The 57,671-nt window shown below is 38.8% G+C and carries 60 protein-coding genes, 1 tRNA gene and 1 pseudogene (2 of these 62 cut by a window edge); 25 read left to right on the forward strand and 37 right to left on the reverse strand.

What is annotated here, in order from left to right; all coding sequences use genetic code 11:
• The 4 genes from glnE to F981_RS15535 form a co-directional block, all read right to left on the reverse strand.
• Positions 1-584 carry the start of a bifunctional [glutamate--ammonia ligase]-adenylyl-L-tyrosine phosphorylase/[glutamate--ammonia-ligase] adenylyltransferase gene (gene glnE / locus F981_RS15520; RefSeq protein ID WP_004723138.1) on the reverse strand. The gene continues 2,167 nt to the left of window position 1, outside the view, so only the first 584 of its 2,751 coding nucleotides appear in the window; its start codon is at positions 582-584; the stop codon falls past the left edge of the window.
• A 138-nt stretch (positions 585-722) separates the two neighbouring features.
• The gene (locus F981_RS15525; RefSeq protein ID WP_004723141.1) at positions 723-2,000 is read right to left on the reverse strand and encodes a sensor histidine kinase; all 1,278 of its coding nucleotides are present in this window, start codon (positions 1,998-2,000) and stop codon (positions 723-725) included.
• Between the two features lie 451 nt (positions 2,001-2,451).
• Complete coding sequence (locus tag F981_RS15530) at positions 2,452-3,432, reverse strand: aspartyl/asparaginyl beta-hydroxylase domain-containing protein (protein ID WP_004723142.1); 981 nt, start codon at positions 3,430-3,432, stop codon at positions 2,452-2,454.
• A gap of 536 nt (positions 3,433-3,968) precedes the next feature.
• Positions 3,969-4,055, reverse strand: a tRNA-Leu gene (locus F981_RS15535).
• A 184-nt stretch (positions 4,056-4,239) separates the two neighbouring features.
• Between F981_RS15535 and queA the strand changes: the two genes are divergently transcribed.
• From queA to secF, 11 genes are all read left to right on the forward strand, one after another.
• Positions 4,240-5,277 carry a tRNA preQ1(34) S-adenosylmethionine ribosyltransferase-isomerase QueA gene (gene queA, locus F981_RS15540; RefSeq protein ID WP_035372233.1) on the forward strand — a complete coding sequence of 346 codons (1,038 nt, stop codon included), beginning with the start codon at positions 4,240-4,242 and terminating at the stop codon, positions 5,275-5,277.
• Positions 5,278-5,424: 147 nt separating this feature from the next.
• A complete protein-coding gene (locus F981_RS15545; protein WP_004723144.1) occupies positions 5,425-6,447 on the forward strand; it encodes a hypothetical protein in 1,023 nt (340 codons plus the stop codon).
• Positions 6,448-6,535: 88 nt separating this feature from the next.
• Positions 6,536-7,561 (forward strand): hypothetical protein, encoded by a 1,026-nt coding sequence (locus F981_RS15550; RefSeq protein WP_004723145.1) that lies wholly within the window; start codon positions 6,536-6,538, stop codon positions 7,559-7,561.
• Between the two features lie 19 nt (positions 7,562-7,580).
• A complete protein-coding gene (locus F981_RS15555) occupies positions 7,581-8,150 on the forward strand; it encodes a LemA family protein (RefSeq protein WP_004723147.1) in 570 nt (189 codons plus the stop codon).
• Positions 8,151-8,409: 259 nt separating this feature from the next.
• On the forward strand, positions 8,410-9,126 hold the full coding sequence (gene pnuC, locus F981_RS15560; RefSeq protein WP_004723150.1) for a nicotinamide riboside transporter PnuC: 717 nt from the start codon (positions 8,410-8,412) through the stop codon (positions 9,124-9,126).
• Between the two features lie 11 nt (positions 9,127-9,137).
• On the forward strand, positions 9,138-10,151 hold the full coding sequence (locus F981_RS15565) for an AAA family ATPase (protein WP_004723151.1): 1,014 nt from the start codon (positions 9,138-9,140) through the stop codon (positions 10,149-10,151).
• Positions 10,152-10,389: 238 nt separating this feature from the next.
• Complete coding sequence (locus F981_RS15570) at positions 10,390-10,806, forward strand: hypothetical protein (RefSeq protein WP_004723153.1); 417 nt, start codon at positions 10,390-10,392, stop codon at positions 10,804-10,806.
• A gap of 275 nt (positions 10,807-11,081) precedes the next feature.
• The gene (tgt, locus tag F981_RS15575) at positions 11,082-12,212 is read left to right on the forward strand and encodes a tRNA guanosine(34) transglycosylase Tgt (protein WP_004723155.1); all 1,131 of its coding nucleotides are present in this window, start codon (positions 11,082-11,084) and stop codon (positions 12,210-12,212) included.
• A 134-nt stretch (positions 12,213-12,346) separates the two neighbouring features.
• Positions 12,347-12,676 carry a preprotein translocase subunit YajC gene (gene yajC, locus F981_RS15580; protein WP_004723156.1) on the forward strand — a complete coding sequence of 110 codons (330 nt, stop codon included), beginning with the start codon at positions 12,347-12,349 and terminating at the stop codon, positions 12,674-12,676.
• Positions 12,677-12,729: 53 nt separating this feature from the next.
• Positions 12,730-14,631: a protein translocase subunit SecD gene (gene secD, locus F981_RS15585; RefSeq protein WP_004723158.1), complete on the forward strand. Its 1,902-nt coding sequence runs from the start codon at positions 12,730-12,732 to the stop codon at positions 14,629-14,631.
• A gap of 10 nt (positions 14,632-14,641) precedes the next feature.
• Positions 14,642-15,610 carry a protein translocase subunit SecF gene (secF, locus tag F981_RS15590; RefSeq protein ID WP_004723159.1) on the forward strand — a complete coding sequence of 323 codons (969 nt, stop codon included), beginning with the start codon at positions 14,642-14,644 and terminating at the stop codon, positions 15,608-15,610.
• A 181-nt stretch (positions 15,611-15,791) separates the two neighbouring features.
• On the opposite strand, the gene F981_RS15595 is transcribed toward secF, so the two are convergent.
• The 4 genes from F981_RS15595 to F981_RS15610 all read right to left on the reverse strand — a co-directional run bounded on the left by F981_RS15595 (position 15,792) and on the right by F981_RS15610 (position 19,543).
• Complete coding sequence (locus F981_RS15595) at positions 15,792-16,499, reverse strand: XAC2610-related protein (RefSeq protein ID WP_004723162.1); 708 nt, start codon at positions 16,497-16,499, stop codon at positions 15,792-15,794.
• Between the two features lie 126 nt (positions 16,500-16,625).
• The gene (locus F981_RS15600) at positions 16,626-18,080 is read right to left on the reverse strand and encodes an NAD(P)(+) transhydrogenase (Re/Si-specific) subunit beta (RefSeq protein WP_004723163.1); all 1,455 of its coding nucleotides are present in this window, start codon (positions 18,078-18,080) and stop codon (positions 16,626-16,628) included.
• 3 nt (positions 18,081-18,083) lie between these two features.
• Positions 18,084-18,404, reverse strand: coding sequence for a proton-translocating transhydrogenase family protein (locus F981_RS15605; protein ID WP_004723166.1), 321 nt, complete (start codon positions 18,402-18,404; stop codon positions 18,084-18,086).
• An 11-nt stretch (positions 18,405-18,415) separates the two neighbouring features.
• The gene (locus F981_RS15610) at positions 18,416-19,543 is read right to left on the reverse strand and encodes a Re/Si-specific NAD(P)(+) transhydrogenase subunit alpha (protein WP_004723168.1); all 1,128 of its coding nucleotides are present in this window, start codon (positions 19,541-19,543) and stop codon (positions 18,416-18,418) included.
• A 930-nt stretch (positions 19,544-20,473) separates the two neighbouring features.
• On the opposite strand from F981_RS15610, the gene F981_RS15615 reads away from it, so the two are divergent.
• The 7 genes from F981_RS15615 to F981_RS15645 all read left to right on the forward strand — a co-directional run bounded on the left by F981_RS15615 (position 20,474) and on the right by F981_RS15645 (position 27,236).
• Positions 20,474-21,400, forward strand: a complete 927-nt coding sequence (locus tag F981_RS15615; RefSeq protein ID WP_016539572.1) for a DMT family transporter — start codon at positions 20,474-20,476, stop codon at positions 21,398-21,400.
• Between the two features lie 24 nt (positions 21,401-21,424).
• On the forward strand, positions 21,425-22,297 hold the full coding sequence (locus F981_RS15620; RefSeq protein ID WP_004723173.1) for an LD-carboxypeptidase: 873 nt from the start codon (positions 21,425-21,427) through the stop codon (positions 22,295-22,297).
• A 371-nt stretch (positions 22,298-22,668) separates the two neighbouring features.
• Positions 22,669-23,100, forward strand: coding sequence for a RidA family protein (locus F981_RS15625; RefSeq protein WP_004723174.1), 432 nt, complete (start codon positions 22,669-22,671; stop codon positions 23,098-23,100).
• Between the two features lie 22 nt (positions 23,101-23,122).
• Complete coding sequence (locus F981_RS15630) at positions 23,123-24,313, forward strand: MFS transporter (protein WP_004723176.1); 1,191 nt, start codon at positions 23,123-23,125, stop codon at positions 24,311-24,313.
• A gap of 498 nt (positions 24,314-24,811) precedes the next feature.
• Positions 24,812-25,228 (forward strand): lysozyme inhibitor LprI family protein, encoded by a 417-nt coding sequence (locus F981_RS15635; protein ID WP_004723177.1) that lies wholly within the window; start codon positions 24,812-24,814, stop codon positions 25,226-25,228.
• A gap of 68 nt (positions 25,229-25,296) precedes the next feature.
• Positions 25,297-25,716: a hypothetical protein gene (locus F981_RS15640; protein ID WP_004723178.1), complete on the forward strand. Its 420-nt coding sequence runs from the start codon at positions 25,297-25,299 to the stop codon at positions 25,714-25,716.
• A gap of 257 nt (positions 25,717-25,973) precedes the next feature.
• The gene (locus F981_RS15645) at positions 25,974-27,236 is read left to right on the forward strand and encodes a mechanosensitive ion channel family protein (RefSeq protein ID WP_004723179.1); all 1,263 of its coding nucleotides are present in this window, start codon (positions 25,974-25,976) and stop codon (positions 27,234-27,236) included.
• A 167-nt stretch (positions 27,237-27,403) separates the two neighbouring features.
• Here the strand turns inward: F981_RS15645 and F981_RS15650 are convergent, their stop codons facing one another.
• Positions 27,404-28,087 (reverse strand): Crp/Fnr family transcriptional regulator, encoded by a 684-nt coding sequence (locus tag F981_RS15650; protein ID WP_004723180.1) that lies wholly within the window; start codon positions 28,085-28,087, stop codon positions 27,404-27,406.
• Between the two features lie 478 nt (positions 28,088-28,565).
• On the opposite strand from F981_RS15650, the gene F981_RS15655 reads away from it, so the two are divergent.
• Positions 28,566-29,138 (forward strand): HD domain-containing protein, encoded by a 573-nt coding sequence (locus tag F981_RS15655; RefSeq protein ID WP_004723181.1) that lies wholly within the window; start codon positions 28,566-28,568, stop codon positions 29,136-29,138.
• A gap of 212 nt (positions 29,139-29,350) precedes the next feature.
• On the opposite strand, the gene F981_RS15660 is transcribed toward F981_RS15655, so the two are convergent.
• Positions 29,351-30,220 (reverse strand): LysR family transcriptional regulator, encoded by an 870-nt coding sequence (locus tag F981_RS15660; protein ID WP_004723184.1) that lies wholly within the window; start codon positions 30,218-30,220, stop codon positions 29,351-29,353.
• A 173-nt stretch (positions 30,221-30,393) separates the two neighbouring features.
• Here F981_RS15660 and F981_RS15665 point away from each other — a divergent pair, with 173 nt between their 5' ends.
• The gene (locus tag F981_RS15665) at positions 30,394-31,104 is read left to right on the forward strand and encodes an AzlC family ABC transporter permease (RefSeq protein WP_004723186.1); all 711 of its coding nucleotides are present in this window, start codon (positions 30,394-30,396) and stop codon (positions 31,102-31,104) included.
• Positions 31,101-31,415: an AzlD family protein gene (locus F981_RS15670; RefSeq protein WP_004723188.1), complete on the forward strand. Its 315-nt coding sequence runs from the start codon at positions 31,101-31,103 to the stop codon at positions 31,413-31,415. The genes F981_RS15665 and F981_RS15670 overlap by 4 nt, the downstream gene beginning before the upstream one ends.
• Before the next feature lie 106 nt (positions 31,416-31,521).
• Here the strand turns inward: F981_RS15670 and F981_RS15675 are convergent, their stop codons facing one another.
• Positions 31,522-32,430 carry a LysR family transcriptional regulator gene (locus F981_RS15675; RefSeq protein ID WP_004723190.1) on the reverse strand — a complete coding sequence of 303 codons (909 nt, stop codon included), beginning with the start codon at positions 32,428-32,430 and terminating at the stop codon, positions 31,522-31,524.
• 123 nt (positions 32,431-32,553) lie between these two features.
• On the opposite strand from F981_RS15675, the gene F981_RS15680 reads away from it, so the two are divergent.
• A complete protein-coding gene (locus F981_RS15680) occupies positions 32,554-33,309 on the forward strand; it encodes an SDR family NAD(P)-dependent oxidoreductase (protein ID WP_004723192.1) in 756 nt (251 codons plus the stop codon).
• A gap of 492 nt (positions 33,310-33,801) precedes the next feature.
• Here F981_RS15680 and F981_RS24245 read toward each other — a convergent pair whose 3' ends face one another.
• From F981_RS24245 to F981_RS15770, 18 genes and pseudogenes are all read right to left on the reverse strand, one after another.
• Complete coding sequence (locus tag F981_RS24245) at positions 33,802-34,146, reverse strand: restriction endonuclease subunit S domain-containing protein (protein ID WP_004723194.1); 345 nt, start codon at positions 34,144-34,146, stop codon at positions 33,802-33,804.
• 29 nt (positions 34,147-34,175) lie between these two features.
• Entirely contained in the window at positions 34,176-35,249 is a 1,074-nt protein-coding gene (locus F981_RS15690; RefSeq protein ID WP_004644575.1) for an ArsO family NAD(P)H-dependent flavin-containing monooxygenase, read from the reverse strand.
• Positions 35,250-35,350: 101 nt separating this feature from the next.
• Positions 35,351-36,304 carry a thioredoxin-disulfide reductase gene (gene trxB, locus F981_RS15695; RefSeq protein WP_004681738.1) on the reverse strand — a complete coding sequence of 318 codons (954 nt, stop codon included), beginning with the start codon at positions 36,302-36,304 and terminating at the stop codon, positions 35,351-35,353.
• A 17-nt stretch (positions 36,305-36,321) separates the two neighbouring features.
• Positions 36,322-37,026, reverse strand: coding sequence for an arsenical resistance protein ArsH (gene arsH, locus F981_RS15700; RefSeq protein ID WP_000174605.1), 705 nt, complete (start codon positions 37,024-37,026; stop codon positions 36,322-36,324).
• Positions 37,027-37,031: 5 nt separating this feature from the next.
• Positions 37,032-38,075: an ACR3 family arsenite efflux transporter gene (gene arsB / locus F981_RS15705; RefSeq protein WP_004723197.1), complete on the reverse strand. Its 1,044-nt coding sequence runs from the start codon at positions 38,073-38,075 to the stop codon at positions 37,032-37,034.
• Positions 38,076-38,082: 7 nt separating this feature from the next.
• Positions 38,083-38,556 (reverse strand): arsenate reductase ArsC, encoded by a 474-nt coding sequence (locus F981_RS15710; protein ID WP_004723198.1) that lies wholly within the window; start codon positions 38,554-38,556, stop codon positions 38,083-38,085.
• Between the two features lie 6 nt (positions 38,557-38,562).
• On the reverse strand, positions 38,563-38,883 hold the full coding sequence (locus tag F981_RS15715) for a metalloregulator ArsR/SmtB family transcription factor (protein WP_004723201.1): 321 nt from the start codon (positions 38,881-38,883) through the stop codon (positions 38,563-38,565).
• A gap of 58 nt (positions 38,884-38,941) precedes the next feature.
• Complete coding sequence (arsC, locus tag F981_RS15720) at positions 38,942-39,376, reverse strand: arsenate reductase (glutaredoxin) (RefSeq protein WP_004723202.1); 435 nt, start codon at positions 39,374-39,376, stop codon at positions 38,942-38,944.
• A gap of 124 nt (positions 39,377-39,500) precedes the next feature.
• Complete coding sequence (locus tag F981_RS15725; protein WP_004644583.1) at positions 39,501-42,119, reverse strand: AAA family ATPase; 2,619 nt, start codon at positions 42,117-42,119, stop codon at positions 39,501-39,503.
• 138 nt (positions 42,120-42,257) lie between these two features.
• Positions 42,258-43,151, reverse strand: a complete 894-nt coding sequence (locus F981_RS15730) for a recombination directionality factor (RefSeq protein ID WP_004644584.1) — start codon at positions 43,149-43,151, stop codon at positions 42,258-42,260.
• A gap of 127 nt (positions 43,152-43,278) precedes the next feature.
• A complete protein-coding gene (locus tag F981_RS15735) occupies positions 43,279-44,322 on the reverse strand; it encodes a YqaJ viral recombinase family nuclease (protein WP_004723206.1) in 1,044 nt (347 codons plus the stop codon).
• Between the two features lie 81 nt (positions 44,323-44,403).
• A complete protein-coding gene (locus F981_RS15740; protein WP_004644586.1) occupies positions 44,404-44,619 on the reverse strand; it encodes a hypothetical protein in 216 nt (71 codons plus the stop codon).
• A 97-nt stretch (positions 44,620-44,716) separates the two neighbouring features.
• Positions 44,717-45,751: a DUF932 domain-containing protein gene (locus F981_RS15745; RefSeq protein WP_004644587.1), complete on the reverse strand. Its 1,035-nt coding sequence runs from the start codon at positions 45,749-45,751 to the stop codon at positions 44,717-44,719.
• A 74-nt stretch (positions 45,752-45,825) separates the two neighbouring features.
• Positions 45,826-46,131, reverse strand: a complete 306-nt coding sequence (locus F981_RS15750; protein WP_004644588.1) for a hypothetical protein — start codon at positions 46,129-46,131, stop codon at positions 45,826-45,828.
• A 115-nt stretch (positions 46,132-46,246) separates the two neighbouring features.
• On the reverse strand, positions 46,247-46,627 hold the full coding sequence (locus F981_RS15755; RefSeq protein ID WP_004644589.1) for a hypothetical protein: 381 nt from the start codon (positions 46,625-46,627) through the stop codon (positions 46,247-46,249).
• Positions 46,628-46,638: 11 nt separating this feature from the next.
• A complete protein-coding gene (locus F981_RS15760; protein WP_004723208.1) occupies positions 46,639-47,205 on the reverse strand; it encodes a hypothetical protein in 567 nt (188 codons plus the stop codon).
• Positions 47,206-47,222: 17 nt separating this feature from the next.
• Positions 47,223-47,483 (reverse strand): hypothetical protein, encoded by a 261-nt coding sequence (locus tag F981_RS15765; RefSeq protein WP_004644591.1) that lies wholly within the window; start codon positions 47,481-47,483, stop codon positions 47,223-47,225.
• Between the two features lie 589 nt (positions 47,484-48,072).
• A pseudogene (locus F981_RS15770) lies at positions 48,073-48,642 on the reverse strand (hypothetical protein); the annotation flags it as partial.
• Between the two features lie 259 nt (positions 48,643-48,901).
• On the opposite strand from F981_RS15770, the gene F981_RS15775 reads away from it, so the two are divergent.
• Both F981_RS15775 and chrA read left to right on the forward strand, forming a co-directional pair.
• Positions 48,902-49,828, forward strand: coding sequence for a chromate resistance protein ChrB domain-containing protein (locus F981_RS15775; protein ID WP_004723210.1), 927 nt, complete (start codon positions 48,902-48,904; stop codon positions 49,826-49,828).
• Positions 49,825-51,171, forward strand: a complete 1,347-nt coding sequence (chrA, locus tag F981_RS15780; protein WP_004723211.1) for a chromate efflux transporter — start codon at positions 49,825-49,827, stop codon at positions 51,169-51,171. The genes F981_RS15775 and chrA overlap by 4 nt, the downstream gene beginning before the upstream one ends.
• A gap of 41 nt (positions 51,172-51,212) precedes the next feature.
• Here the strand turns inward: chrA and dmeF are convergent, their stop codons facing one another.
• Entirely contained in the window at positions 51,213-52,205 is a 993-nt protein-coding gene (dmeF, locus tag F981_RS15785) for a CDF family Co(II)/Ni(II) efflux transporter DmeF (protein WP_004723214.1), read from the reverse strand.
• A gap of 57 nt (positions 52,206-52,262) precedes the next feature.
• Here dmeF and F981_RS15790 point away from each other — a divergent pair, with 57 nt between their 5' ends.
• Positions 52,263-52,529, forward strand: coding sequence for a metal/formaldehyde-sensitive transcriptional repressor (locus F981_RS15790; protein WP_004644596.1), 267 nt, complete (start codon positions 52,263-52,265; stop codon positions 52,527-52,529).
• A gap of 396 nt (positions 52,530-52,925) precedes the next feature.
• On the opposite strand, the gene F981_RS23745 is transcribed toward F981_RS15790, so the two are convergent.
• The 7 genes from F981_RS23745 to F981_RS15820 all read right to left on the reverse strand — a co-directional run.
• On the reverse strand, positions 52,926-53,051 hold the full coding sequence (locus F981_RS23745; protein ID WP_004644597.1) for a YHYH domain-containing protein: 126 nt from the start codon (positions 53,049-53,051) through the stop codon (positions 52,926-52,928).
• Between the two features lie 77 nt (positions 53,052-53,128).
• Entirely contained in the window at positions 53,129-53,557 is a 429-nt protein-coding gene (locus F981_RS15795) for a YqaA family protein (protein WP_004723216.1), read from the reverse strand.
• The gene (locus F981_RS15800) at positions 53,558-54,865 is read right to left on the reverse strand and encodes an MFS transporter (protein WP_004723218.1); all 1,308 of its coding nucleotides are present in this window, start codon (positions 54,863-54,865) and stop codon (positions 53,558-53,560) included.
• A gap of 94 nt (positions 54,866-54,959) precedes the next feature.
• Positions 54,960-55,607: a hypothetical protein gene (locus F981_RS15805; RefSeq protein ID WP_002123386.1), complete on the reverse strand. Its 648-nt coding sequence runs from the start codon at positions 55,605-55,607 to the stop codon at positions 54,960-54,962.
• A 12-nt stretch (positions 55,608-55,619) separates the two neighbouring features.
• Positions 55,620-56,333, reverse strand: coding sequence for a HupE/UreJ family protein (locus F981_RS15810; protein WP_004723221.1), 714 nt, complete (start codon positions 56,331-56,333; stop codon positions 55,620-55,622).
• A gap of 18 nt (positions 56,334-56,351) precedes the next feature.
• Complete coding sequence (locus tag F981_RS15815) at positions 56,352-56,711, reverse strand: hypothetical protein (protein WP_004644602.1); 360 nt, start codon at positions 56,709-56,711, stop codon at positions 56,352-56,354.
• Between the two features lie 8 nt (positions 56,712-56,719).
• Positions 56,720-57,671, reverse strand: partial view of an efflux RND transporter permease subunit gene (locus F981_RS15820; RefSeq protein WP_004723223.1) — the 3' portion only. The gene runs 2,180 nt beyond the window's last position; only the last 952 of its 3,132 coding nucleotides appear in the window; its start codon lies beyond the right edge, outside the window; the stop codon is at positions 56,720-56,722.

Raw genomic sequence — 57,671 nt, forward strand, 5'->3', positions numbered from 1 at the left:
AATACAAAACCATCTGCAGTAATATGATCCAATAAATAGATCAGTTTTTGCCCCCACAAGATGCAAAATTGCTGTACATCAATACACTTACGACCATTACTTTCACCTTGTTCATCAAAGGCAAAAATCAGGTCAATATCACTAGATAAGTTCAGCTCTTGTGCCCCAAGCTTGCCCATCCCAATGACGATCAAATCTTGAAGCTTGCCGTTATAACCCATCGGTTCGCCATGTTTTGCCAGCAAAGGAATTCGGGCAAAATCTTTTGCTGCAACGATACAGGCATCTGCAAAATCAGACAGTTCTCGTGTTAACTTCACCACATTGGTCAGTTGGTTGGCATCTTGCCAAATCCAACGAAACATTAAGCGTGCACGAAGAATACGTAAGACTTTCATCCATGTATTTTCATCTTGAATATTGACTAAATGATCGTAAACGAGTTGTTGAATTTGTGCTGTACTGAGCGATTGTTGAAATTGATCAATTGCATAATCATGTTCTAAAGTGGCTTGATGTAGACTTAATACTTGTTCTGCATACTGACTTGCATGTAATGTTTTTTGCAATTGCTCAATGTTCATTGAAAAGCCTGTACTTATGTTTTATCAGCTTATTTATAGCAGTTTGCTTTACATTTAGGGAGGTTTTTGTACTTTTCTTAAAAAACAAAGCTCAAAAAACCACCACTCACAATCAATCTAAATTGTTCAAATATAAAATTATGAAATTTTTATTTTATCTTGCTTGATTTCAGGACAAACCAAAGTTTGATGGGTGTTTTTTGCAGCAGGTAAAGCAACAATAAAAGTCGTTCCCTCACCTGTTTTAGAGCTTACAGAGATTTTTCCATGATTGAGATCCACAAACCGTTTACATAGAACCAGCCCTAAACCTGTTCCTCGCTCCCCAATGGTACCTTTTATACTGGCTTTGATCTGTGGTTCAAACAGTTGCTCAATTTGCGGCTGCGTCATTCCCAAACCAGTATCATGAATAATAATTTCTATATTTTTCCCTACGGGGTGCGCAACAATGGAAACTTTTCCAGAACCATCAGTACGGGTAAATTTTAAGGCATTAGAAACCAGGTTTTGAATCACCGAGGTCACCATATTCATATCTGCAAAAACGCTTAAATCCTCAGCAACATTTTCAATCAGTTGTATATTTTTATTGACTGCCAAAGGCTTAAGCACATCGTAAACGATCTTTGTGGTCTGTTTTAATTTAAAATTAATCGGATGATAAACAAAGCGCCCACCTTCTGCCATCGCCCAATTGAGCAAGTTTTCAAGTAGGGAATAAGTTGATTGCAAGGTATCATGCAGATAATCTGCAATATCCTGTATACCATCATCAGTTAATGTTTCTCGCTCGTTTGCTAAAACATCCGAAAAGCCAATTAACCCATGAAACGGCGCACGTAAATCATGTGCAATGACTTGGAAAAACTTGGTCTTACTAAAATTTAAAGCGCGTTCTTGTTCATATAACTCATAATAATCTTGAGATTCAGATTTACGCGCTAAAATCGTCACCAAACCTGAGCTAAGCTCTTCTAATAAAGCCTGCTGTTTGCTTGTAAATCGTGTATCTTTATCATCATAAAAATAAACATGTGCAATAGAATCATCATCTTCTAACTTAAAGTCATAGCACAATAAGCGTTGGTGTTTGATTCCAATTTCAGCCATGTATTGCGAGAATTTTTCATAATTTTTATGGGCTTCTGAAACGATGAGCTGATTGCCAAAATACGGCGATAAACTCAATTTATGCGGAACTGACGCAGCTTTGAAATCACCGCCTTCATTTGCAACCCAAATATAAGGCTCGTTATGAAAAGTAAAAAAAGCATTTTCCACATTGAGAACGGCACGCGCTACACGTAAATAGCGTTCAATTTTATTATTTGAGGTATAGACCCCTAAAATCAGCGAAAGTCGACAAGCACTGAGCTGTTCGGTCTGATGAGCTTCTAAGAATTCTAATTTCATGTTTACCTCATTTGCACTTTCAGTTAACACGTTAGTTATTTAAATCGCCCACTTTTAAATATCAATTGCTTCCAAACACATCAAAACTTAAGACAGATTGCAAAACACAGCTTTGGAAGAGCACTTACAAATGTTCACATAAAACAATATAACAGCAATACAATCAAATAAAAACAATGGGGTGAAAATTTCGATAAATTTCACATTTTTTTCAACATGAGCAATCAGTTACAACCTTATATATTTTTATGATTTGAATAGAAAAAACTAAGCATTTTATAAAAGCCAATGGTTTAAAACATGGTGATCAAATTAATAAATTAGATATCAACCTATTGGCGTCTATAGCCAAGTTTAGGGATGCAGAAGTCGCTGTAAAAGACAAAATAGTAAAATTTGGCATCAACCAGAGCAAGGATATACCTTGAATGAGTCAGGAAATACGTTATTTTTAATTTATTAAAAAGAGTATTTCAAATAAATAAACCACACCATACAAGATCATAAAAATCAGAGATAGCAGAGTTAAATTTAAAATGAATTTGAGTATTTTATACGTCTTGAAATGCTTTTCACGAAATTGTATTGAATACTGTCTAAATGGCGCAAAAAATTTAAAAATCGCACTATACAGCCCTCTTTTATCTTCAGGCGTGTTTGGAACAACGGTACCTTTGACAAGAATACGATAAGCACTGTTAAAAATTCGTCCGAATATGTTCATCGGACGATCAACATCACACATCAGAATTAAACGCGCTGAATTTGCTGTGTTATATGCAAAATGTGGATAGGTTTCATCAAAGACAAAATCTTTACCATCAAACCAAGTACGGGTTTGCCCATCAATATTAATTTGGCAATTTTCAACGTTAGGTGTCAGCAAACCGAGATGATATCTAAAACTACTACCGATAGGATCTGCGTGTAAGCTCAGTTCAGAACCTGCTGGTAACAGTGAAAACATGGCACCGCGAATAGCAGGAACTTGATTAAGTAATGCCAATGTCTTGGGACATAATCTTTGCGCAGAAACATGCGATGTTCCATACCATTTTAAGTAAAATTTACTCCAACCACGTTTGTAAAAAGTGCGAAAACCAACATCATAATAACCGTCTGCTCCAGGTGTCTTGATCACTTCAAACACACCTGATGACTCTAATGCTATAGCCTCATCTCTAATAATTGTCCAATTGGCTCTAAGCACTTCAATATTTTCCAAAAAATCAGCATCTAATATTGGCTTTTTTGCAAAACTGCGTGTCGTCATATAAAGAACACAATTAAATGGTGCAAATATAGGCCAGCTTTTTCTTAAATATTGTGAGAGTGAGTCATAACGTGCTTTTCCTCGCCAACGGTATACATAAGTCATGGCTGCTATCGAATACACGATTAAACCAATGATGATCATAATACTTAGATTCATTATAATTTTACTCCGATTATGATTTCTGTATCCTCATGGTGTGTCCTTGATTTTCCTTAAATAAAACTAATCTTCTTTACTAGATAAGCCGCACTGAGATCATTTAATTATTTTTCAAAATAGCGGGAAAAATAAAATATTTTCAAATTATTTAAAATACTTTTAACTATAACTAATTAATTTTCCTATAGGCAAGAAATATGTATACCTTTGGTTAAGTTTTAAATGATTGAAATTAAAAATATTAACTGTCGTTGTTAAGTGATCAGGTGCTATTTATCGCATACTGATATTTATTATAAAAATGCGTCATTAAAGAGCGATCGGTGGAACACTAGAAATTACGTAATTTTAATTAAGCATCGAAACCATCATTTAAATGCCAATCTATTAATTGCGTCATACTGATCAAAATCAGTTTTTTCTTTTTTAAAGCATTCGCGTTGTTATTGGGTTTCTTAGTTTTTGATAGCACTAATTTCAGACAATAAAAAAGCCCTCAAGTCTAAATATGCTTGAAGGCTTTCCATAATATATGGTCCCGAGGGTCGGACTCGAACCGACACGTCATCGCTGACAGTGGATTTTGAGTCCACCGCGTCTACCAATTTCACCACCTCGGGAGAGGTTGTGTGCGTATAATAGCGCGTTTCATTTTCTTGTCAACGACAAGTTTTCACATTTGTTTAATTTTAAGGCAGTTCTGGTTTTTTTGGATTATAAAACATCAATTTCAGCCATTAATTTGAAAAACGACTATACTAGCGGCAGTTTTTAAATCCCAAATGTCAGTTTTTCTTCCTCATGATGCAACTCTCCGATTTTAATTTCGAACTTCCCGACGAACTCATTGCGCGCTACCCACTTGAAACACGTAGCGCTTCTCGCCTTTTACATCTCAATGCAGATGGTTCATACCAAGATCTTCACTTCACCGATGTTTTTGATTTATTCAATGAAGGTGATTTATTGGTACTCAATGATACCAAAGTGATGAAAGCACGTTTAAAAGGTAAACGCGCCTCAGGGGGGGCTATTGAAGTTTTGGTTGAGCGTATTTTTGATCAGACCATTGCACATTGTCATATCAAAGCCAGCAATTCGCCTAAAGCAGGTGCTGAATTATTTATTGGCAAAGATGAAGTCAAAGTGACAGTAACAGGCCGTCATGAAAACTTATTTGTGGTGGAGTTTTCACAGCCTATTTTGCAAGTTTTAGATTTATATGGACAATTGCCTATACCGCCTTACTTTAACCGTGAAGCAGAAGCCATTGACACAGAACGTTATCAAACCGTGTTTAACGATCCAACCAAATTGGCCAGCGTAGCAGCACCGACAGCAAGTTTGCACTTTGACCAAGCCCTATTAGAAAAATTAGAGCAAAAAGGCGTAAATAAAGCTTTTGTAACCTTGCATGTGGGTGCTGGAACATTCTTACCCGTACGTACAGATCAGATCGAAAATCACATCATGCACAGTGAATGGTGTGATGTGCCTGAAGCAACTGCAAAATTGATTCAAGAAACCAAAGCACGTGGCAACAAAGTAATTGCCGTCGGAACGACAGCAACACGTGCCTTAGAAAGTGCAGCGCAAGCGTCTGGGGGGAAAATTGCCACATGGACAGGCGATACACAAATCTTTATCTATCCAGGGTATCAGTTCTGTGTGGTTGATCGCTTGATCACCAACTTTCATTTACCTGAATCTACCTTGTTAATGTTGGTATCTGCATTATCCAACCGTGACAATATTATGAACGCATATCAACATGCTGTTGCAAGCAAATATCGTTTCTTTAGTTATGGCGATGCAATGCTGATTGAAAACGCAAATGGCTAAGGTCTAACGAAGCGCAGCCTATTTAAAAGTTATTGCTTAGTCAGACTACCAATATGCAAAGTGTGGTTTAAACACGACACTTTGCATTCAAAATCATTTTTTCGTTACAATCAGGCATCTAAGCACTTGCCACAATAATGAATAAAGATGAATGATTTACTGACAAAAATTCAAAATGCCTTTAGTCAACAACACGCAAATAATGGCAAGACTCAGCACAATATCCATGCGATCAATCAGTTACTCTCTTCAAATCAAGATTTTGAACAGATCATTGCAAGCTTAAAGAATTGGCAAGATGATCCGAGTCTGTCTATTCAAAATTATACTTTTTGGCTTTTTATCGCGATTGCGATTGGCTTATTTGTACTGGCTATTTTTACCCACCCGATACTCTTACTGGTTGCGGGTGCAAGTGTGGCTTTTGCTTTCTATAAACGCACTTCGACAAAAGCCCTCAATCAATTGGTTGAAGATGCTCATCAAAAGAACCTCGAAGCAAAATATCAAATCCGCTTCTATCCCAATGCCTTCGATGAAAATATTGAGTCTCCCTATAATTTCCCGTTATTTGGTTTAGGGGATCATGAAAATACCATTGGTCATTGCATTTATGGCGCTTGGCAGGTCAACGGTATCAACTATCCATATATGCTGTTTAATTATCATTATGTGGATGAAGTCGAAACTCGTGATTCAGAAGACAAGAAAAAGACTGAATATCGTCATTATGATTTATGGGGGATCATCCTAGAAAACTTCCCTGCTCAAGGTATCAGTATTTCATCTAAACAAAATCGAGCCTGCCGTCTTGGCGTAAAATGGTCGAGTGGAGATATTCGTTTCGACAATCAGTACCAATTAAGTGGCACAAATGAAATGCAACTTGCCAAATTTTTTACACCAAATCATGTATTAATGCTGGATCAAGCCATGGCTTATTTTAAAGGTGATTTTTATGTTCAAGCTCAGCGCCCTTCTTTGTGCTGGCTGTTTAAAACAGATATTACCAAAGCGCAAATGCAAGTCGATAAAGTTCAAACTGTCTATGATTTGGCTGCACAACTTGAAAGCATGAACATGCCTGATTATGAACAGCTTAAAGATTCACTGATCACGATTCTACAAGAAGTCCAGCCTCATTATGGGACAAATAAAGTTGAAAAATAAACAATTTACTTTGTCGATACAATAATTTATCGCATACTTATCAATCTGGAATTCGAACTTTAATACCCTTCAATCATGATTATTTGCTATGCCTATAGAAACCGTTGAGCGATTACTTCACCTACGCACAAGAAAAAATAAACATGTGATGCGCAATATCGCTCGGCTTTGGGAAATTGGACAACAGGCTCAATCTGCACAAGATATTTTAGATGGCTTACATCCGTGGGGAGAATGTAGAGAATTATTTTTTCATAACCTCATCCCCAGACTGCTGTTTATGATTGGGGTACTGACTGCAATTTTTGGTTGGTTGATTCATCACTATATTCCCTACCCACTGAGTCTATTAGCAGCCTTGTTATGCTGTTTTTGCGCTTATTTAATTTATGAGCAAAGTGATCCAATTGATGAAGTCATCAATTTTTTAGAACAGCGCATGATGTTTCTCCGCTACGAATTAGATTTTAATAAAACCCCAAGTCATATCTCCACAACAAGCAATACCTTTTTGGTCATGAGCAAGTTAAAACAAAGTTTTCCATTGTTTTCGCAAGGCAATGTGTTGAATGAGATTGAACAATTTGCATCTACCAAATGGTTTGATGGTGAACAAGAACATCATGTGATGTTGTTTCAGTATCATTATGTCGATGAGTTTTCACTGCCCAATACTCAGGGTGAAAAACAGAAAATTAAGGAAACCCATAAAAACCAATGGGGCGCTTTTATTTTTCAATTACCCGCTCTTGGCTTTGCCGCCAGTAATAAACACCATGAATTTATTCCGCCCTATACCCAAATATGGAAAACTGCGGATATTCTGGTCAATCAAAATTTATATATTTTTGGCTATGATCAACATCAACTTGCCCGTACCATTAGTCCAAGTATCACCTTAAAATTAAGTGATTTTTTTCAACACTATTCAGGTGATATTGTTTATCATTTTGAAGAAAATATGCTGTGCTATATGGGAGATCAAGATCTCTTTCGCATTCGTCGTAAAAAACAAAAGCTTCAGGATATTTCAGCACTTCGTGGACATTTAAGAACATTAACCATGCCTGAATATGAAAAATTTAAACAGTGCATGCTAAACTTGATCTCATAAATCAAAAGGAATAATCAAAATGGGTTTAATCATATTTATTGGGATTTTTATTGTTCTGATCGTTTGGGGTATTCTGGTCAGAAATAACATTGTGCGTTATTTCAATGCGACACAACGCGCATGGGCTGAAGTTGCCAATTTTGAACGCCAGAAAGTAAAAACACTGGAAACTTTAGAGCAAACTTTGGCGCAATATACACAGTTTGAAAAATCAACTTTGGAAAAAGTGACCGAGTTACGTCAGCAAATTTTGAATCTAAATCTAAACAATACCGATGTTTCTCAACTGCAACATGTTGAAAAACTCAATCAAGATTTAATGAAAAGTTTAAATGTGGTGGTTGAAAATTATCCTGAACTCAAAGCGGATACTTTGTATGCAAAAATGATGGATGATATTCAAGAACAAAATGAAAATGTCGGTGCAGCAATCACCATATTTAACCGTAATGTTGAAGAATTTAATAACACCATCGAAATTTTTCCAAACAATATGATCAATACCATTACTTTGGCAAAGAAAACAATTCGTCCATTTTCAGACAATGTGGTCACTCAGAATTTTGATTACAAGCCTAATTTTAACTAAGCTTTACTCTATATTGTTGGAAAAACCCATCCTTCCCAAAGAAATATTGGGAAGGTTCTTTAATCAAACATCACTTGAATAAATACGTAAAAAACAAATAATGACAATGGATTTATCAACAAGCTTGGTAAAAAACAATGGTCAACAATCCAGTCCTTGCATGCGATTAAACTAAAATTTCAAATCGCCTGTAGGATTTAAATCGGGTATAAATTACCAGCAAATAACACCAACAGCATTACTTAGAATTACCAACCCTATGTTGAAACTCTTTTCCCCCTCCCTCTTTCACCTTCTTTTCAAAAACTGGAATGTATTTGAGATTATTTGGCTTTTTAGTTTTATTTTCATCGGCTGTATCATTACCTTAGTTCAACAGGATACATGGTTTAATTTCGTGGTATTACTCAGCGGAATTCTCTGTGTAGTATTAGCAGCAAAAGGCAATATTCTTAACTATAGTTTTGGTTTGTTTAATAGCTGCGCTTATGCATGGATTTGCTATAACAACGGGCTTTATGGCGAAATGGGACTGAATCTCTTATTCTTTGTCCCAACCGCTTTGATCGGCATGCTACTTTGGCAGAAACATACCAAAGAAAAACAATTACAACAGGCCTATACCCTTCGGCAGGCTTATTTGATTTTGATCATCCTGAGCAATATAGGTTGTATTGCGATACTCGGTTATCTGCTTGCCCAAATTCCCACTCAAAATACGCCTTATATAGATGCAACCACCAATATCCTTGCAATCACAGCAACGATTTTAATGCTGCTGCGTTTTAAAGAGCAATGGTGGTTTTATATTACTTTAAATATCTTCAGTATTTTAATGTGGGCGATCCGAACCCTTGATGGTAGTGGTGATGGTGCAATGATGTTATTGATGTGGTCAGCCTTTCTGATCAATGCCATCTATGGCTACTATAACTGGAACAAACTTGCACAAAACCACTCAAACCCATCCTATTGAATTTAAAAACTATGAAAAAAATCGGACTGACACTCGGTAAATATGCACCCTTACATGCAGGTCATATGCATGTATTTGAAACAGCATTACAAGAAGTGGATGAGCTGTATGTTTTGATCTATCAAAGTTCAATTACAAGCATCCCTTTAAACATTCGCGCCCAATGGATCCGAGATTTATTTCCTCAAATTCATGTAATTGAAGCATGGGATGGGCCTGAGGGATATTCCAATGATCGGGCGTTTGAAATAGAACAAGAAAATTACATCATTCAAAAGCTCAATGGCGTGAAAATTTCGCATTTTTATAGTAGTGAATTTTATGGTGAGCATGTCAGCACAGCGCTCAATGCAATTGACCGTAGAGTGGATGAGTCACGTCTACAGGTGCCGATCTCCGCTACAATGATTCGAGCAAATGCCTTTCAAAATCGGAAATTTATCCCCAACTGTGTCTATGCAGATTTGATTAGCAAAGTCGTCTTTGTCGGTGCAATGTCTACAGGCAAGTCGACTCTGGTTGAAGCGCTTGCGAAAAAGTATGCAACAACTTTTGCCCCAGAATATGGGCGTGAATATTGGGAAACTCACCAAGTTGATCGTCGTATCGGTTTTGAAGATTTCAATATTATTGCAGATCGTCATATCGCCTATGAAGATCAGGTCACTTTAGATGCAAACCGTTATTTATTTGTAGATACCAACGCGATAACCACAGCGATGTTTTGTATGGATTATCATGGACGATTACCTGAGCACCTCAAACAACTTGCACTCGAAAATGCACAGCGCTATGACTTATTTTTCTTGTGTGAAGATGATATTGCTTATGACGACACTTGGGATCGTAGCGGCCCCCAAAAAAGAGCTATTTTTCATCAGCAAATTATTGCGGATCTCAAACAACGTCGGATTCCATACATCGCTTTAACAGGAAGTTTAGAACAACGGATTGCCAAGGTTGAACAAGTGCTAAATCAGTTTGATAAATTCAACAATTTTTTTGGATCAGCTTTAAAGCCATGATCAGGAATCGATTATGGCGATTGAGTATATTTGACTCGAAACATATCGCCTAAATCACCATGTGGAAATTTGAATAAAAATTCAGCCATAATCCTGTTTATTTTCAATATAAAAAATGACATTTCGATCATTTTCTGATATTTTCAAACCGCTAAAAAATGACTATTTTTAGAACAAAACGATCAACTTAAAATGATCAACTTAATAAAAAGACAATCTAAAGATTGGAGTAAATCAAATGTTAAAAAAATTATTCATGATGTTATGTCTGTGTTTTCTCTGGCAAGCCCCTGCTCAAGCGAAAGGCCTGTTAGTTTTCAATACAGGCGATGAAATGTTTAAGGTTGGCCCATTTCCACAAGAAGTATTAAGTCAATATGAAGATCTTAAAAGTTTAAATGCAGGATATAAATGTAGTCACTTTGGGATCTTATGGGCAGATGTCAAAACATGGGACTGCACCTTAGTCGGCATGACCGATGCAGAACCAGATACGTTTTATGAATTACCTGATGAAGTCATTTCAACCTTAAGTAAAAATCCTGAATACCAAGAAAATAAAATGCAGCGTAATTTTTGGAATCATTATGGAATATTCATCATGATTCTGGGAGTTATCGCCTTGATCATTATCGGCCGTAAGGCAAAAGACTAATTTTCTATCTTGTCCAAATCTAAGCTAAAAAGCGAACTACAGTTCGCTTTTTAGCAGCATAAAAATAATACCTTGATATTCAAACAATAATTATTCAACGATAAAAAAATGATTCTCGTATCAATCTCTTGATGTTCAAGGTGCTAAATCAATAATTTTAAATTTAACATTATGAAAAACAACATGACTGGTATTCGACCATAAAATCAGGGAAAATAGCCCCCTTTTGCAATTATCAATCAGCGAACTGTTTTTTCGCCAGATTTAGGTTATTTATGAAGTTTGAAAAATTAGGTCAGTCGGGGCGTGCTCGTCGTGGTCGTTTAACTTTAGAACATGGTGTGATTGAAACACCTGTGTTCATGCCTGTGGGAACTTATGGCACAGTTAAAGGCATGTTGCCGCGCGATATCGAAGACATCAAAGCACAAATTATTTTAGGCAATACCTTCCATCTTTATTTACGTCCTGGACTAGATGTTATCCGTGAACACGGCGGTTTGCATGAGTTTATGAAATGGGGCAAACCGATTCTTACTGATTCAGGCGGCTTCCAAGTCTTCAGTCTGGGTGCTATGCGTAAAATCAAAGAAGAAGGGGTTACTTTCCGCTCACCTATCGATGGTTCAAAAGTCTTTTTATCTCCTGAAATTTCAATGGATATTCAACATACATTGAACTCAGATATTGTGATGATTTTTGATGAATGTACGCCATATCCAGCAACCCATGAAGAAGCACAGAAATCGCTTCAACTGTCATTACGTTGGGCGAAGCGTTGTAAAACACAACATCACGATGTTTTAAAAAATAGAAACGCATTGTTTGGAATCATTCAAGGTGGAATGTATGAAGACCTTCGTGAAGAGTCTTTAAACGGTCTTAAAGAAATTGATTTTGATGGCTTTGCGATTGGTGGTTTATCTGTAGGTGAACCAAAAGAAGAAATGATCAAAGTTTTGGATTATCTGCCTGCAAAAATGCCAGAAGATAAACCGCGTTATTTGATGGGTGTGGGTAAACCAGAAGATATCGTTGAAGCAATTCGTCGCGGTGTCGATATGTTCGACTGTGTCATGCCAACTCGAAATGCACGTAATGGTCATTATTTTGTTACCGATGGTCTAGTTCGAATTCGTAACAGCCAATATCGTCATGATCAAAGTCCACTTGATCCACATTGCGACTGTTATACCTGTACCAACTTCACCCGTGCTTATTTATTCCATTTAGAAAAATGTGGTGAAATGCTCGGTTCAATGTTGGGTACGATCCACAATTTACGTTATTACCAACGTTTTACCCAAGATATTCGTGATGCTTTAGATCAGGGAACTTTTGATGAATACGTGACTGATTTCTATCAACGTCGCGGTTTAGAAGTTCCTCCTTGTCCTGCTGACTAATGCCCCAATATAAAGTTGAATTGAAGATTAATTCAACAGTATTTGCGCTGAAACCCAAGACAAGGTAAATTGCTGAACAAGTCAATTTAAAAGCCATGAAAATGGCAGATAATTTTTAACATTAGGAAATTAGAATGAGCTTATTTATTTCTTCTGCTCACGCTGCAGCAGCGCCTGCACAAGGCCCAGGCATGATGGCAAACATATTGATGATTGTAGTATTTGTTGCAATCTTTTATTTTCTCATCTGGCGTCCTCAAGCAAAACGTGCAAAAGAACACCGTACTTTAATCGAAAGCTTAGGTGTTGGCAGTGAAATTGTCTTTGCAGGCGGCTTAATGGGTCGTATCCTAAAAATTGATGGCGACTTTGCAGTGGTTGAATTAAGCAAAGGAAATGAAGTCAAAGTTCAACGTGCAAGTGTTATTTCAGTACTCCCTGAAGGCACATTAAATAACCTTTAATCATAAAACGGTCGTGCACTTAGCACGACTTTTTCATTTTAAGAAGAAAGCGAATGCGTTACCCTGCATGGAAATATATATTGATTCTAGTGGTACTAGTGATCAGTACATTATATGCGCTGCCGAGTTTGTATCCTGACGAACCTGCTGTTCAAATTTCTGGTGCCAAGGCTGGTACCACAATTGATCAGTCTGTCATACAAAAAGCAGAGCAAATTTTAAAAAGTGAAAATATTAGCAGTCATGATAATACCTTCACCAACAATGCTGCCCTTCTGCGTTTAAATACGTCTGAAGCACAGTTAAAAGCAAAAGATGTCCTCAGCAAAGGTTTGGGTGAGAACTATACCGTTGCATTAAACCTTGCACCAACCACACCTGAGTGGTTGCAAAAAATTGGCGCTAAGCCAATGAAGCTCGGTTTGGACTTACGTGGTGGTGTTCATTTCTTACTTGAAGTAGATATGGACAAAGCTATTGCACAACGTATGGAAACCTCAGCAACAGACTTACGTCGTGAGTTCCGTGACAATAAGATTAAATTTAATAGTCTTTCATTGAACAACAATACCATTACGATTCAGTTTGCAAATAATGATGACCGTGCAGCGGTAATGGACTTTTTACGTCGTGATGGGAATAAGTTCAATCAACAAGCTTTAGCAACGGATACTGGTTCTACGCTTAAGTTGACCTATAACGATGCGACCAAGCAAGACATTCAATCTTACGCACTTAACCAAAACTTAACGACTTTACGTAACCGTATTAATGAGTTAGGTGTGGCTGAAGCATTGGTACAAAGCCAAGGTAGCAACCGTATTGTGGTTGAATTGCCTGGTGTACAGGATACTGCCGAAGCTAAACGTGTCTTGGGGCGTACTGCAAACCTAGAATTCCGTTTAGTGTCTGATTTAAATGATCAATATATTGACCGTTTCACAGGTAAATATAATGGTCAACCTTTACCGCCAGGTACTGAAGTTTTTGCTTACGAATCTTTGGACAGTGGTCGTGAACTGTTATTAAATCGCAGCCGTATTCTTACTGGTGAACGTGTACAAAATGCATCAAGTGGTTTTAGCCAAGATAGCGGTGGTGCTGAAGTAAATATTACTTTAGATACTGCTGGTGGTAAGTTGATGTCAGACGCAACCCGTACTGCTGTTGGCAAACGTATGGCGGTTTTGTTTATTGAAAATAAACAAAAAATCACCTCTGTTGCTGATCCAGTTACAGGTGCGATGACAGAAGTTCGCACACCATATACTGAATCTGTGGTGATCAATGCTGCAAATATTCAAGCTGTTTTAGGTTCATCTTTCCGTATTACCGGTTTAGATTCTCCTCAAGAAGCGGCTGAACTTGCATTGATGTTACGTGCTGGTGCTTTAGCTGCACCAATGTACTTTGTAGAAGAACGAGTTGTTGGTCCAAGTTTGGGGCAAGAAAACATCGATAAAGGCGTATTATCAACTCAAGTTGGTTTCCTGCTTGTTGCAATCTGGATGATCGTGTTCTTCCGTCTATTTGGTTTAATTGCTGATGTAGCATTAGTGATTAACTTGGCAATGCTTCTCACCATCATGTCTTGGATCGGGGCTTCACTGACCTTGCCAGGTATTGCAGGTATCGTAATCACCATTGGTATGGCGGTCGATGCCAACGTACTGATCTGTGAGCGAATACGAGAAGAAATGCGCTGGGGGGCCTCGCCCAAACAGGCCATTATTGCTGGTTATGATCGAGCCTATAACACCATTCTCGACTCAAACTTAACCACATTCTTGGTTGCATTTATTCTGTTTGCTATTGGTACAGGTCCGATCAAAGGCTTCGCTGTAACGCTGATGATTGGTATTATTTGCTCAATGTTTACTGCAATTACAGTAACACGTGCAATTGTTCAATTGGTGTATGGCAGAAAACGTAACTTGAATAAGTTGAGCATATAGGAGATCGAAGATGACTGATGTGACTCAACCGAAAAAGAAATATGGTCGCCCTGATGATGAGCATGTAATTAATTTCATGAAGATTGCCAAACCAGCGGCAATCATCTCAATCCTTTTGACCATTGCAAGTATCTTCTTTATTGCAACCAAAGGCTTAAATCTTGGTTTAGATTTTACTGGTGGTGTTTCTGCAGAATTGAACTATCAATATGCGGCAAAACCAGCAGACGTGATTTCCAATTTGGATAAAGCTGGCTTTAAAGATGCAGTTGTACAAACATTAGGTTCAAATAAAGACTTAATTGTACGTATGCCTGCGCAAGACCTTAAAGTTGAAGACTTAAGCAATACCATCACCAAAGCGGTTCAACTGCCGAATAACACTGCTGTTGTTCATAAGGTTGACTCTGTCGGTGGTCAAGTCGGTAATGAGCTATATTTACGCTCTGCAGGTGCTGTAGCGCTTGCAATGCTACTTATGCTGATCTACGTGACCATTCGCTTTGAGTTTAAACTTGCAGTTGGTGCAGTGCTTTCATTACTGCACGATGTGATCGTAACGATTGGTATTTTTGCAATGATGCAATGGCCATTTGACCTTACTGTTTTAGCGGCTATTCTTGCCTTAATCGGCTTCTCGTTAAACGATAACATTGTTGTATCGGATCGTATCCGTGAAAACTTCCGTAAGATTCGTGGCGCGACACCGTTAGAAATTGTGAATATTGCCTTAACTGAAACCTTAAAACGTACTATTCATACCTCGATGACATTATTGCTGGTTGTACTTGCAATGATGTTCTTGGGTGGTGATGGTTTACACTGGTTCTCAGTTGCTATGTTTATTGGTGTATTTGTAGGTACGTATTCTTCAATCTATATCGGTACTGCATTTGCATTGTGGCGTGGTCTTAATCGTCAAGACTTTATCGTACAAGTTAAACCTGAATTTGAAGATGAAGAGCATATTCCTCATTAAGTTTCAGTTTTAATTAAAAAAGCTCATCTTTGGATGGGCTTTTTTATGTTTAAAATTTAACATCACAATGTAAAGAAATCATTCTATTCATAAGATATCACTCTGCCCCACTATTCAGCATCTGTTGATTTACATCATATAGCGATGTCAATACAGAATAGGTATACGAGGTAAATTGTGACTACTGAGCATAATATTTTGCAGTTGGATAATACTTGGTCTTTTCCTTCCATTTTCCATTGACCAGATTACGATCTGTAACCTCAACTTGATCACCTTTTGGTGAGGTTGCATCCTCAATAAACTCTCGAACCAGCAATAAACCTTTTCTAGGTATAACTTGATACTCAGAACGAATATGGTAGCAACAGCCACTTTTATTAAAGGTGATGATGCGTTTGCGCTTTTTGTCTAGCTCAAACATGCCTAAATTTTCTTGAGTGAGTGCAGACAGTTCCTGACTCAAAACAAATTTATTCTTGCTTTGATTAAACACATAAATGTCATACACAGGACCGCCATAAGAACCATAGTTACCATTTCTAATCGCGAGGTCTTCTGTTCCATCGAAGTTAAAATCATCAAAAATCAAAGGGCTTTGTTCGTCATAAAGCTGTATAACATTAACACTCGGTTTAAACTTTTCATCCAAATACATAGTCAGGTCATCAGAGTGAAATGCTTGAAATACCGCTTTACTGCCCTTTTTAAATAGCTTTACTTCGGCCTTTGCCCCACATTCATCTTTTTCACATGCAATATCAATTACGGCATCATAGTGTTTCGAGCCATCTTGAATTTGAAAAACTTGTGCATGCGTTATAGACAAGGAAAATGCCAAATAGATGCCTAAGCTTTTACAGATTATTTTAAATGGTTGATTCATCATTTTTTATTCAGTCGGTTTTTATCAAAATCATAGCATTAAAATTGCTTAAATAAAAAACCGCCCGAAGGCGGTTAGGCTCCCTCCTTTATCAAAGGAGGGTTGGGGTGGATTTAATCCGATAACGGCTTAGTGCCCACCATCATTGATTGCTTTTGTCATCTCTTCAACAACTTTCTTGGCATCACCAAAGATCATCATGGTTTTGTCATTGTAGAATAAGTCATTGTCTAAACCTGCATAACCTGTTGCCATAGAGCGCTTGATTACCATAATGGTACGTGCTTTATGTGCTTCAAGAATCGGCATACCATAAATTGGTGAAGTTGGATCATCTTTAGCCGCAGGGTTAACAACGTCATTCGCACCAATCACCAGTACAACATCAGTCGCAGGGAAATCAGAGTTGATCTCATCCATTTCCAAGATGTCTTCATAAGCAACATCAGCTTCAGCCAACAATACGTTCATATGACCAGGCATACGACCCGCAACTGGATGGATTGCAAAACGAACCGTTACACCTTGCTCTTTCAAGATTTCACACAATTCTTTCACTGCATTTTGTGCACGACCTTGCGCCATACCATAACCCGGTACAATCACAACGCTGTCAGCATTTGACATCAAGAAGCCAGCATCATCCGCAGAACCAGAACGGTAATTACGTTGAACTTGCTCACCTTTATCAACCGATGCTACAGCCGTACCACCCATCGCACCACCAAACAATACATTGATGATTGAACGGTTCATTGCTTTACACATGATGTAAGACAGAATCGCACCTGATGAACCCACCAGTGAACCCGCAACAATCAGCATGTTGTTTTCAAGTGTGAAACCAATACCTGCCGCAGCCCAACCAGAGAATGAGTTCAGTAGCGAAACCACCACTGGCATATCACCGCCACCAACTGGTGCAATCCAAACCCAACCAAATGCCAATGCCAGTGCAGTCATTGCCCAGAATGCTTGCATGTTACCTGTGGTAAAGAAGTACACACCACACGCCAGCATAGCCAGGAAAATGATCGCTTGAACAGGTTTAACCCAAGCACCTGAAATGGTTTTTGCCCATTTCTTTGCAGCTAACTTACCATAAGCAAATACAGATGCAGTAAAGGTAATCGCACCTACGAAACAACCTACGAATAATTCAAATAAATGAACTTTACTCATATGCGCATGCTGTACACCAGCAGCGGTTAAAGCAGATTCGTTTTGCGCAAACAAAGCAGTCAGTTGGTTATTATGTAAAATTGCAGCAATCGCAATCAGTACCGCAGCCAAACCTACAAGTGAGTGCATCAATGCTACTGTTTCTGGCATTTGTGTCATTGGAACTGTACGTGCACGCGCAATACCGACAATTGCACCCAACACCATTGCACCACCAATCATCCATACAACAGGATGATCTGCAACAAAGAATGTGGTGATTACCGCAATCGCCATGGCAATCATACCGTAACGGTTACCAGCAATCGCAGTTTTAGGACCTGAAAGACCACGTAACGTTAAGATAAAAAGGACAGCACCGACAAGGTAGAACCAATCTGCATATTCTCGAATGATTTCCATAGATTAGCCCTCTTTTTTCTTTTGTTTTGGCTTAAACATTTCAAGCATACGTGCAGTCACTGCGAAGCCACCAAAAATGTTAATACTTGCCAAGAACACTGCAATTGCACCAAGTACACTAACAACATTCACGGACTGGAATTGTACACTTGCGTCTACAACACCAGGAATTCCAACAGTTTGTATCATCGCACCTACAACGATAATTGAGGACAATGCATTGGTTACTGCCATTAACGGCGTATGCAATGCAGGTGTGACACCCCAAACCACGTAGTAACCAACAAAGATGGCTAAGACGAAAATAGTAATAGTTTCAACCATGATGACTCTCCTTAACCACGCTTCAGCAGTACTTGACCGCCATGAGTTACTAGAAGTGCTTTTTGAATTTCGTCTTGTTGATTGATGGCAAAGTTTTTCTCTTGATCAAACAAAGTTTCTACGAAATTGAAAACATTACGTGCATACAGTGCCGAAGCTTCTGTCGATACTGTAGAAGGAATATTTGGAATACCTAAAATCGTCACGCCATTGTCAGTGACAACATTTTCACCATTCTTAGAACCTTCAACGTTGCCACCTGATTCAACTGCCATATCTAGGATGATTGAACCTGGTTTCATTTTGGCAACAGTTTCAGCTTTGATTAAGCGAGGTGCATCACGACCTGGCAACAACGCAGTAGTAATCACGATGTCTGCATTTGACACGGCTTTATCTACGATGATGGCTTGGTCTTGAATATATTGCTCGCCTGGCATCCAGCCATAACCATTTTTAGCGGCATCGGCAGCTTTTTGTTTTTCTTCATCAGACATCGGCACATCTAACCACTTACCACCAAGCGATTCGACTTGGTCACGTGCAGTTGGACGTAAATCTGTTGCTTCAACAACTGCGCCTAAGCGTTTAGCAGTTGCAATGGCTTGAAGACCTGCGACACCCACACCCATAATCACGATACGAGCGGGTTTCACAGTACCTGCAGCGGTCATCAGCATTGGGAACATACGTTGATATTCCGCAGCGGCCAATAACACCGACTTATAACCTGCTAGGTTGGCTTGAGAAGACAATACATCCATATTTTGCGCACGAGACAGTGTTCGTGGCAAAAGCTCTAACGCAAATGCAGACACTTGTTGTGACGCAAATTGGTCAAGTTCAGTATTACGGTATGGGTCAAACATAGCTACCACAGCTGTTCCAGCGGCAAGCTTTTGAATTTCCTCACCTTGTGGTGCACGAACTTTCAAAATAATTTGACTACCTGTATAGGCATCATCTGTAATTTTAGCGCCGACTTGTTCATAAGCACTGTCAATATAAGCCGCTTTTTTACCAGCGCCTCGTTCAATGACAATACTATGACCAGCACTAATCAACTTTTTTACTGTCTCTGGCGTAGCGGCTACGCGGTTTTCACCGACGACAGATTCTTTTGGGATTCCAATCTGCATGAGCGTTCCTCAAGCTAATTTTTCTTCAAGTAAACATCGTAAATAACCCGATGTTTCCCCCAGATGCGTTGTTATGAATTTTTGGATTCTAATTGAACTTTTTTAAAATACCACCCAATATTTATTTAATAAATACCCATATTTTGAACTGATGATTCATAAATATAATTGTGCGACATACCCTATATTCAATTTATTGTATTTTTCTCGTATTATCCTGCTCAGTTTTTTTGACATATCCTGTCTCCAATTTTTAAAAACGATGTTTTTTTAAGCTTATTAGCATATTTTAGGCTGCTCACCCTACCCTACTGATTGGCATTTACAGCAGTATGATTCACTTTTAAGCATTCCAGCTTGCTGCTTAAATACTCCATAAAACAATAGATTTAGCACAAAAACCAACATCCCTATTGACCTTTCTGACAAATTACATGGTTTTTTTATCAGCTTATATTGGCCTTTTCTATCATTTTTTCCGTCAAAAATGTAAGTCGGTTTTTATTACATTTTTTAATTTCATTAATAAAAAAAAGTACTTGGAATAACCATTAGAATCACCCTAGAACTGAGTCTAAAGCAATTACAAAAAATTTTAGTTTTTTTTTATTTGCCATTTTGTCAGTTAATAATACTCGAATAGCTTGAACCAACCATTACGATGTTGCACCTTTTTTGTGCAAAAAATAGCATATTGAATTTGAGCAGTTTATAAACAAGGATTTCAAGGTTGATTTTTATACAATTTTTATTTCAATCTATTTAAATGCTACTTAAATCCACACAAAAAGAAGTAAGCAAGTGTGTTTTATATTCCTTTTATTGCGCCAATTCATTCTTTTTTTGTATTTCCACTGATTGAAAACAACATTTATACTGCTTGTTCAAATTTGCATGTCGTATAGCGACATCGTCAATGCAGTCAAATTCATGAAACTTTCTTTATCCAGTACCCAACTCGGTTCGATTTTCGCACTTGGTGCGGCTTTCTTATTTAGTACCAAAGCTATTTTTATTAAACAGGCTTACGCATTATCGCCATTAGTCGACAGCACCGTGCTTATGGCATTGCGAATGGCAAGTGCCCTGCCTTTTTTCCTTTTACTGTGTTGGTTCAATCGCCATCATAATAAAAATATGACAGGAAAAGATTGGGCCTTATTGGTTGCTGCAGGTTTGATGGGCTATTACCTTTCAAGTTGGCTCGACTTCGCTGGTCTGATGTATATCAGTGCATCGTTGGAACGTATTATTTTATTTCTCTATCCAACACTGACAGTCATTGCCACAAGCTTTATTTATAAGCAAAAACTCAACTTTAGAACCATACTAGCGATTGCATTAAGCTATGGTGGTACAGTGATTGTGATGCTACAAGAGCAAAGCACAGTACCGCATGAAGGAAATTTCTGGCTAGGCGTGAGTTTAGTCTTTGCCAGTGCGGTTTGTTTTGCAACGTACTTACTCATGACCCCACGTTTAATTCAAAAATTTGGTTCATGGAATTACACTGGTTTGGCATTAAGCATTGCATGTTTTGGTACGCTAACCCATTTTATCATTGCAACACCCCAGCCAATTCAACTGCTTACTCAACTTCCGATACAAGTCATTTGGTATGGTATCGCCTTAGGCTTATTGGTGACGGTTTTACCGACGATTTTGGTCGCGCAAAGTATTTCTCGTTTAGGTGCTGCACAAGCAGCTATGATTGGTTCGATTGGCCCGATCCTAACCATTATTTTGGCTGTGGCTTTGCTCGGTGAGCATATGAATGCGATACAATGGTTTGGTTGTTTACTGAATATCATCGGTGTCATGATGATTACTTTGTCTAAAAAGAAACTTGCACACTAAATTGTGCGGAAGCTTGGAAGGAATATGCATTTTAAAATTGTATCGCCGAGTGCCTGTGTAGATGTTGAAAATATCCAGTTGGCACAGTCGCATTTGGAACAGTTAGGTCATACAGTCAGTTTGGGTGAACATGTATTTTCACAACATCGCTATTTGGCAGGTACAGTTGAACAACGTATTCAAGATTTAAAACAAGCATGCTTAGATCCAAACATTGATGCAATTTGGTGTGGTCGTGGTGGTACTGGCGCTGCAATGTTATTGCCATTTTTAGATGAGTGGATTTTGAATAAACCCATTATTGGCTATTCAGATACAACCGTGTTATTAAACTATATTGCGATGCATCATGGGCAATCTTTACATGCGCCTGTATTTCAGGAAATTGCCGTTAAAAATTTAGACAATAGTCCTCTGTCGTATGATGCATTAAAAACCATCAGCCTGTTATCCGCGGATATAAACCAACAAGGTCATTATCCCTTATCCAGCGCGAATGGTTTTGCTCAAGATCAGCACATTGAAGATGTTAAAATCTTAGGCGGAAATCTTACTGTACTGTGTACTTTACAAGGCACACCGTCTGCCTTAAAACTGAATCAGCCGAGTGTTTTACTGATTGAAGATGTAGGCGAACCGTATTATCGAATTGAACGTTCATTGACTCAGCTCCTACAAAGTATTGATACTTCAAACTTAAAGGCTTTGGTCTTGGGTGATTTTTATCAATGCCCACAAAAAAATGTCCCGCAAAGTATTGTTGAGATTGTGAAAGAACATCTCGATCCACTGCACATCCCACTTTACCAATGTGACTGGTTTGGTCATGGTGAAGTCAACCGTCCATTTTGGTTAGGGAAAACGGGCAAGATTGTAGATTCACAACTCATTATTTAACGGCTAGGTTATTTAATGACTGGGTTATTTTAGTACAGCGCTATTTCAGCGCATTGAATATAAAAAATAGCCAATACCTTGCTTAAGATAGGCCTCTACGAAATCCTAGTCAGTGCTTACTGGGATTTCCTAAGAGCATCAAAGCAAAGATAAACAAACTATATACTTTTAATCCTGAGCAATACTTCACTTGCATCGTGCTTCTTCTGATCACTTTTCTATATGACGGTTTTCTTGTTTAACAGCCCCTTGATTGTTCATTCATAAATACGATCAGTTGCTTCGATTTTTTCTTGGCATTTTCACTTGACCTTAAGTTAACTTGAGCTTTGATACTGACGGAAATTTCCAGTCAATCAAAAGAGTCATCCATGAATTCCAGATCAGAATCCGCGCAGATCAAATCGTTCCAAATGATTAACCCAAATACACTTTATAATCCAACAGCATTTGCGTATAGTCATGTGGCTGAAGTACGCCATTATTTGCGTATTTTGCATATATCTGGACAAGGTGGTGAAAACCAACAAGGACAATTATCCCAAGATTTTGCACAACAAGTTCATCAAGCTTTTGTCAATCTGCAACATGCCCTACAAGCGGCTGATGCATCATTATTGGATATTGCTGTTTTAAGAGTGCTTGTGGTCGATCACAGTACTAAAAAACATCAGTTTTTAATTCAGGAAATGCAACAACTTTGGAAAGATCAACCTTTCCCTGCGTGTACACTGATTCCTGTCCCGTGTCTTGCTTTACAAGGAATGCTCATTGAAATTGAAGCAACTGCCTATTGTATGTAACTCCAAGAACTAGGATATTTTTATGAATGCTCAACTCGATATTAGCCAAAATAAAGCATTACTTTGGCTGATGGCGATTGCCTGCGGTTTATGCGCAGGAGCAAACTATTATAGTCAGCCGCTGATTCACTCGATTCAACTCTATTTCAACATGCCAGAATCACAAGTGGCACTTACAGTGACTTTTGCACAAGTGTCTTATGCGCTTGGTCTTTTATTCATTGTGCCCATGGGTGATATTGTCAATAAAATCAAATTTATTCCTTGGTTAATGTTTTGTGCCGCGATTGGTTTATTGATGTGTGCTTTTGCTGTCAATTTACCCATGCTTTGGGTTGGCACAATTATTACAGGTCTATTTTCAGTTGCGGCTCAGGTGTTAATCCCTCTTGCAACGATGGCAGTTAAACCTGAAAAAACAGGTGAAGTTGTTGGCTTTTTAATGAGTGGGCTATTGGTTGGGTTATTACTTTCCACCAGTCTTGCGGGTTTGTTATCTAACCTGTTTAACTGGAAACTGATTTACTTTGTTAGTGCAGTATTAATGTTAATACTTGCTTATTTATTGAAAAAACGTCTGCCGCATGTACCTGTGTTTAAAATGAGTTATGGCAAAATTTTCTACTCGATGGGTGTGTTGTTAAAAGAAGAACGTCGTTTAGTCTATCGTGCAATTATTGGTGGCTTTGCATTTGCAGCCATGAGTATTTTGTTTTCAACGATTGCTGTTTTACTGACCTCTGAACCGTTTAAATTACCTGATGTTTTGGTTGGTGTTGCAACGATTATTGGGGTATTTGGTGCTTTAGCCACTGCAAAAATTGGTAAAATTGCAGACCGTGGACATACCAGTATCCTGACATGGATTGGGGTAGCGTTGATGATCGTCAGTTGGGCGCTGCTTTATTTCGGTGGGAAGTACCTCACCAGTTATATTTTAGGGTATGGCCTGATTAGCTTTGGACTCGCTGTGGTTCATACCAGCAATCAAAATATCATTTTCCGTTTACGCCCAGATGCCAAATCTCGGATTAACTCTATCTATATGACAGCCTATTTCACAGGTGGTGCATGTGGTTCCGCTTTAGGGGTTTATGCATGGCATCATGGAGGTTGGACCATGACTTGTCTTGTTGGTGTATGTCTGGTTATGGGTTCTGCACTATTTTCTCTGCTAGATCGTCTATATCTCAATAGAGCACAGACCATTTAAAGCATTCTAAAATCAAAATCTCTCAAATTTGAGGGATTTTGATTTTTTAAGAGACTGATTATTTTAATAAAAATACGGACACCCAAATCATTCTATTTGAATAATATTCACTGTAACTATTGTGTGAAAAAACTGATCATAATATATTCACATCAATAGTCTGCGATAAAATTCCAAAAAATGCGATGTACACAATTTCAATTTAAATGGATATGCGGGTTACTATCTTGAAGCTATATGAATAAACAGTTGATGAGCAGGATTATACAAAAGATAAACCTCTGACCTTTAAAGAATTTTTTACAGAGCAATCTATGTTTTTGGAAAAAACATCCAAATATCCATGATTATTCAAGTTTAAAATTGATACACTTTGGTCAAAATGATACCCCTGTTTGTCTTTGCTAAAGCGTGATTGACGATACTCAAGCAAGGTTTTACTCAGCTCACACAACAGCCAACATTCATCCTGATAGATCAATCAAGAGTTTATCCCTTATGAAAAAAATACGATTAGCATGCTTACCGATCGGTTTTTTATGTACTTTTTCAAGCTTGGTCTTCGCTGCACCAATAGGAAATGAAAACTTATTAAGCCAAGCTTTTATAAACTGTGACAACAGTGCCCAAGGTATTATTGAACAGGCAACTTGTCTAAAAGATGAGGCTGAACGTCAAGATACGCAATTGAATAGTACCTATAAAAAATTACAATCGCATTTGAGTGCTACCCAGAAAACAAAACTGGTTGCATCACAACGCATTTGGCTACAATCACGTCAAAGTGATGCTGAACTTGAAACAACGTTGTATGGTCAATCACAGCCAGACAACTTGCAAACTGAACTTAATGATATACAGCGTATCGCAGGCCGTACTGCACAATTGCAACGCTACCTGAATTTACTTCAATAATGCGAATCAAAGCATAAAGATATTCAAGAACACATACCGAGATCAAGATAAAACTAAAGGTCAAATATATGAAAAAATTTAAAACTACTACATTGTTGTTCATCTCTCTTCTTCCTTTTGCAGCTTTTGCCGATGATGAAATGCCTCGTCCCCTTCCAGATGATTCTTATATTCATGCCAAATTAAGCAGCAGTTATGACCAATGTATCAAGCAAAGCGGTGCAGTAACATTTGAAATGCAAAGCTGTATGGACCAAGAATATGCTCAACATAAGAACCGCGTTCAACAGGCCTTTGCCAAAATCATCAGTCGTCCAGACAGTGTGAAAAAAGACCGGCAGATGGATGAAATCGCAGTATGGTGGGAAAACACCGACAAGTATTGTAATTGGGATCCGAAAACCGAAGGGCAAGGACAAATGTTAGATGCACAGTCTTGCCGTCTAAACCGTATTGCTAATCTTGCGGATAAAATCAGCCACTATTGAGTCTCACAAATTAAAACTTAGCATCTCATAGCATTAAACAAAGTAATGTTGATTGGCATATTGTGATCCGTGAAACTGGGCTTATCTATGCCCAACGATTGCATACTCATCCTCATATACTCACTTGGACTTTCTGAGAGTCTGTCAATCTTGTTGAGTAAGTAATTGATGCCCGAATGTAGCTAAAAAGTATTTTTATAAATTATTGTCATTCACAATCAATACAATAGCGTATCTGCTATTTTGAGGTTGTACTTTTGGATAAATTTGCCTTCTTAAAGAATATTCAGGAATGGTCTGATCAGTATCCATGGCTAGAGATGCTCACATCATTATCCATTCTAATTTTTTTCGCCTTTGTCGCAAATTATATTGCAAAACAAGTCGTTGTTCGTGGGATACGTAAACTTATTTCAAAAATGAAGTTTGCACACAGTGAAATTTTTTCCCAGCATAGTGTTATCCGCAGAGTGGCGAATATTGTTCCTGCCATTGTTATTTTAAATGGTATAACCACAGTTCCACATTTGTCCTTAAAAGCGGTTGGCCTGATACAAATGGCTGCACAGGCGTTTATCTTCCTGACCATTGCACTGGCCATCAGCGAACTTTTAAATGTCTTTAATCTGCTTTATCAACGTAATCCCAAATCACTGAATAAGCCCATCAAAGGCTATCTTCAACTGATCAAGCTGATTCTGTTTATCGTTTGTGGTCTGCTGATCTTGGGAACCTTCTTAAAGAAAGATGTTTTTACCCTGCTTGCTGGTTTTGGTGCGATGGCAGCGGTATTGTTACTGGTTTTTCAAAATACAATTCTGTCCTTGGTGGCATCGGTGCAAATCTCTTCCTACGACATGGTTCGTATCGGTGACTGGATTGAAATGCCAACATTAAATGCAGATGGTGATGTTATTGATATGTCCTTACATACCATTACCGTACAGAATTTTGATAAAACCTTTACCACAATTCCCACCAATAAGTTGGTGACGGACACCTTTAAAAACTGGCGTGGGATGAAATTGTTGGGGGCGAGACGCATCAAGCGCTCAATCTTTATTGATCAAACCAGCATTCATTTTATTACCCATGAAGAACAACAGAAATTAAAAGCTTTCCTATTACTGGATCAGTATTTGGATAATAAACAATCTGAATTGGACAGCTTTAATCAGCAGTTTGAAGATCAGTCTATCTATAACCAGCGCCGCCTGACCAATATTGGAACATTTCGGGCTTATGTCGAGTTCTACCTAAAGCAACACGCTGGTATTGCTAAAAACCAATCCCTGATTATCCGTCAGTTACAACCGACAAGTGAGGGATTACCACTGGAAATCTATGCATTTGCCAATACAACGGTATGGAATGATTATGAAGCAATCCAATCTGATATATTTGACCATCTGATGGCAATTATTCCTGAATTTGGACTAAAGATTTATCAGGCACCTTCTGGTTCAGATTTACGTTCATTGTCAAAACACGCTGAAAGTAGCTCGGAACTTCTGTCCTGAGTTGTTCATTTACATCAAAAAAGCCCATGCGATAACCATGGGTTTGCTTGCAATGAAAAAAGAAGGTTCATAGCGTCCTCCATAATCAATTCAAAGCATAAACTGACGGCTAAAACCTTTACTAAATATCTTGAACATAATTCTATATTTATTTCACCGCTATCTAATTATAAAAGATCTATCGGTTCTATTTCAGCGAGATAGTCACTATCCAAAATTTTTAACGTTTTATTTTTAAACTGAATGATGTTTAAGTCTGATAAATCTTTAAAAATCCGATTTAGTTGTCTGGTCGAAATTCCTAACATAGCAGCAATAGAATCACGTTTTTCCAAGTGAATCATACTCCCTTCCATTTCCGCCCTAATTGCTAAATATTTACGTACTTTTATAAATGCTGGAAGCGTTGCATTTGTTAGCAGTTGAGTAGAAGCATATAATTTTTGACTAAGATGAGAGCAGATAAAACATAGAAAAGCTGGATCGTTAAACGCATATTGCTCAATTTTGCTCAGAGATATCTCGAGAATATCCGCTTTTGAAATCGCAGTCACCGTACTTACTGTACCTATATCTCTATCTAAAAAAAGCTCTAAATCACCAATCACGGAAAAAGCCCTTTCAATAGAGAATACTGCACAACTCCCATCTTTTTGGTAATATTCTACTTGTAATTTTCCATTCACAAGTAAATAGAGGCTACTTAGCGAGCTTCCTTGTGCAAGCAGAAACTCATCTGCTTCTATTTGTTTTAATAAGAAATTTTCTAATAATATTGGAGAAAAATAACGCGATAAAGAAAACTCATCGATATAATTCTGTATTAATTCATCATTACTAATAGTCCTCATCTTTTACTGCTCTTCATTCAAAACTATCTATATTTTCAGAGTCTTTATCAATATTTGAAACCTATACTGAGCCTAGATAATAGGTAATAAACAGTGACATAAACCCAAGCTATCCTCTTGAGACAAGGTATTTTACGATCAATATAAAAAAAGGTCATCTGTCCTTTTTTTAATTTATCTTGAAGCATAAGCTGTAGACCACTCCAATAGCCAAAGTTGTGTCACGATGAGCCCCTTACTGATCCATATACAATGACTTCGGATGATGAATTTGCAATGCGGCGATCAACGCATACGCCTAAATTGAAGATGTTAGCGAAAAGTCATCTGGACATTATGTTATTGATTGCTTCTATTTAATACATAAGCCTGAAGCTGCTCTCGTAGTAACCAGAATCAAAACAGATTACTTTAAAAAGCATTTATTGAGCTTATTAAAAGTAAAAATCTATAATTTTGATAGGAATAAGAAACTGAAATGAATACTGACATTATTAAAGGTCGTCTACTCTTTTTGAAAGAGGCTGAAAACCTGAAAAATATAATGCGTTCCTCTCATACCTCTAAAGGCAGAATTGAAAGTACAGCCGAGCATACATGGAGGCTTGCCCTGTTAGCTCTTGTATTTGAAGATGAATTAAAATATCTAGACTTTTCAAAGGTTTTAAAGATGTGTCTTGTTCATGATTTAGGCGAGACAATCAATGGTGATGTTCCAGCGACTGAAAAGAAGAACCATCCAGATAAAGACGTTCAAGAACGTAACGATCTATTATTACTTACTCAATCCCTAGATGCTCCCCTAAGAAACGCCATACTTGAATTATGGGAAGAATATGAAGCAGGTCAAACGCAAGAAGCTGTTGCAGTAAAGGCTTTGGATAAGCTAGAAACAATTTTACAGCATAATCAAGGAATTAATCCTGATGACTTTGATTATGAGTTTAATCTTAGCTATGGTGAAAAATATACAGATAAACATCCATTATTTAAAAGTATCCGTGCCCTCATGGATACAGAAACAATGCAAAAAATTAATAACAGTAAATAGAGATAAAAAGCCCATGCTCTAGCCATGGGCTTGGTTGCTATAAAACAGATTTTTAACTAAAACATATCTCTTTTATTGCATTTCAAGGAACTTTTAAATTACTAGCACGCTCCCCAAACTCTGCCCAAATATTGGCAAGCACTTAAAAATTAATTTTTATACAAATCATATATATATTTCAAATTTCTGTGAAATATCTGATTAAAACCTGCTTAATAGGTAATGGATTGCCTTAATGTCTTAATTAACAGCTCATATAAATGATCGACCGCTTTTGAATTAAGCGAGGCTCTACTTCTATATACAGATGCTTCCATGGGTGCTAATGGGCCTAGTCCGTGCTCTGCTCCTAAAATTTCTAAATGCTGAGGCGCGCTACATTGTGTGAAAACTGCGACGGCTAAACCACTTTCAACTGCTGCAATTTGCCCGATTAAACTTGAACTATTATAAACAACACGATAACGGCGACCTTGCAATGCAAGCGAATTGATCGCACTTTTTTTGGCTAAACTGGTACTTTCATAAACAGCAATAGGTATCGGATCTTCACGCCATAATTCAAATTGGGGAGAACCTACCCACACCATTGGCTCATGAAACAATAAAGTGCCTTGACGGGGGTTATCCCTTGAAATCAATGCTAAATCAATCTCGCCATTTTCTATACGTGGGATCAATGAAGTCGATTGTTCACAAATAAATTCTATTTCAACGCCGCTATAACGTGGTGCAAAACGCTTAAGCACTGGCGTTAAATATTTAGCAGCATAATCATCGGGTACGCCAAGTCTAATCCGACCGGTTAACTCTTCTCCATTAAAAGCCATTTGTGTTTCATGATGTAGATCAAGTATCCGTCTTGCATAACCTAAAAGAAGTTGCCCTTCAGAAGTAAGTTGAATTTGTCTATGCGTTCGAATTAAAAGTTGGCATTTTAAAGCGCCTTCCAATTTTTTTAACTGCATACTGACAGCAGACTGTGAACGGTATAGCTCAGGTGCTGCATTTGAAAGAGAACCTGTATCAACAACTGCGACAAAACATTTTAACCAATCAATCTGTAGATTTTGTAGATTCATGATTATCCTAAATTATTCGATTTACGAATAGTATATGCAAGAATTATGCGCTTTTCATTTTAACTTTCTAAGTCCATAATTCATTAAGAAAAGAAGGAAATTTCCCCTAATTTTCATCAGCGATCATTAGGTATATAGCTCAGTAGAAAATTTAAAAAGATAAGGAAATTATTTTGTCGAATGTTGACCCAGATATTTACAGTTTAAGTTATTCCCAAGTTTGGTCAGGCTTTAAAAGCCTTCTTCCAATTTCATGTTTCGTGGTGATTTTTGGGGCTGCTTTCGGCTTAGCTGCAACGCAAACAGGACTAGACAATAGCTCTAGCATGTTAATGAGTAGCTTTGTTTTTGCAGGAGCATCTCAATTTGCGACTTTAGAACTATGGGGCGCGCAAATATCACTGATTCCCTTAATAGTCACAGTTTTTTTTATCAATGCTCGGCATCTTTTAATGGGCGCATCTCTTTATCCTTGGTTACGGCACCTGCCTCCCATCAAACGATACAGTATCTTGCTGGTTATTTCTGATGCCAATTGGGCACTCTCACTACAAGCATTTAATCGTGGTGAATCAGGGATGGGCTTATTGTTTGGAGGGGGCCTTGCGCTTTGGCTCGCGTGGGTTTTAGGCACAGGAATGGGGTTCTATTTTGGTAATGTTATTCATCATCCTGCATTGCTGGGATTAGATATGGTCATGGCTTGTTTTCTACTGGCGATGGTTGTCGGTGGACAAAAAAACCTCAGAATACTCATCATCTGGACAATCGCAGCCTGTAGCTCATTATTGGCTTATTGGTACTTACCAGAAAATAGTCATGTCGTTGTGGGTGCTTTATTTGGCGGAATTGTCGGAATTTTCTGGAAAGAGAAACAGCTATGAACCTAGAGATTAGCACCACTTATCCATTAATTATTATTTTTATTATGGCCATTGTGACATTAGCCACTCGCTGGGGTGGTGTTTTAATTATGTCTTATGTACCTATTAGCGATCGTGTGCAACGATTCATTAATGCAATGTCAGGATCGGTACTGGTTGCACTTTTGGCCCCTATTGCGGTTGAAGGTGATCATGGCGCTCGTTTGGCGTTACTGACAACATTGATCGTTATGCTACTGCTTAAAAAACCACTGTTGGCGATTGCAGCAGGAATATTGGCAGCAGCTTTATTCCGTCAGTATTTTGTATGAAATGATAGGGAGCTCAAAGAAGCTGCCTTTGGCTATATTAAACCTAAACAAAATTGAGCAATGACTACACATTGCGCATAAACGACATAAGGGTAATTCAGTGAAACTACAATGTATTGTGATTCATTTTTTTAAATAAAAGAATCAACCAATTAATAAATTCACTTAGTCTGCGGGGTTGATTGTTTCGCGATTCATATAAAACCAACAAAGACATCGGCGCACAGGTAAACGCTGTTAATACTTCAATAAGGTCACCATTTGCCAATTGTTGTCTAACACCAATTCTCGGAATTTGAATGATCCCTAATCCATTTAAACCTGCAGCTAAATAGGCATCCGTTGTGCCGACACTGATTAGACTGGGAATTGGTACAAGGTATGTTTGATTATTTTGATTGTATTCAAAAGCATTTTGCGACTGGGTGTCAGCATGAGAATAATCAACAATATAATGATTTTTAAGATCCTCTAATGATGTTGGTCTACCGTAATGTTCCGCATAACTGGGACTAATACAATTAACCATTTCCATAATACCCAAATGGCGTCCTATTAAATTACTGCTTTCAAGCTGACCACCACGGATTACGCAATCTACTCGTTCCTTGATAGGATCAATACGATAATCAACGCCAAGCAGCTTAATCTGTGTTTTTGGATATTGTTGAAACCATGCAGGTAGATGAGGAGCCACCACGCTAGAAAAAAACCGACTAGGCATATCGATGTTAATCACACCACTGAGTTCTTCACTTTGTTGTTGAAATTGATTATCTAAGCCTTCTAACTCATCCAATAATCTTAAGCATTCGACATAATAACGCTGACCTGCTTCTGAAAGAGAAACTTGTCTTGTATTCCGATAAAGTAAACGAGTTTTTAAATGATCTTCAAGCTTAGTGATTGACATAGAGATTGCTGACTTAGGAATCTTGAGCTGTTCTGAAGCACGGGTAAAGCTACCATTTTGTACAACAGCGATAAAACGTTTCATCGTCTCAATCTTATCCATACATCACCTCTAATTGTTCATTATTTGTGAACAGTCTTATCCGATTAATCATATTTATCAAGTCAATTAATTCCTGTACTTTAATTTTATCAACAGTTAATCAGCATAATATGAGGTCACTACATGAATAAAATCGCATTCATCACTGGAGGGAGTCGTGGAATAGGTCGAGATGCAGCGCTTAAACTCGCTGAGCAAAATATTGACATCATTTTGACTTATCATCGCAATGAAAAAGCCGCTCTAGACGTGGTTGAGAAGATTAAAGAAAAAGGTCAAAACGCATTTGCCATTCAATCTGATATTCGAGATATCACATTATTTGATGATTTGGTAAAAACTTTGAGTTTCGTATTAAAAGAGCAATTTGGTCGTGAAAGTTTTGACTACCTACTCAATAATGCTGGGACAGGTTTACATACGAGTATTGAAGAAACTAGTATTGATGATCTAGATGATATGCTCAATATCCATGTGAAAGGTCCATTTTTTCTCACTCAAAAATTGCTACCACTCATTGAAAATGGCGGTCATATTGTAAATATATCCTCTGGTCTAACACGCTTTTCTATGCCTGGGTCAGCTGCATACGCAATGGCAAAAGGCGCTGTAGAAGTCATGACACGTTATATGGCAAAAGAATTCGCCTCCAAAGGGATTCGTGTCAACACGATTGCGCCCGGTGCGATTGCGACTGATTTTAGAGACGGTGCCGTCCGCAATAGTGAACAAGTTCAGGGGATGATCGCATCTATCACGGCATTAGGCCGTGTTGGTGAAGCTGATGATGTTGGAAAAGCAATCGCTGCGATTTTTAGTGAAGGATTTAACTGGATCACAGGTCAGAGAATAGAAGCCTCTGGTGGTATGCTGTTGTAGTTTTAACTCGCACAGCTTTAACATATTGGTGGAGTTACACAAATTTCATATAACTCCACCATATCTGGGTTCTAAGAAAATATAAAAAAATTAATACTCATTAATTTTACAAATTCTATCTTTTGAGTATGGCTATTGATTTTAAAATAAAGCACGTTTACTCCTCACTTGCTTTTTTTCTATCTTTTTCAGGTTGACTGTATGTCTGAGCTCCAACCTTTAACACCTCGTATTTCGGTCGCTCCGATGATGGATTGGACAACAAGATAAAATAATCCATTAATTTACAGCAACTTAAAATAAAAAAATTAAGTTAAGGTGTAAATTTGGAGTAAACTTTATTTTTATGTATCAAAACATAAATCTTCAATATTTTCACTCCCCAATAGATTATTCACAGTTACAAGAGCTGTATCAGATAGTGTTTGAGTAGCTAACACAGCTAGCCTCGTCATTGGGCAAGAAATGGAAACATAAAAAAGATTACGTGCTCTATAAAAAACCTTTCGTATTTGCTTTAGTCAATTTTTTAGTCTCAAGTAACTCTAAAAGCTGTGGCCACTTATAGTGATTCCAGCCACCACCTAAGACCACTAATACATTCTCAAACTCAGCCCCCTTTACACTATGCTGCGTTGCAAAAGGAGTCTGTTTTTCAATAAACCTTGTAACCTCGATAACTTCCTTATATTCGATTTCTCTTAATTTATTATAACGTTGTAGTGTTGAAGACCATTCCTCTTTAGGTGTATCTATAAATGAAAGAAGCTCCTCCTCCCTTCTAATTATTCGATCTGGTGGTAATGGCCGTTTTGTAGTCTTTAAATGATCTATCACTTGACCAATAGTTCCTTCAGTCCTTAACTTTAGTAATTGATCCTAGCCAAATAAGCAGCTATTTGATCTACAGTTGCTCTTGCTGTTCTAGAAACCCCAATGAGTGTTGCGGATGCCATGCCTGTCCATTCCCCATAGCCAACCAACCAAAGGTTATTTATTTTTACTGAGCGCCCATCATTCACAGTAACTGTCTGATCAGGCTCTACCACATCAAGACTTCTTAAGTGAGTCAATGAAGCTTTGAACCCTGTACACCAAATCACAGCATCTACTGCTTGTCTTGTACCATCAGCCCAAACAACGGAATGCTCCTCAAATGAGGTAAAAGGCTCTCTACTATGTAGTACGCCACGTTCGCGGGCCTCTTTGACACTGTCTATCATGACAATATCACCCAGACCACCAACGGGTTGATCAATCACACGACCTTCCTGTTGGGCTTTTAAACGTTCAGTTGCCCGAAGAAATAAAACACGCCCATCAACATCATCCGATAAAAATTGAGGTGGTGTTACTGTGACCCAAGTGGTATCTGCAACTTTTGAGACTTCGGCAAGAATTTGTGCCCCTGAGTTACCACCACCAACTACAATCACTTTCTTGTTGATAAAAGGCTCTGGATTTACATAATGTGCTGAATGCGTTTGTAATCCTTCAAATCGTTCATATCCTTCATAATGGGGAATATAAGGCTGACTCCATGTCCCAGTAGCACTGACCACCGCTTTAGCTCGCCAATATTGATCGCCAGCATACACATCTAAATAGCCATCTTTTTGTTCTATATGGTCGACATGAATTGGTCGAATAATTGGAAATTGATATCGTTGCTCGTATGCTGACAAGTAGCCAATCACTTCATTTCGCGTTGGGTAAGTCTGCTCAGTTGTGGGCATCATCCAACCTGACAATGAACTCCAAGTATTTGGAGAAAAAAGACGAAGAGATTCCCAAGCATGTGACCATGCACCACCTGCCTGAGATTGGTCATCTAAAATAATAAATGGAATTTTCTTACGTTTGAGGAAATAAGCTGTGGCAAGGGCTGCCTGACCACCACCAATAATGATTACATCGACTTCAGTTTGTAATTGAGTCAAAGCTTCTCTCCCATTATTTATAGTCATAATCAAAATAACGCCCAGTCTACTCAACAGACTGGGCGTATTTTATAAAATTTTCAAGCGTTTAAATGAGCCTTTCAATTGCTCAATTGATCAAGATACTTTTCTGCATCCAAAGCTGCCATACAGCCTGAGCCTGCCGAAGTGATTGCTTGGCGATAAATGCTGTCAGCAACGTCACCCGCAGCAAATACTCCTGCCACAGAAGTTGCTGTTGCATTGCCTGAAGTACCACTTTGTACTTGAATGTAGCCTTCACGTAGGTTGAGTTGACCGTCAAACATACCTGTATTCGGTTTGTGACCAATAGCAACAAATAAGCCCTGTACTTCAACATCTTGTATAGTTTGGTCCAAAGTTGATTTCAAGCGAACTGATGTGACACCAGTATTATCACCTATGACCTCATCAACTTGATTGTTCCAAAGAATGCTAATTTTGCCATCTTTTTCTTTGGCAAAAAGATGATCCTGTAGAATTTTCTCTGAACGTAAACTGTCTCTACGGTGAACTAAGGTGACATGCTCAGCAATATTAGAAAGATAAAGTGCTTCTTCAACTGCTGTGTTACCACCACCCACGACCATGACTTTTTGGTTCTTATAGAAGAAACCATCACAAGTTGCACATGCACTGACACCTTGACCCATGAATTTAGCTTCAGATTCAAGACCCAAGTATTGTGCTGTCGCACCTGTTGCAATAATCAGTGCATCACAAGTAAATTCTTCCATGTCGCCTTTTAGTACAAATGGACGGACGCTTAAATCAACTTCATTGATGTGATCATACACAATCTCTGTACCAAAGCGTTCAGCATGGGCTTGCATTCGTTCCATAAGTGCAGGACCAGTTAAACCTTCTGGGTCGCCCGGCCAGTTATCTACCTCAGTGGTCGTTGTTAATTGACCACCAAGTTGTATACCCGCTATCAATGTAGGTTTTAAGTTTGCACGTGCTGCATACACAGCAGCGCTATAACCCGCAGGCCCTGAACCTAAGATCACTAATTTAGAATGTCTCTTTTGCATTTCTGATCACCTAAAGTTTATAAGCTACGTTGATTGACACGCTTAGATAATTCTTCTGCCGACTCTTTTCGCTCTGAATAACGGTCCGTGAGGTACTGACTCTGCCCACGAGTGAGCAAGGTGAACTTATATAGTTCTTCCATTACATCGACAATTCGATCATAGAAGGATGAAGGTTTCATCCGTCCATCTTCTTCAAACTCTAAAAAAGCTTTGGGAATAGACGATTGGTTTGGAATGGTGATCATCCGCATCCAACGGCCTAAAATACGCATCTGGTTTAAGCTGTTAAAAGACTGTGAACCACCACTGACCTGCATCAAAGCCAAAGTCTTACCTTGGGTTGCACGAATTGCACCGCCTGCCAGTGGAATCCAATCTATTTGCGATTTAAAGATTGAACTCATGGAGCCATGACGCTCAGGCGAGCACCACACCATTCCTTCTGCCCAAGCGAGTAAATCATGCAACTCTTTAACCTTTGGATGTTCAGTGTCCGCATCTTCAGGTAAAGGCAGCCCTTTAGGATGAAAGATTTTTACTTCGGCACCAAACTGCTCCAAGATACGACCAGCTTCCATCACCGCCAATCGGCTGTATGAACGCTCACGGTTAGAACCATACAGCAGCAAAATACGGGGTGGATGATCCAATTCTTTAGCTTGTACCTTTTCTAAAGTCGGTTGATCCAAAAGATTCATATCTACATTTGGGAGAGTCATAGAAATTACACCTCTGCTTTAAAAAACTTTTTTCTGAGCCACAAAGACACACTGACTAAAGCAATTAACACTGGTACTTCAACCAATGGGCCGATTACCGTGGTAAATGCGACTGGTGAAGCTAAACCAAAGGTCGCAATCGCGACGGCCAGCGCCAATTCAAAGTTATTTCCCGCAGCAGTAAAAGAAATTGCTGTGGTTTTAGGATAATCGTTCCCCATCCATTTGCTCATGAAGAAGCTGATGAAGAACATCACGATAAAGTAAATGGTCAATGGGATCGCAATACGCAAGACATCCATCGGTAAGCTCACCACATCGTTCCCTTTCAGGCTAAACATCGCCACAATCGTGAACAATAAAGCCAGTAGACTCAGTGGACTAATCTTAGGTAAGAAGACATTTTGATACCAATCCAGACCTTTAGCTTTCACTAGAGTGAATCGCGTCATAAAGCCAAGGAAAAATGGAATCCCTAAGTACACCAGTACCGCATGGGTAATGGTCCAGAAATCGACATTGATCACTTGCCCTGCAACACCAAAATAAGGTGGCAAGAAGGTTAAGAATAGCCAAGCATAAGTACTGAAGAATAAGATCTGGAAGATACTGTTAAAGGCCACCAATGCAGCAACATATTGATTATCCCCACAGGCCAAACCATTCCACACCAAGACCATGGCGATACAGCGCGCTAAACCAATCAAAATCAAGCCTGTCATGTATTCAGGATAGCTATGTAGAAAAATAATGGCTAATGCAAACATTAATACTGGTGCTATCACCCAGTTCTGTACCAAAGACAAAGTTAAGGTTTTTTTGTCTTTAAACACTTGTGGTAGCGCGGCATAATCCACTTTAGCTAATGGTGGATACATCATCAGAATCAAACCAATCGCAATTGGAATATTGACGGAATCCACACTCATTTTATCCAATGCCACTGAGGCTTGTGGAAAGAACACACCGATCGCAATTCCCAACCCCATCGCAATGAAAATCCATAGCGTGAGGTTACGATCTAAAAATGACAGTCTTTGTTGAGCCATGATGTTCTCATTCAATATCTGAGATGTGATTGATTGCAGCAATCAATTCAGGACGAGACATGTGCGCTGTATCGAGTGCCAACAATGCATCTAAACGACGATTGACATGGTCTACAGTCACTTGGAATGCTTTGAGCTTCTCTTCTTTCGGCAAGTCTAAATGCGAAGGATCAGCCAAGCCCCAATGTGCCTTGATTGCTCCGCCTAAATACAGTGGACACGCTTCTTGCGCTGCCGAATCACAAACCGTAATCACCACGTCAGGTTGATATTGTTCACAATCATCAATGGTTTTACTCCACAAACCATCTGTTGAAAGACCCAAATTTTCTAATGTTTCAATGGTCAATGGATGTACTTGCCCTGATGGCTTACTACCTGCACTGTATGCTTTCCAACCCTCTGGGGCACGACTATTAAACAGCACTTCTGACAGGATGCTACGACAACTATTTCCAGTACACAAAAAAAGGAATTTCATATTGTTCTACTCGCAATAACTATTGATTTGTTGAAATGATGGAGCAACTTTTGGCTGTAAATCAGCATTTTTAAGGGTGTTAAGTACGTCTATACACCAAGTGGGTAAATTGGGATTGAGACTGTAATAGACCCATTGCCCTTGACGTCGATCTTGTAAAAGACCAGAAGAGCGTAATAAGGCTAAATGCCGTGAAATCTTGGGTTGGCTCAACTCTAATTTTTCAGTCAAATCGCAAACACACTGTTCATTATTTCCAAGAACCAACATCACGATATTGAATCGCGTATCATCAGCTAAGCATTTAAAGAAATTGATTTGATCCATATTTTTTACTCACTCAAACATATGGATATATCAATATTCACATATATCCATGAAATTTTTATTTCAATCGCTGCCCATTTGCATCCAGCACTTGTTCACCGTCTTCTTTGCTAAATGCACCTTTTTGTGGGAGTGGCAGAATTTCTAAAACCAGTTCTGACGGGCGACTTAAACGAGTTCCTAGTTCAGTCACCACGAATGGGCGGTTAATCAAAATTGGATACTGAAGCATAAAGTTAAGCAGTTTCTCATCCCTCCAAACCTCAAGGTCTAACTCTAGATCACGATAAGGATCAACATTCTTACGGATGGCCTCTCTCACAGTTAAACCTGCATCCGCAATCAGCTGAATGAGCTCACTTTTAGATGGAGGATTTTTAAGATATTCGATCACTTCAGGTTCAATGTTGGCATTACGAATTAACGCCAACGTATTGCGTGATGTACCACATTCAGGGTTGTGATAAATCTTAACTTTTGGAATAGCAGTCATTTGCTCAAACTCAATTGAATCTTTATATATACTTATATACGAATAAACATATATATGCAACTCCGTATATTTTTATAAAAGGGCTAAAAAAATTAGCCCCCCTAGAAAGTCTAAAAATATAAATTTACTTCAAAGCTTGATCCAAATTTTCTAAATTCAAAACTATCGAACTCACTACGCTTCTATCGAACTCTACTCGATCCTGCTCTTCATGAACTCCCTTATTAAGATATCTCCATTCTCGACACTCCCCGCTAATCCCTAACAAAGCTTCTAATGGTTTAAAAACACTTTCTTTTTGAGCATGAACAAAATCTTTTTTTTCAATTCTAGTTTTCAATTGTTCAGTAAGATTTCTTAACTCTATTGAAGAGGTAGCAGATCGTAATTTTAAACTCAAATTTCCATCACCATGCTTACTTACATACTTCCAAACTTTCCCTTTAGTTATTGCTTCTAAAGCTTGTCTTGACTTTGTTAAAGCATCACGAATTTCATTTTGATTAATGTGCTCTCTAGCAGCAACAATATAATTACGAGGTGCACAATTAAAATTAATATTGATATGCGGCTCACCCAATCTTGGTAGAAAACTAAATGATTTTGTTAACTTCACTCGTTCCACTGAAAGTAGATTGTGAATATCTTTGAAGAATTCTTCCCCATGGCAAGTTAATAATATTTGCTTATTAGCAAAGAACTTATCTTCAAAGAGTGTTTTTCGGATTGCTTCACGATGTTCATCATCTATGGCATTAACAGGGTCATCAAAAATCAATAATGGTGACTCTTCTTTAAGATTTTTAGCCAATAAAATTGCTAGTCCTAAACATCGAATATGCCCCTCACTAAGTATATGCAGCGCATCAAAAAAAACTTCTGGATTGCTTTTAAATGCAATTTCCATTCTCTGATTCTGGTTTATTGGTAGTCTTACTTCTGCTAGCAATTCACTATCCGTATCGTTTCGATTAAAAGCATTGTAAAGATCAATAATCACTCCTCCTAAATCTTTAACTAAACGCAGAGGTAATTCATTGCAGTATGTTTCCAACTTTTTAACAAAGTCAGCATAAGCGTTGGATATAATCTTATTTCGACTAACTATTAATTTTTCAGTTTCAACATCTGTAATAAGCTGCTCATTTTGTTCTTCAAATGTACTAATCATGGACTGAGCGATACTTATAGCCTGAGTCGCTGATTGTCTACGTGTTTGAAGTATAGTTATTTCTTTTACAAAATCACGACACATCAAAAGCTCTTTAGCCTTAATTACTCTCACCTCTTCTTCTTGTTTTATTTTTAGATCACATGCCTCAAGAGCTTGAACTTGCACCTCAATATTCATCCAAATGGTTGTACCATCAGGTAGCATTTCTGTTAAGTACCCCCACCACTCAGAAGATGTTTTTTCGCTTGTAAATGATCTATATGCCTCCAAGCAATTTTCTTTTTGATAAAAAGATAAACAAGTTTGGATAATCTGAGAAAGAGCTGTTAAGGAATCTTGGATTTGCTTTTGTAAAAATTGAATTTTATTCTGTATACCTGCCAACTCTTGCAACTTCAACAACTCATCTCTAGCATAAATATAAGGATTAACAGTAGTCTGACCTAGGGGTGTTTGACAAGCTGGACACTGATTTGGATTACCATCCTGTAATTCAATAATTGCATTATAAAGTTGTTTAAATGAGACCTGATAACTTGCTTGTGCTAGTTTCCCCTCTTCAATTATTAAAGCTGAATGCAACTCAGTTATTTTCTGCTTTAATGCATTTAATACACTTTGAGAAAGGTTACTTTTAGTACCTAAAGGCGACTGAAGATATGTTTCAAGTATTTGTACACGCCCTGAGACAGCTTCATTACCATTTAGCTCAATTACCATTTGATCAAAACTTATATTCTCTTTATATCGAGTAGCTAAATTTATCTCCTCTGATTGAATGTCGCTTAGCAGTTGCGTGTGTATTTTAATCTGTTGTTCACTACCTAATAATTGTGAACGCTTTTCACCAAGCTCTTTAGACTTTTCTCCAATAATATCAATATATCTACCATCCATATCAGGAGTAAAATTTTTGACAAACTCCGTGAAAGACTCTAATCCAAATAACGTAGAAATTAGTTCTGTTTGTTTAGATGGAACTTGGGCTGCAATACGTGAAAAATTATCTATACGATTCTTTTCAACAAAACAGAATCTATATATTTGCTCATCAGGCTGAACACTTAAGATGTTATTTTGGCTATCTTCAGCCTGAAGAATAGGTGCTAAGAATCGATTAACATGAGCATTCTTTAGATACTCAACTTGGTTACGGAAACGTTTATTTTCAGCATCTTCGACATTACCTAATAAGCAGTATTCTAAAGCCTCACAAAAACTTGATTTTCCTGTTCCATTAGGACCATATATCAATACTAAGTTACTATCTAAATCAAAATGCTCTGGTTTAGAAAATCCTCGAAATGGGCCTACAGTCATACTTTTAATTTTTGCAATTTTCGCTTTCGGCTCTCCCAATGTCGCAGGTAAAGGACTGATTTCTGAACCAACACGTTCCCATTTTAACTGAGCAAACGATACTATTTTTTTTATCCGTTGCCCCTGAGCAGTCTTTAATGGAATTAACTCATCCAAATTTTCTAAAACAAGGTTTGCTATCTTACGTATCTCTACAGAGTCAGTATTATTCAAAGTCTGTAAAAAATTTAAATATTCCACCCGAACCATAAAACCCCCATCTAAATAAATTATAATATTCAAAATTTTAAATCTTTTTTAGAATATCTTTTAACGTACATAAGCTTAATCTTACATTTATAGATTAAGAAAATTTAAAATACAAGGCATCAACAGATGCCTCCTACTTTAGTTCAAAGCTTGTACCGATTGCTGTAGGCCTTTCTGAATATCTTGCATCTGAAGAAAGTCTGGAACTTGTTGCTGTGATTTATTTTCTTCTGGGTAAAACTCTTCAATTTTATCCAATCCCTCCTCTACATCTACTTCAAACCGTGTATTGCCATAGCCTTGCCGTGCCATCTGATCTAAAGCTGCCTGATTAAATCCACACAGCTTACTTTTCTGATCAATCTCTTTCGCCGTTTGAATCGCCTCTTGTAAATGAACACCCTCACGTAACGTCAAATCCACGTAATAGACTGGGGTTCGATAGCTTTGTGTGGTGGACTTTCCTCGAAGTGTTAACTGTAAAGGCAGACATGACAATAAACCATTCGATGCTGCATGGTAATAACTCAGTCTCGCTGCCAAGGTTCGAATGCTGTTAAAGCCTGTTGTTCTAAAAACGAAAGTCCCAAACTCATCCGATTCATCAAGATTCACATACAGACGACCATAGGGCTTACACAATCTACCTTGTGCCAATGGACATAGATCAGGTGAAGGACAGGGGTGATGTTCAACCCCTTGATTGGTTAAGCGCTGACAAGTTTCACCATTGCCTATACACACGGGGCGCCCTGTTTGTCGATCAAATAGACTGTACTCTGCCCTTAGATTCAGTTCAGGATCATTGAAGATCATCCGGACGGGTATGCTTCGCAGTTTTTGATTGGGTGCTTTGGCCCGCAGCTGTTCATCCAGTGGGTGCTTCACCCAACCACTGTCCTTATTTTGGATTTGGCTGGTAATGGTAAATTGATCATCCTTTTCAGGCAGACGTTTGCCGTTCTTTTCCACAACTTTGCCGATACTGATTCTGCCAAGTATTGGCGGTGTGATTGCTAGACCTTTAATCATGGTCCTTTCCTCTTATCTTTAAATAAATTGCTGTATTGATTAAAAATGAAATGGGCATAAAAAATCCCATGTGCTGAGGCATGGGATTTCTAGGCTGGTTGGATATTTTGCTTAGGCTAAATTACTTTCAACCATCATTGGTATAGATGTTAAAACGCCGTGAACCTGTTTTACTTTGCGGGAATTGGCTGAGGTATTCAGGGTGTGATTTCAGCAAAGCCTTGGCATCTAAGCTGATTGAATCCTTAGCCTTTTTCCACGTCACTGAGCCTGCTTTAAAAGTGGCACGCTCCGCCTGCTGCATCTTGGCTTGCAGCTGGTGCTTCAGCAGATCAAACTGCTCCTGATGCTTGTCGATTTGATTACGTGCCTGAATCAGCTGTTCAAACTGCTGGTTGGCCTGCTCATCCCCAGATAAGTCTGCAGTGCTCAATGGCACATGTTCGGGATACAGCTGCTGTAAAGCCTTGGCTGCCGATGCGCTGGCATCTGCATCAGGCGGTGTATCCTTCTCGACACATTCCCAGAAGTAACGTTCTGCATTCACAATATGCTGAATGACCGATTCACTGCGGGTCACTTTAAAAATCCGCGTTTCATGTCCGCAGAGCAGTACACAGATATGCGCTGCTTTCTTTCCCGTTACGGCCAATTGATGCTGTACCTGACACAGCACATATAACGGCACACCATCCCGCCACAGCTTGGCGCCATGTTCACCAGCAGTTTTGCATTCCAGAATCTGCACATCTGCATCACCCACTACGGAATAATCTAAGTTAGCTAACATGAAATGCTTGTCTGGGTCAGGATGCTGCAGCACAGCATTCACGCGGCGGACTTTATAGTTGGTATGCATGCTGTAGTATTCAGCAACAAGCGGTTCAAGTCGCTTGCCCCAATATAAAGGCGCATGGCCTTCGCTTTCATCTTCGATGGATTGCTTGATCCTACCTGTTTTGATCATCCACAGTTCCAGCATCGACATATAAGGATTGAGTCCGCAAGCTGCAGCACAGTCACTGCTGCCGATACCTTGCCTGCGTACTTCCAGCCATTCGGCTTGGCTCATATTTTTGGTTTCTACAAAGCGTTTGGCGGTAATAAGTTTAGGTGACCTGAATCCTATAGGTTGTTTAGATGCTGCAGATGGATTTGATAAATTATTCATTGTGAATTCCTCAATTTTAAATTTTTGGCATAAAAAAACCACATCCGAAGATATGGTCTGATATTTCTAAATGAATCTATTTTAAAATGAGACGACTGCTAAATGGCGCTTTAGGTTTTCTTCAGAAACGCCAGCTATTACAATTTCTAAAATGTCTGCATTTAATTGAAGACCTTGATTAAAGGAATAGCCAAAATTACCTTTTATCGTTTCTACTAAAACATCGAAAGATTTCTTATCTTTCATTTTTAATAAAAAACTTTCATCCCCTAATTTCTTAATTGAAATGATACTCACTGTACTCTCCGTTTTACTATTTATCTTGCAAATAGTTAGTGGAGCTTAGAAATCAGGATTTCAATAAGAAGTGTTCAAATAATTGTAAATACACAGATTAGGACAACATCAGTAGCGCCTGTTCCAGTCCACGTTGTTTTAAGCCTGCCCCTGCTCCAAACCATGCTGAATCCAGCCGGTGATCCTGACTCATGGCTCGACGTTCATGATCTGCAAATTCCGTGATACTGCACAGCAACCCATAAGCCGTATCTTTGGCTGAGCTGAGTTCTGCCCCTCGGCCATGCCCGTTAAACATAGTCATGACTTTCGACATGGCTCGGCCATTCGGTTCAACCTTGTCTTTGCTTTGTGATTTACTGGCTACATTGCGGTAGAACTGGATAATGCCTTCATCCTGCTGCATTGGACTGAGGCTGGTATTGTTAAATACCGCGTCAAAATAAGCAGCCGCTTCTTGTTGAGTGACTTTACGTTGACTGAGTTGCTTCATTTCATACATGTGTTCATCCCATTGCCGTACTGAGATTCCCAACTGCTGTTTGATCTTATCTGCATCAAAACGGGTACTGTGTGGGACTTTGACCACGCCTGCACTGCTGTTCTGTCCTTTTAGGGCAATGGCTAAAGTGTTGTTGCACACTACGCGGATTGAAGTAAATTGCGCTGTGGTCGCCAGCGTTCCGTCACAGCCCGTTGCCAACAATATATAGCCATTACTAACATCTTTACCTTTGAGTGCCGCGCTTTGTCCTGTTCTGGCTAAAGCCCAGAATTTCTTTCCGCCTTTCAATACGCCTGCGGTTTCCAGTTCAAAGCCTGATTGCTCTGTTAAATCTCGGTAGAACTCCAACACCTCTGCAGGCTGCACTTCCTGATAACGCTGACTGACCACCGATAGAGGTGCATGGGTATCCGAGCGATAAAGTACGCGCTGTTCTTCATAAGGCATGATGATGTTTTGCCCGCGTTCATTTTGCGCCATATAGCTGACATCAGAAGATTCAATGCGCCAGTCCATGCCGGCCTGCTGTGCCCATACTTCAATCGGCTGATTATGCGTAAGCTGGTTGCCGAGGCCATGCCAAGGGGTGTCACCGACATAAGCCATTTGTTCAATTTGATGCGCCATGTTTATATTTCCTATAAATGTATGTTGAAATTCATGTTGTTGATTAAATGTGTTTAAGGTTTGTGGCTTGAGCTTTATGATTTTTTGACCCAAACAAAATGCTGCTGACAGTCCTGACAAATATATTGATCTTCATTGCGATAATATTTTTCGTAGCAGAATTGGCTGACAACCACCAGCACACCGCCAATCACTACACCTACAGCAGCACCTGCCGCAGGTGAAAAGCCGACCTTCTTAGCAAGTCTTGCTCCCAGCACAGCCATTTGTGCAGGTGAGATATTGCGCTGAAGCTGTTCAAAGTAATTTGCGTTTGATTTGCCAGATGCGGTTTGTCTGACATTGCCCGACTTGCAGTAGGGACATTGAATGATGGACACGGTATATTCCTTGTCAGATGTACCCTGACAAAAGCTAAAGTGAAGGCATAAAAAAACCGCATCCCTTTAGGACACGGTTTAGTCAGTTCTAGATTAATGTTTAGATTAAATACGCTTAGTTAAAGCTGTAGCTCGCTGTTCCCTGCTGTGTTTCAACATCAACACGCACAACATTATCGTAACCGCAGCCGGTTAATTTCAGCCTTAAACGCAAGCCCATTTTAAAATGCTGCGGGTATTCCAGTGATCTGCGGTAGCCTTCATAACTGCATTCACCATTGTTGATTAAAACGTTGGTGACATCGATGGGATCTGGGCTGTTGGAACGAATGGTGATGACATGCGCCACTTGGTTTTGTGCATACCAGTTGCTGGTATCTTCTACATTCATTTCAACACTAAAAGTATTGGGATCAAGGCTGGAGTCGCACCCGTACAGCATCATGCCTGCAGCAGCCGTTACTGCCAGCAGGATCGATTTAAAATATTTATTCATAGCAATCATCCTCAGCAGTAGTTGTAGCTGACGCCGTAATCACCGGTCTCTAAATCAATACTGACCAGATGAATTTCACAATCTGTACCATTATCAAATTTATAAACGTAGTAACGGTTGCCCGCCTGCTCTGACTCTAATGCGCCGTGTTCCTGCAAGCTAAAGCCGCTCACGGGTTTACCCGTATCTTTCGCAGCTTTGGCAAAAACCAGCTGCTGATACTTGTCTATATTTTTTTGCTCAAATTCAGGCAGGTCTGCATAAGGAAGCATGGACAGCAAGGTATCTGCAGCTTTCAAATTTTGATCAAACTCAAAGCTCAGCAATTCAGGTTCATGCTGCGCCGAACTTGAGCCCTTGCTGCCAGCAGTCAATTCCTCTACATCAATGCCATCAACTTCCGCAGCAGGAATGCCTTCCGAAGCAGCAGCTTCTGACGCTGGAATATCACTCGTGCCAGCTGCAGTTTGCACAGGTTTCTGAACGCTGGAATTGGCACTGAAAAAATAGAATCCGGATACGATAATAAGCGTCAAAGCCAGAATAGCTGCCAAACCCAAAATGGTTTTTTGGTTCATCTCAAATCTCCTGTACTTTAGTTCGGTACAGAGACTTGGCCATTATTGGCGTTATAGTGGACAACGCGCGGACAGCCGCCCTGAAAGTTCACCGTGAAATTACGCCAGCCGCGGTTGCCCGGATTGGTTTTATACATGCACTGATACACGCCTCCACCTAAATTTCGAGCCTGCACAAAATAGGATTCACTGGCTTGCGCAAACCAGCCTGCCTGCGCCCATGACGCGCCTGCAAGAAGTGATGAAATCAGGGCAGTTTTTAGGAAAGTTTTTAACATAGTCATTTTCTCTTTTTACAGGCATCACCGGTCTTCAGCAGATCCGGTGTCCCCCATGCAATCTTTGTTGGAATGAATATCTAAGTTTTGAATTTTTTATAGACGATAAAGCGTACAGATCTACTTAGCTCAAAACAGCATTAGAGATTCATCTTCATATCGGTAATATGTATTTGAAAAAGTTTTATTCTTAAAAAGCTATAAACACAGCTATGCACAGCACGCGGGCCTAATGACCCATCGGCACAAATACTGAAAAAGAGAAAAATAAGGGATGATATTGATGTAAGCGCATGGCGTACTCCTTTGTTTTAAAAGAATTCTGCCAATTCACTGCTAATATGATGGTGGCAGAACGAAGAAGGGTTAGCAGACTGGTAACAAAGAAACCAGCACGCGCAAGCGCGTCCCCCCTCCGCCCTACCGCAAAGAAAGGGGGACGAACGGGTCCACAACATGCAAAATCAGATTTCGCATATTGTCTTTGTTAATGGGTCTGCTAAAACCCGCTGACGATGTAGGTCAGCAGGCTAAGGATAATCTGCACGGTGTAGAGCGTCAAGCAAGTGCTGGAATGCAATATGAATTTTCAGCGCCGTACTGGGGCTCCATCAAACCATTTAAATCCTTTCGGGTAGATGCAGATTCTACTCGGAAGCCCAAACTGACCCGTTTGATTCTCCGGCATGCTATTTAATGCACCCAAAGGACAGCCCGCTTCTTCTTGCATGATCCGGTCAATCCGCAGCGCGTTTTGTGCATCAGCATCGGAAAGCTGATGATGCATTTCTGGATAAACGCATGTGCCCAAATATCCAGTCGCTCTCATCCAGTGCTCTCTGATCTCATTGCAATATCCCAAAGGGTCAGAATAGAGTGATCGGTTAAAGCTCAGATAAAAGTGAATCACATAGCGCTGCTGAACATCATCACGCACAATCCGATAAAAACGATAGACCACCTGCGTTCGATACCAAAATACTGTGGGTAAACTATTTTGGAAATTTGATAAAAATCGCTCTAACTGTCGCAAATCGATAATTTCATTTCCACCGTCATTTAGACTTAGTTCCAGTTTTAAATCCGCTGCATCAGGATAGATCTGGCTTGTATTACGGTAGGATTCTCTCAACTTTTCAGTCCGCTTCTCGTAGCGCTCAGCGCGCACAATAGACACAATCCAAGACACTGATTTTTAATAAATTTCATCAATTCTTGTTCTACATTTACCGTAAAAACTACCGCAAAATAGATCTGTACAATACCCGAAAATTTCTTAGATTCAGTGATTGAAAGGGATGATCCTTACGTATATCAGCAAACAATATATCAGATTCCCTGAATAACTAATTAAGTATAAAAATTATCACGTCAAATTTATTTGTTATAAAATATACAAAATTTGTAGAGTTTATAACATGAATATAAGCATCCTCATTTCTAGCCTTTCCACACAAAACTCTTCTGCTCGAATGAGAATTTGGCGTTCCATCAAAAGCTGTGGCGCAGCAACTCTGCGTGATGGTGTCTATGTGCTACCTAATGAACAAAAGCAGCGCTTTGACCCCATTATTGACGAGCATCAAAGTGCCGATGGCATTGCCTATCTATTCGATTCCGTTAGCAACAATAATTTAGACTTAATTCAACTATTTAATAGAAAAAGTGAATACTCTGAATTTTTGCTACAACTGAATGAAATAGAGAGTTCACTGAATGTTGAGCAAAAAAATGAACATTTAAAAAGCATTAGAAAATTAAGAAAGCAACTTTCATCTCTCATCGATATTGATTTCTTTCCTAATGAATTACAAAACACAGCCTTAAACGCGATATCAAAACTCGAACTTAAAATTCATCACCTAGGGGAATCAAATGAGCCCTCTTCTATAAATAGTGATCTACCTTCTCTTAATCTTCATGACTTCCAATCTAAAACTTGGGCTACGCGAAAACGACCTTGGGTGGATCGTTTAGCTTGTACGTGGCTCATTCAAAAATTTATTGATAAAGACCCTACTTTTATTTGGCTACAAGATATTAAAGATTGTCCAGCAGATGCTTATGGTTTTGATTTTGACGGTGCAACGTTTACCCATGTTGGTGAGCTTATTTCATTCGAAGTACTTTTACACAGCTTTAGTTTAGCCGATAAATCACTTCTGAAAATCGCTGAAATTGTGCATTACCTAGATATTGGAGGAAATGAGCCACCTGAAGCACTTGGGTTAGAAAAAATATTACAAGGACTTAGAACCAGTATTCATGCTGATCAACAGTTAGTGGAATTATCCAATCACATTTTTGATGGTCTATATACGAATTTTAAAGGTGAGAATACATGAGTCAATTACAAGAAAACGATTTCGAGCCCAATCCAGAGATCAGCTTTAAAGAAGCAATACTATTTTGGCTTAAACTCGGATTTATCAGTTTTGGCGGGCCTGCAGGCCAAATTTCTGTCATGCACCAAGAATTGGTAGAACAAAAAAAATGGATCTCTGAAAAGCGATTTATGCATGCACTCAATTACTGCATGCTGCTTCCGGGTCCTGAAGCACAACAATTAGCAACCTATATTGGCTGGTTGATGCACAAAACCAAGGGTGGCTTAATTGCTGGGCTATTTTTCATTTTACCTTCCCTTTTTATTCTCATCGGTCTTTCATGGGTCTATGCAAAATTTGGAAATGTACCTGTCATTGCAGGGCTTTTTTATGGCATTAAACCTGCTGTCACCGCTATCGTCTTTCATGCAACCTATCGTATTGGCAGTAAGTCACTGAAGAATAAATATATGTATGCTATTGCATGTGCCGCATTTATTCTCATTTTTGCCTTTAATGTTCCGTTCCCCCTTATTGTGCTGCTGGCTGCTTTAAGTGGTTATCTCTTAAGTAAATTTGACCCAAAATTATTCACTAGCAATGTTCACGCATCAAGTCTCAAAGACTACGGGAAAGCAATTATTGATGATGATACGCCCACACCTGAACATGCCATTTTCAAATGGTCTCGCTTGATTAAATTGCTGGTTGTTGCAATTATTTTGTGGTGTCTCCCTATAGCATTACTGACAGTAGCTTATGGCTGGTCTCACGCTTATACACAAATGGCTTGGTTTTTCACTAAAGCAGCCTTAATGACATTTGGTGGAGCTTATGCGGTTTTACCTTATGTATATCAAGGTGCTGTTAACTTCTATGAGTGGCTTAAACCAACCCAAATGATCGATGGTTTAGCGTTGGGTGAAAGCACACCCGGCCCACTCATTATGGTCGTTGCTTTCGTTGGGTTTATGGGCGGGTACAACCTTGACCTATTAGGGCCTGAACATAAGTTTTTAGCTGGTGCTTTTGGAGCAACAATTGTTACTTGGTTCACCTTCCTATTTTCGTTTGTGTTTATTCTCGGTGGAGCACCCGTAATCGAATCCACTCACAATCAAATCAAATTTACTGCACCACTGACAGCAATTACCGCAGCCGTTGTCGGCGTAATTCTTAATTTGGCCCTCTTCTTTGCTTACCATGTACTATGGCCAAAAGGGTTTGAGGGGCAATTTGACTACATAGCTGCAGTAATAACCATACTCGCTTGTATTGCTCTCTTTAAATTCAATCAAAGTGTATTAAGAGTCATCGGTGCTGCTGCAATTTTAGGGCTTATCATTAAACTAAGCATATAAAAAAAGAGCAGCTCAAATGAGCTGCTCCTTTTTATCTATTTTTATACTGCAGCTTGGAGTCTAGAACTTGTATTAATTTCTACTGAAACGTGCACAATTTCCTCATGAATAGATAAGGCTTTTCTGACTTCATCTGCCGTGATATTTAAACTGCTTACATCTAGTGACAAGATACAAGAAAACTTACCTTTACCTACCTTCCATACATGAATATCAGTAATTACGATTCGGCTATCTAAGTCATCAATGACTTCCTGAATTTCTTGAACAACTGGATGTTCCATTTCAGCATCCAGTAAAGTTTTGCCTGTCTCGCGAATAAGCCCCCAAGACCAATGTGCGACTAGAAATGCACCTACAATACCCAAAACTGCATCTAAGAAATCCCAGCCAAAAAATTTACCTGCAAATAATGCAATGATCGCTAATACAGAAGTCACAGCATCTGCAACGACATGTAAGAAAGCCGCTTTCTGGTTTAAATCATGTTCATGATGCCCATCTTCATCATGGTGATGGTGTCCATGATCATGATGGTGATCATGTTCGTGGTGATGATGGTGATGATGGTGATGATGCCCACTATCGTGTAGTAACCAAGCACAAATAAAGTTCACAGCAAGACCAATCACTGCAATTGATATTGCTTCGTTATAGTGAATATTGACGGGATTAAATAGGCGCTCCACCGATTGTATTCCCATAAACAATGCCACAACCATGAGTAAGATCGCACTAGAGTATCCAGCTAAAATTTCTATCTTCCATGTACCAAAACAGAATCGCTGATCTTGTGAATATTTACGTGCCATTCGGTATGCGAAATATGCTAAGCCCAATGCCAGCATATGTGAACTCATGTGCCAGCCATCTGCAAGTAAAGCCATCGAATTAAAGAACCAACCTCCAAAAATTTCAAAGACCATCATGACGCCCGTCAGGATTGTCGCAATTAAAATTTTCTTCTGCGCTAGCGGATTTCCTTCATCGAATTGATGCGTATGGTTGCTTTTAACATTACTTAGATATTGCATTTTTTTATGCCATCAATAATACTCCCCTACAGTATATTTAGTTTGGACAGAAATGCTATGTCTCATTTGCATCAAGACAAAAAAATTTTAAATCGGGTTAAGCGTATTCAAGGACAAATCAACGCCGTTGAGCAGAGTTTGGCCGACCCTAACAAATCATGCATAGAAGTACTGCAACAGGTCGCTGCAGTCCGTGGTGCTGTGAATGGATTAATGAATCAATTGATTGAAGCACATCTAAAAGAGCATGTAATCAAAGATAAAGATGCGATTAATAAAGAAGAGTTAAAAGAGTTTTTAGCATTACTCAGCCGCTATCAATAAAATGACATGATAAAAAATCTCTTTTCAATTTTTATAGACTTGATATGATGAGTACATCTTTATTGCTTAATAGTTTATATGCGACCCCGAATACGTAAGTTTTTAACTTCTCTTTATTCAACTCCAGATTCAAAAGCGCTCGAAATAAAGTTCAATTTAAGTCATCACTGTGACTTTGAACTTTTTAAAAGGTTTAAAAAAACCAACTGCCAAAGCATAAAAAATGCGATTCACAGTATCCTTTATGAGCGAGGCTATACAACTGCCGAAATCTCCGTATTAACAAACTAATTTTTAAAGTTAGCCTCATACTTTGTATGGGGCTTTTGCATTAATGATTACATTACTATTTTATTTCAACTCATAAAAAAGAGGTCTTTTGACCTCTTGTAGACTTTAATGACAGTGGTAATCACCTGTTTTGCTGTTAGTATGGCAACCTTGTTTATTTGTACCACCCGAATGCGCATTTGTATAAGTTACAAACATTCCCAGCACACAAACTAAAACTATTTTTTTCATTTTTGTATCTTCCCCGAGTTGAATAAAACTTTTAGATTATAGAATAACCAAGTTCCTTTTTTTTATTAGAATATATTTCAAGCAACCTCTAAATAGATCATGTAAACAACGATATATCTTAAAAATTTAGCCGTGAAAACCAAAATTATAAATGTAGTAAATTTTTCCTTTAAAACTCCACTGACTAACGTAATTGGATCACCAATCACAGGCACCCAACTGAGTAATAACATGGGTGAACCATACTTTGCATATAAGATTTGAGCCTTTAATAAATGCTTCTCTGATACTGGAAACCAACGCTTGTCTTTATAGACTTCTAGCTTGATACCCAACCACCAGTTCACACAAGAACCAAGTACATTCCCAACTGTTGCTACAAGTATGAGCAACAGCTCAGAATGCCGACCTAACAGAAAAAAGCCTGTTAACACTGTCTCAGATTGCAGGGGCAATAGTGTTGCTGCACCAAAGGCACTTAAAAATAATAAAACATAGGCCATCATTTATTTCGGCCATCTTTGATGGTTTTCATCTATCACATAGTCATGTGAATGCTTTCCATCATGGTTGTGACTGAGTAGATGTTCATGATCCACAGGTAAATCATCATGTGAATGTACGATTACGGATTCATCTTGTTTTGGCCAAATCATAAAGGCAATACTCATTGCTACTAGAGCAATGACCGCCATAGGCACAAATGTAAAGAGTGTTCCAAAATTGGTACTCAGCCAACCCACTAAAGGGTAAGCTATCAACCAGCATGCGTGTGAAAAAGCGAACTGCGCGGCAAATAATGAAGTTCTATTTTCACTAGATGCAGATTTACGAATTAACCGACCTGTAGGTGTTTGAGATACTGAGTAACCTATTCCCAAGACAAACCATAAAACTAATAGTCCGTTGTATGAGTTAATAAAAAACCCACTGAATAAGCCAACGACTAATACAGCTGTGCCGCTCAGCATCACAGCTCGATCGTTAAATTTATCCAGAACATTAGGCAATATAAATGCCGAGAGCATAGACCCTAAGCCAAACAAGCCAAAGGCCCAAGTGGAGGCATGTTCATTTAGCTTAAAGGTTGATTGAACGAGTACAACCGTATTTACAATCACTACAGCACTGGCTGACGCAATCGCAAGGTTTAACGCTAGGAGTGCCTTTAAACGCGGAGTATTAAAATAAATTTTTGTCCCCTGCTTTATTCTGTAATACACCCCTTTAAATACAGGTACTTTAGCAGCAGGCAATTTTGCACTGACAACAAAAAGTGCTGAACCAATAAAGCCAATGACTGTGCCTAAAAATAGATTGTGATAGCTTATAAATCCAAGTAAAAATCCTGCCAACATTGGGCTAATAATATTCTCTAAATCATAAGCCAAACGAGAAAGAGACAAGGCATTGGTATAATCTTTTTCTTCAGGCAATACATCAGGAATCATGGCCTGAAAAGTAGGTGTGAATGCAGCTGATGCAGATTGCAGAATAAAAATTAGAATATAGATTTGCCAAATTTGGGTCACAAAAGGCAGGCATAAAGCAGTTAAAGCACGGATGATATCCAACCCCACTAAAACTTTTTTACGTGGCAGCCTTTCTGCAAATGCTGAAGCAATAGGTGCTACCCCAATATAAGCAATCATCTTTATCGCCAATGCTATGCCTAAGACCTGAGCAGCCTCCCCTTTAGCAATATCATACGCCTGTAAAGCCAAAGCAATCGTAATCAGCCCAGTTCCAATAAGCGCAATGACTTGAGCTAAGAACAAATGCCTATACGTTGTATTTTTTAAAACTTCTAGCATTTTTGGGCCCCCTTTTAGAACCTATTTTTTATTTCAAAAATCAATGCCAATTAAAATCTCCTTGGATTTTATTCCAAGGAGATTTTTTTAAAGCTTAAAAGACTTTCTTCATATCACTGAATTGGCCTTCAACTTCCAATGTCACTGAAACAGGACTTTCAGTTCTATTACGCCAGAACCAGCCGTGTTTACCATCAAAAGCTGCTGTTAATGTACCTGTTTGCTGAGTTTCATTACGTCCTTTGCCATAACCATGGTAAAAGCCCTTAGGAGCGCTCACTGGATCACCATGCGTGTCATAATTTAGACCACCGCCTGATGTTGTCCATTTAAAATTCACGCTAGCACTTTCCGGCATCGCCAACTTAATTTCAGTGGCTTGTCCGGGCTTCAACTCAACTGTCATCTGTTGCTTTTGAATTGCAGGCATTAGCATTTTTTCTGCTTCACCAATTGGCATAGATGATTGAATATTAGGGTCACTTGCAGCTTCACTCGATATCGTGTTTGAAACTGCCTCTCCCATACCATTTTCAGACTCTTGAGCCAAAGATTGCTTAATTTCACCCATCGTTGTTAAGCCTAGAACTTTACCAACCCCAGTAGGATCAATATTGTATTCAGCTGGCATAACAACTGTAACTAAGACAACTGCAGCACTCACTGCAGCGATAATGGTTGATTTAACAAGTTTCTTTGCAGAAGGTAATTCAACATCTTGTGGAATTTGAGCGTTGTACATATTTGAAAATCCTTATTGAGTAACGAAGCCAGTAAGCTGAAAGCCCACAAGTAAAAAGCCAAGGAACATTAAAAAAACGTTGCTTTGATAAGCTGTTTTGAAGAAATACGGCGTTTTTCGCCACATTGTCATCAACAGCAAAATCATCGCTAAAGCCATAAATTGACCAAACTCTACCCCGACATTAAATGCAATGAGGTTTGCCAATAGACCATCTGCCGAAACTTCATACTCTTGAATTTTTACCGCTAAACCGAAGCCATGAATCAGACCAAAAATTAACGTCGCTGCTTTAGTGTTGGGCTGGAAACCAAACCAACGCTGATATGCACCTAAATTATCCAAAGCTTTATAAACAATAGAAAAACCAATAATTGCATCAATAATGTATGCATTCATGGAAATGTTGTAATACACCCCAATCAGCATTGTCACAGAGTGACCAATCGCAAAAAGGCTGACATATAAGCCAATATCTTTCATGCGATATAAGAAAAAGATAATCCCGACGAGGAACAGCAAATGGTCATAACCTGTAACCATGTGCTTTGCACCAAGGTAAATAAAGGGAATGATGTGTACCCCATAAATTTCTTGAATATAGCCTTTGTCACCTTCTGCCACGCCATGGGCAAAAAGTGCAGGACTCATCAAAACAGCACTTAAAGTAATCAATAACTTTAAAAATGCCTTGAGTCTCACCCATTGTGGAAAAATAAATTGCATGTAAATCAAACTCCAAAGTTAACTAAAAAGAAAAGTTTCTAGCGATGTTTTGGGAGGTTTGAAAATACGACTGATCATGAGATAGAGATAATTTTTCACTCTATCCAGGATCAAAATAAAGGCTAAAGTAAATAACAAAGTCATCGATTGACCAGACTGATATTCACCAAAATGCTCATGAAAATTATCATGATGAATATGGTTTTGCTTTTGATGCACATCATGAAAATGTACACTTTCAAACTCATAAACCGCATGTTCTTGGTATGCAGTCTCTGCATTGTGCGTATTAAAATGCAGGCATAGTGCAAGACTGATGATGCAGACGAACCACATCATCAAATTTCTAAACTTTCTATCTCTCACTATGCCTATCATTGTTTCACCTAGGCTTCTTGCTGCTCAGAAAAATCATCTGATTGCTTTTTACGTCCTTGGTTAAACCAAACGTATAGCGTAGGCAAAATAATCAACGTCAATAAGGTCGAAGATAAGATTCCGCCAATCACAACAGTCGCAATTGGTCGTTGCACTTCAGAGCCAATCCCAACATTCAATGCCATAGGGATGAAACCTAAAGATGCCACTAAAGCCGTAATTAATACTGGGCGAAGTCGTTCCAATGCACCGTGTCTAACAGCTTCGAGTAGTCCTTCACCTTGATCTCTAAATCTCTGGATTGCAGACACTAGAACTAAGCCATTCAGTACAGCTACACCCGACAGTGCAATAAAACCAACGGCTGCAGAGATAGAGAATGGGATATCACGTAAGGCTAAGGCAATCACACCGCCCGTTAAGGCAAATGGCACACCCGTAAAGACCAGCACGCTATTTCTGACATTTCCTAATGCCATATAGATCATGGCAAAAATTAAGATCAAAGCGAGAGGTACAACAATCATTAGACGATTTGAAGCTGATTCCATTTGTTCAAATGTACCGCCCCATGTCAGCCAATAGCCTTCAGGTAATTTAAAGTCAGCATTCAACTTAGTCTGTGCTTCTTCGATATAGCTACCAATATCTGTACCACGGACGTTCGCTGTAATCACAATTCGGCGTTTACCGTTTTCACGTGAAATTTGGTTTGGACCCTGAACATTTTTCAATTCGATCAGTTCAGATAAAAGTACGCTTGAACCATCAGGCAAATTCACTGGAACTTGATAAAGCTTTTCTAAATCCGTAACAGAGTTTTGGTCCATTCGAACCACAATATCGAACTTACGATCTCCCTCAAAAACCTTACCTGCTGTTTGCCCCGTAATCAGACTGGATACTTGCTTTTGTACATCTTCAGCATCAAGACCGTAGTTGGCGATCATGTCTTTTTTA

It is taken from the genome of Acinetobacter guillouiae CIP 63.46, from assembly GCF_000368145.1.
In the GTDB taxonomy this organism is placed as follows: domain Bacteria; phylum Pseudomonadota; class Gammaproteobacteria; order Pseudomonadales; family Moraxellaceae; genus Acinetobacter; species Acinetobacter guillouiae.

What these genes read in the sequence shown, in the direction of transcription:
- F981_RS15525 (WP_004723141.1), bottom strand. Translation starts at nt 2,000, where the DNA reads ATGAAATTAGAATTCTTAGAAGCTCATCAGACCGAACAGCTCAGTGCT.
- F981_RS15530 (WP_004723142.1), bottom strand. Translation starts at nt 3,432, where the DNA reads ATGAATCTAAGTATTATGATCATCATTGGTTTAATCGTGTATTCGATA.
- queA (WP_035372233.1), top strand. Translation starts at nt 4,240, where the DNA reads ATGCAACTCTCCGATTTTAATTTCGAACTTCCCGACGAACTCATTGCG.
- F981_RS15545 (WP_004723144.1), top strand. Translation starts at nt 5,425, where the DNA reads ATGAATGATTTACTGACAAAAATTCAAAATGCCTTTAGTCAACAACAC.
- F981_RS15550 (WP_004723145.1), top strand. Translation starts at nt 6,536, where the DNA reads ATGCCTATAGAAACCGTTGAGCGATTACTTCACCTACGCACAAGAAAA.
- F981_RS15555 (WP_004723147.1), top strand. Translation starts at nt 7,581, where the DNA reads ATGGGTTTAATCATATTTATTGGGATTTTTATTGTTCTGATCGTTTGG.
- pnuC (WP_004723150.1), top strand. Translation starts at nt 8,410, where the DNA reads ATGTTGAAACTCTTTTCCCCCTCCCTCTTTCACCTTCTTTTCAAAAAC.
- F981_RS15565 (WP_004723151.1), top strand. Translation starts at nt 9,138, where the DNA reads ATGAAAAAAATCGGACTGACACTCGGTAAATATGCACCCTTACATGCA.
- F981_RS15570 (WP_004723153.1), top strand. Translation starts at nt 10,390, where the DNA reads ATGTTAAAAAAATTATTCATGATGTTATGTCTGTGTTTTCTCTGGCAA.
- tgt (WP_004723155.1), top strand. Translation starts at nt 11,082, where the DNA reads ATGAAGTTTGAAAAATTAGGTCAGTCGGGGCGTGCTCGTCGTGGTCGT.
- yajC (WP_004723156.1), top strand. Translation starts at nt 12,347, where the DNA reads ATGAGCTTATTTATTTCTTCTGCTCACGCTGCAGCAGCGCCTGCACAA.
- secD (WP_004723158.1), top strand. Translation starts at nt 12,730, where the DNA reads ATGCGTTACCCTGCATGGAAATATATATTGATTCTAGTGGTACTAGTG.
- secF (WP_004723159.1), top strand. Translation starts at nt 14,642, where the DNA reads ATGACTGATGTGACTCAACCGAAAAAGAAATATGGTCGCCCTGATGAT.
- F981_RS15595 (WP_004723162.1), bottom strand. Translation starts at nt 16,499, where the DNA reads ATGATGAATCAACCATTTAAAATAATCTGTAAAAGCTTAGGCATCTAT.
- F981_RS15600 (WP_004723163.1), bottom strand. Translation starts at nt 18,080, where the DNA reads ATGGAAATCATTCGAGAATATGCAGATTGGTTCTACCTTGTCGGTGCT.
- F981_RS15605 (WP_004723166.1), bottom strand. Translation starts at nt 18,404, where the DNA reads ATGGTTGAAACTATTACTATTTTCGTCTTAGCCATCTTTGTTGGTTAC.
- F981_RS15610 (WP_004723168.1), bottom strand. Translation starts at nt 19,543, where the DNA reads ATGCAGATTGGAATCCCAAAAGAATCTGTCGTCGGTGAAAACCGCGTA.
- F981_RS15615 (WP_016539572.1), top strand. Translation starts at nt 20,474, where the DNA reads ATGAAACTTTCTTTATCCAGTACCCAACTCGGTTCGATTTTCGCACTT.
- F981_RS15620 (WP_004723173.1), top strand. Translation starts at nt 21,425, where the DNA reads ATGCATTTTAAAATTGTATCGCCGAGTGCCTGTGTAGATGTTGAAAAT.
- F981_RS15625 (WP_004723174.1), top strand. Translation starts at nt 22,669, where the DNA reads ATGAATTCCAGATCAGAATCCGCGCAGATCAAATCGTTCCAAATGATT.
- F981_RS15630 (WP_004723176.1), top strand. Translation starts at nt 23,123, where the DNA reads ATGAATGCTCAACTCGATATTAGCCAAAATAAAGCATTACTTTGGCTG.
- F981_RS15635 (WP_004723177.1), top strand. Translation starts at nt 24,812, where the DNA reads ATGAAAAAAATACGATTAGCATGCTTACCGATCGGTTTTTTATGTACT.
- F981_RS15640 (WP_004723178.1), top strand. Translation starts at nt 25,297, where the DNA reads ATGAAAAAATTTAAAACTACTACATTGTTGTTCATCTCTCTTCTTCCT.
- F981_RS15650 (WP_004723180.1), bottom strand. Translation starts at nt 28,087, where the DNA reads ATGAGGACTATTAGTAATGATGAATTAATACAGAATTATATCGATGAG.
- F981_RS15655 (WP_004723181.1), top strand. Translation starts at nt 28,566, where the DNA reads ATGAATACTGACATTATTAAAGGTCGTCTACTCTTTTTGAAAGAGGCT.
- F981_RS15660 (WP_004723184.1), bottom strand. Translation starts at nt 30,220, where the DNA reads ATGAATCTACAAAATCTACAGATTGATTGGTTAAAATGTTTTGTCGCA.
- F981_RS15670 (WP_004723188.1), top strand. Translation starts at nt 31,101, where the DNA reads ATGAACCTAGAGATTAGCACCACTTATCCATTAATTATTATTTTTATT.
- F981_RS15675 (WP_004723190.1), bottom strand. Translation starts at nt 32,430, where the DNA reads ATGGATAAGATTGAGACGATGAAACGTTTTATCGCTGTTGTACAAAAT.
- F981_RS15680 (WP_004723192.1), top strand. Translation starts at nt 32,554, where the DNA reads ATGAATAAAATCGCATTCATCACTGGAGGGAGTCGTGGAATAGGTCGA.
- trxB (WP_004681738.1), bottom strand. Translation starts at nt 36,304, where the DNA reads ATGCAAAAGAGACATTCTAAATTAGTGATCTTAGGTTCAGGGCCTGCG.
- arsH (WP_000174605.1), bottom strand. Translation starts at nt 37,026, where the DNA reads ATGACTCTCCCAAATGTAGATATGAATCTTTTGGATCAACCGACTTTA.
- arsB (WP_004723197.1), bottom strand. Translation starts at nt 38,075, where the DNA reads ATGGCTCAACAAAGACTGTCATTTTTAGATCGTAACCTCACGCTATGG.
- F981_RS15710 (WP_004723198.1), bottom strand. Translation starts at nt 38,556, where the DNA reads ATGAAATTCCTTTTTTTGTGTACTGGAAATAGTTGTCGTAGCATCCTG.
- F981_RS15715 (WP_004723201.1), bottom strand. Translation starts at nt 38,883, where the DNA reads ATGGATCAAATCAATTTCTTTAAATGCTTAGCTGATGATACGCGATTC.
- arsC (WP_004723202.1), bottom strand. Translation starts at nt 39,376, where the DNA reads ATGACTGCTATTCCAAAAGTTAAGATTTATCACAACCCTGAATGTGGT.
- F981_RS15725 (WP_004644583.1), bottom strand. Translation starts at nt 42,119, where the DNA reads ATGGTTCGGGTGGAATATTTAAATTTTTTACAGACTTTGAATAATACT.
- F981_RS15730 (WP_004644584.1), bottom strand. Translation starts at nt 43,151, where the DNA reads ATGATTAAAGGTCTAGCAATCACACCGCCAATACTTGGCAGAATCAGT.
- F981_RS15735 (WP_004723206.1), bottom strand. Translation starts at nt 44,322, where the DNA reads ATGAATAATTTATCAAATCCATCTGCAGCATCTAAACAACCTATAGGA.
- F981_RS15745 (WP_004644587.1), bottom strand. Translation starts at nt 45,751, where the DNA reads ATGGCGCATCAAATTGAACAAATGGCTTATGTCGGTGACACCCCTTGG.
- F981_RS15755 (WP_004644589.1), bottom strand. Translation starts at nt 46,627, where the DNA reads ATGAATAAATATTTTAAATCGATCCTGCTGGCAGTAACGGCTGCTGCA.
- F981_RS15760 (WP_004723208.1), bottom strand. Translation starts at nt 47,205, where the DNA reads ATGAACCAAAAAACCATTTTGGGTTTGGCAGCTATTCTGGCTTTGACG.
- F981_RS15765 (WP_004644591.1), bottom strand. Translation starts at nt 47,483, where the DNA reads ATGTTAAAAACTTTCCTAAAAACTGCCCTGATTTCATCACTTCTTGCA.
- F981_RS15775 (WP_004723210.1), top strand. Translation starts at nt 48,902, where the DNA reads ATGAATATAAGCATCCTCATTTCTAGCCTTTCCACACAAAACTCTTCT.
- chrA (WP_004723211.1), top strand. Translation starts at nt 49,825, where the DNA reads ATGAGTCAATTACAAGAAAACGATTTCGAGCCCAATCCAGAGATCAGC.
- dmeF (WP_004723214.1), bottom strand. Translation starts at nt 52,205, where the DNA reads ATGCAATATCTAAGTAATGTTAAAAGCAACCATACGCATCAATTCGAT.
- F981_RS15790 (WP_004644596.1), top strand. Translation starts at nt 52,263, where the DNA reads ATGTCTCATTTGCATCAAGACAAAAAAATTTTAAATCGGGTTAAGCGT.
- F981_RS23745 (WP_004644597.1), bottom strand. Translation starts at nt 53,051, where the DNA reads ATGAAAAAAATAGTTTTAGTTTGTGTGCTGGGAATGTTTGTAACTTAT.
- F981_RS15795 (WP_004723216.1), bottom strand. Translation starts at nt 53,557, where the DNA reads ATGATGGCCTATGTTTTATTATTTTTAAGTGCCTTTGGTGCAGCAACA.
- F981_RS15800 (WP_004723218.1), bottom strand. Translation starts at nt 54,865, where the DNA reads ATGCTAGAAGTTTTAAAAAATACAACGTATAGGCATTTGTTCTTAGCT.
- F981_RS15805 (WP_002123386.1), bottom strand. Translation starts at nt 55,607, where the DNA reads ATGTACAACGCTCAAATTCCACAAGATGTTGAATTACCTTCTGCAAAG.
- F981_RS15810 (WP_004723221.1), bottom strand. Translation starts at nt 56,333, where the DNA reads ATGCAATTTATTTTTCCACAATGGGTGAGACTCAAGGCATTTTTAAAG.
- F981_RS15815 (WP_004644602.1), bottom strand. Translation starts at nt 56,711, where the DNA reads ATGATAGGCATAGTGAGAGATAGAAAGTTTAGAAATTTGATGATGTGG.